Origin of the sequence: Methylobacterium sp. DB0501, assembly GCF_011043735.1 — a bacterium.
Classification (GTDB): Bacteria; Pseudomonadota; Alphaproteobacteria; order Rhizobiales; family Beijerinckiaceae; genus Methylobacterium; species Methylobacterium alsaeris.
Genome location: NZ_JAAKGV010000003.1, coordinates 224,372 through 282,042, shown reverse-complemented (window position 1 = coordinate 282,042; position 57,671 = coordinate 224,372). Strand labels below are relative to the sequence as shown.

Below are 57,671 nucleotides of genomic sequence, written 5' to 3'. Positions count from 1 at the left end.
AGGCCTGGGTCCCAGGGCTGATCGAGTTCATCACGAACGCCCTCCCTGGGCGAGCTTGAGGGTGAAGCCGGGCGCGAAGCTCGCCGAGCCGGCCTGCATCGGCGCCTCCGCCGGCATGGCGCGGGGTCGGTTGAGGGTGGGCAGGATCTCGTCGCGGGGGCCGAGCGCCTGGACGCGGCCATGGGCCATTACCATCACCTGGTCGAGGGCCGCGAGCGCGCTCGGCCGGTGGGCGACCACCACGACGATGCCGCCGCGCGCCCGCACCCCGGCGATCGCCTCGGTGAGCGCCGCCTCGCCTTCCTGGTCGAGGTTGGAGTTTGGCTCGTCGAGCACCACCAGGAAGGGGTCGCCGTAGAGGGCGCGGGCCAGCGCCAGGCGCTGGCGCTGGCCGGCCGAGAGCAGCGCGCCGCGCTCGCCGATCTGGGTCTGGTAGCCCTCGGGCAGGGACAGGATCATGTCGTGGACCCGCGCGGCCCTGGCCGCCGCGATGATGCCGTCGGCCTCCGCGCCCGGCCGGAAGCGGGCGATGTTGGCCGCCACCGTGCCGGGAAACAGCTCGACCTCCTGCGGCAGGTAGCCGATATGGCGGCCGAGATCCTGCGACCGCCACTGGTCGAGGCGGGCGCCGTCGAGGCGCACCGCCCCCCGCACCGGCTGCCAGATCCCGACGAGCAGCCGGGCGAGGGACGACTTGCCCGAGGCGCTGTGGCCGACGATGCCGAGCCCCTGCCCGGGCTCGAGCGTCAGGCCGACATCGAGGACGGTGAGGCGCTGGCTGCCGGGAGGGCCGACGCTGGCCTGCTCGACGGTGAGCCCGTCGCGCGGGGCCGGCAGGGTCAGGCCTTCCGGCTCGTCGCCGGCGGCGGAGAGCGCCGCGCCGAGATGGCGCCAGCACATGCGGGCCGACGCGAAGGTCTTCCAGTAGCCGATCGCCTGGTCGATCGGCGCCAGCGCGCGGGCGCTGAGGATCGAGCCGGCGATGATGACCCCGGCGGTCGCCTCCTGGCGGATCACCAGGAAGGCGCCGACGCCGAGCACCGCCGATTGCAGCACCACCCGCAGCACCTTCGAGGCGTTGTGGATCGCACCCGTGATCTCGGCGGTGCGCTCCTGGGTGGCGTGCGAGGCGGCGCTCGCCCGGGCCCAGATGCCGGCGAGGTCGGCCTCCATGCCCATCGCCCGCACGGTCTCGGCGTTGCGCCGGCTCGCCTCGGCGACGAAGCCGCGGGCGGCTCCCGCCTCGCGGGCGTCGCGGGCGTGGTGGCGGGTGAGGATCTCGGCCAGCACCGTCAGGCCGACCAGCGCCAGCGCGCCGACGAGGGCGGTGAGCCCGATCCAGATGTGGAAGGCGAAGAGCAGGCCGAGATAGACCGGGATCCAGGGCAGGTCGAACAGCGCGCCCGGTCCGCCGCCGGCGAGGGCGGCACGGATCTGGTCGAGGTCGCGCATCGGCCTGAGGCCGTCGGCCTCGCCCCTCCCGCGCAGCGGCAGGGTGACGACGGCGCGGAAAACCCGCCGGCTCAGCGCCTCGTCGAAGGCCCGCCCGGCCCGCAGGAGCAGGCGCGAGCGGATCAGGTCGAAGAAGCCCTGGCCCAGATAGAGCACCAGCACGATCAGGCTGAGGCCCACCAGCGTCGGCACGCTGCGGCTCGGGATCACCCGGTCGTAGACTTCGAGCATGTAGAACGAGCCGGCGAGCGCCAGCAGGTTCACGGCGCCGCTGAGCACCGCGACGCCCAGCACCACGTGGCGCAGCTGCGCCAGGGCGGCCACGATCGGCGGGGCCGAGGCGGCCCGGGACGGGGCGAGGCCGAAGGCCGTGAGCGTATCGTGACGCAAGCCCCCGCGGGAAGCCTCCTGTTGCCGGGAAGCCTCCTCCTCGCGGGATGCGTCCTCCCGGGCGGGGCCGGCATGCAGGCGGTCGAGGACCGGCCGCGCGGCGGAACGGGCGACGGCGCGGACGCGCCCGATGCGCGAGCGGGGGAGATCGAGGGATGTCACGGGTTCGGACTCCGTCTGGCGGCGCGCGGCGACCGCCGGACGGGAGAACCCGACCGGCGGCGGCGGCGCGTCGCGGAAATGCGAGGAGAGGCGGCGCGGGGTGCCCCGACCGCCGGTCCGGAAACCGGCGGGCGGGGCGGTCACGATCCTCAGACGAGGTAGTCGTGGAAGGTGAAGTGCTGAGCGCCGTTGCTTTGCAGGTTCAGATGGGCCCCCGCCACGTCCTGGCCGTGATAGGTGGCGCTGTCGACGTAGAGGTTGCGGTCGCCGCGGCCGGCACCGGCCCAGACGTCGTTGAGGAAGTTGACCGCCACGTCGTGGTCGCCCTGGCCCCAGTTGCCGCTCACCGAGATCAGGTCGGACTGGCCCGAGCCGTGGGCGGCGTGCGCGGTCTGGACGCCGCCGATCTGCTTGCCGTCGACCGAGATCGTGTACTGGGCATCGCCCCAAAGGGCGTCCTGGCTGACCTTCAGGAGCAGCTGGTCGGGGCCGCTGCCTAGGCTGACGCTCGGCTGCGCCGTGCTGCCGGTGGACGGCGCGGTCGCGACCGGGGGGACGACGGCCGTGGCCGTGGCCGCCGCCGCGGGGGCGGGCGTGCTCGGCAGCGCATGGTCGCCGCCGCCGGCCGGGGTCGCGGCGGTGTTGTTGGTCACCAGCTCGAGATGCGCGCGGATCGCGCCGATGTCCTTGAACAGGTTGTCGACCTGCTTCTGGCTCGCACCCTGCTCGAGATAGGCGAGCTGCATGGTGTTCGGGCCGGCGGTGTCGGTGACGTAACCGCCGTAGTTCTGGTAAGCCTTGGCCAGCGCCATGCCCTCGGACGTGGTGATGCCGATCTTGGTCAGGTCGACGTCCTTGGGGATCGCGATCAGCGAGCCCAGCGGGATCGAGCCCGAATAGCTGCCGCTGAAGTTGTCGGCGGAGGTCGCCGGCCAGACATACGGGGATGCGGCGGAGCCGGCCTGGGTCGTCGAGACCGCCATCGCAACCGCGTGGTCGATGTGGCCCGCGTCGAGCTCGGACTTCTGCACCAGGCCGCCCATCAGCGACATGCCGGCGGCGCGGATGCCCTCGTGCGCGCCAGGCACATTGGCGATGCCGTCACCCGTCACGGTGTTCTCGACGACGTAGGAGGCGTGATAGCTGTTGTTGCCGGTCTTACCGCCCAGCCAGGTCTCGATGTAGTGCTGGCCGTCCTCGGACACGATGATCGCCCAGCCGTCGCCGGTCTTGAACTGCACGTCGCTCGGCGTCCGCATCTGGAACGAGCCGTTCATCGACGAGGTGTTGCCGAAAGTCCAGTCGGAGTTGGTGGCCCGGCTCTCGTAGGTCCAGGTCGCCATCGGGTCGGTCGACTTCGCCTGGTAGATCGGAATGGCGTCCTGGCCGATCCAGGTGTTTACGCCGGCCTGATGCTGGATGGAGGCGGTCTGCGCCCCGGATGCAGCCTGGAACTGCGCATTCGACCCGATCGGGGTGTTCCAGATGCTGCCCGGCGCAAAGGGCTGCGCGACCGTTTCATAAGCCATGTATCACGTCCGGTTCTGTGGAAAGGCAGCCGGGCCGCAGGACGCGGCGGCTGAATGCGGCATCACAAGTAGATCACGGCCCGCCCTGGGCCTGATCCGATGCGCGAGGTGACAATAGGCAGCAATACTCAATCGTCAAGCCTGTGTTAAGAAACGTAGACTTATGGATATTTTATCAAATAATTCCCCGACGTGCGGCGACCGGACGCTGATTCGCCCGCTCTTCCGGTCAAGATTCGGCGAAGGAAATGGGGCGCAAGCGGCTGCCGGCGGTCGTGGCGCCAAGAGATCGACGGCGACAACTCTCGGGTCTTTGATGCAGCGCAGCAACTAGGCCGTATTGCGAGCGGGCGAATTGATCTGCGGAGCAGTCGCACGGCTCGAATCGACCCTCCTACATAAGATGAATGGTCGTCCCGTTATGGGACGCCTGCCGGGGGCGGGTGATGAGGGCGGGCGCTCCGCGCAGGGAAGCCGCCGATCGATTACGCTGCCCGACGGCGCGCCTCAGACGAGCGCGAGAAAGCCGGCAATCGTCGCGGCGGGAACGACTGAGTGTCCGACCATCACGCCGCATCCAAGACCTGGGACGACTTGCGACGACAGATCTCGACGTCCCGGCGCGGATCTGCGCGCCACACCGGTCTGTAGCCGACTGGAGCATCGCCGCGACCCATCATGAAACACTCACAAGATGCACAGGCAACGGTTTTTCACCTCGGCCGGGGGCCTGGGCGCGCAGCCGGTCAAGGGCTCCTTCCAGGATGCCGTGCCCGTTCCGGCAGTACCGGTCGCCGCCAGGCCTTCCCGTCGAAAGCAGACGTCATACAACTTCCGATTGATTACACGGAGATTGCTGCGCAATCGCATCCGCAATGCGGAAGTCGGCTTCGCTCAAGCGCCGCGCGAGCTGGTGATGCCGTTTCCGGACGTCATCTCCCGGAAACGGCATCATCCGCTCTTCGGATGGGACGCCCCTCGATCCGGCGCCCGAACCGGCCCGGACCGGCGGCAATGCCTTGTCCTCGTGGCCCGGCCTGGGGCGGTGCGCGCCGACCGCCGATCACGGCGCGCGGCGGCCTCGCGGCCGGGCCACAGGACGACGTCGACGGCGCGTGCAGCCGGGGCGCGAGCCTCACCGCCCGGCCCACACCGCCCGCGTCCGCGCCCGCAGGCCGATCATGACCGGGCGGATCGTCTCGCGGATGTGGCCGGCGATCGGATGGTCGAGGACCAGCATCGCGACGAGCCAGGCCGCGGCGCCGCCGAAGCCGGCGAGGACGCCCTCCGGGATGGTGAGGGCGAAGCCCCGGCCGGTGAGCGCGATGACGGCGATCGGGGGAAGGGCGGTGGCGAGCGCCACGAGGGCGCTGATCCGGAGCGCGCCGACGAAGTCGGCGAGGCCGAACGGCACCCGGCGGCGGATGAACCACAGGGCGATCCCGGCCTGGAGCGGGACGGTGAGGAACTGGCTCGCGGCCACCGCCAGCGGCCCGCCGGAGGCCGCCGCGAACAGGATGACGGCGCTCGGCGGCAGGCCGATCAGGCTCGCCGTCAGGGTGTCGCGCAGGCCCTCGCTCGCCAGCAGCACCGGATAGGTCAGCATCGCCGGGAACGTCAGCATCGAGGCGAGGGCCAGCACCTGGAAGATCGGCACGCTGGCGAGCCACTGCGACCCGAGCAGGACCATCACCACCGGATGGGCGATGAGCGCCAGCAGCACGGAGATCGGCCACAGCACCGCCGTGATGTTGCCGATCGACGCGAGGTAGGTCGGCGCCAGCGGCCGCCCGTCGCGCCGGTCGGCGGCGAACATCGGCAGGATCACCGTGCTGAGGCTGCCGAGGATCATCTTGTCGGGGAGCTGGCTCAGCACTTGCGCCCGGCCGTAGAGGCCGACGAGGTCGGGCCCGCCGAAGCGGCCGAGGAGGAAGATCGGCAGCAGGTCGTAGGCGCGGGTGAGGAGCGTGTTCACGCTGGAGAAGCCTCCGATCGCCAAGGCCGTGCGCCAGCCCTGGAGGCTGGGGCGGTAGACCCCCGGCTCCGGCCGGACCGCGAGGCTCAAGGCCACGGCGGCGGCCGCGCTTCCCACCATCGCCCAGGCGAAGCTCAGCGCCCCGAAGCCGAGATAGGCGAGCCCGACGAGCACCACAGCGTAGGTCAGGCCGATGCCGACATTGACCCACATCAGGGAGGCGAACTGGAAGTCGCGGCGCATCATCGCCATCAGCGGGCCGGAGAACGGTACCAGCAGGAAGCTCAAGGACAGCACCCGCAGGTAGGGGGCGAGCACCGGCTGGCCGTACATCCCCGCCCACAGGTCGGCGGAGGCGAAGAGCCCGGCCGCGAAGACCAGCGACAGAGCCAGCAGCACCGTGAAGGCGGTGCGGGCGCTCTGCTGCGAGGTCGTCGGCTCGTGGATGATGTAGTTGGTGGTGCCGAAATCCCGCAGGCCGTCGACGACCTGCACCAGCGCGACCCCGAGCATCGACAGGCCGACCTGCTCCGGCGTAAGCAGGCGCGAGACCAGGGCGGTCTGGACGAGGGTGATCGACAGGACGAGGTAGCGCTCACCCGAGACGAGAAGGACGGCGCGCTTGACGAGGTTCATCAAGTAACCCTTGGTCTGAAATCGTTTCGGACGATCGTTGCTTGGGCGGGCGGCGGCATGGATGGGGACATCTTCGGTGGAGATGGCGTCGGCGGGGTTTGTCTTGGCGGGGATCAGGGCGAGCCGGCGAGCGCCCCCGGCGCCGGCCAGGCCCGGCCGGCGCGCCAGGTGCGGGCGAGCGCCGCGAGGTAGCGCGCCGGATCGAGGCCGGGGACGCAGTCGCGGGCCAGGACCACGCGCGCCTCGGCCGGACGGCCGAGACCGGCGAGGCGCCGGGCGTGGTCGAGCGTCAGCCGGTTGCGGCAGCGACGGGCGGACGGCGCCAGCTCGGCCGGCACCGCACCCTCGTCGAGGAGCCTGCCCAACGTGGCGGCGAGCAGCGGCGGGGCCGGCACGCGGCGGGACGGGACGGCCGGTCCCAGCACCGCCGTCGGCCGCGCGACGTAGCGAAAGCATCCCTGCAGGGCGAGGCGGCCCCACAGGTCGAGTTCCGGCCCGCCGCCGCAGCGGAGGGGAAAAAGCCCGGCCTCGATCGCCGCCGCCCGCTCGACCAGGACGGCGCTCGCGCGCAACGGCGCGTCCCCGATCCGGAGCGCGAAATCGAACGGGTCGGAGACGCGGCCGGCGGGCACGCTCATCGGGAGGAGCGGCCGCCCGGGCTCCCCGAGGAGGGGGTTGCCGAACACCGCGACGGCGTCGCCGAACCGCGTCGCGGCGACGAGCTCGGCGAGGTGGTCCGGCCGCCAGGCATCGCCGGGATCGAGGAACGCCACCCATTCGGCCCGGGCCGCGCCGATTCCGCGATTGCGGGCGGCGCTGCGGCCGGCTCCCTCGACGCGCAGCGCCCGCACCCGCGGATCGGCGGCCCCGGCGGCGGCCTCGGCGGCCCCCTCCCCGACCGCCAGGACCTCGTAATCGCCGAAGGTCTGGGTCCGCAGGGACGCGAGGGCCGGCTCGACGGGCGGACCCGCCCGGAGCGGGAGCACGACCGAGACGCGCGGGGGGCGCATCGGGCTCACGCTCCGCTCCGCAGGATGCAGGCGGGATTGCCGACCACCGTCGCGCCCGCCGGCACGTCGCGCAGGACGACCGCGCCGAGACCGACGAGCGCCCGCTCGCCGACCGTCACGCGCTGACGCAAGCAGCTGCCGGCCCCGACGTAGCAGGACCGTCCGAGCCGCACGAAGCCGCCGACGACGCAGCCCGGCGCCAGCATCGCCCCGTCGCCGATCACCGTGTCGTGCCCGACGATCGCGCCCGGCCCGATCGTGACGTGCGCGCCCACCACGACGTTGCCACCGATGCCGGCGCCGTGATGAATGCAGGTCCCGGGGCCGACGATCACCCGGGACGAGACCGCAGCGCCGGGATGGATCAGCGTCGCGAAGTGCTGGCGGTCGAGCCCGGTCCCGGCGACGATCTGCAACCGCTCGCGGTGGCTGGTGTCGCTGCCGACGGCGTTGACGAAGGCCGCATCCCCGCTCTCGGCGAGGCGGCGCGCCTCCGCGAGGCGCCCGAGCACCGGCAGCCCGGCGACCCGCTCGCCCTCCGGCCGGGCATCGTCGAGGAAGCCCGCCACCCGCCACAGGCCGGGCCGGCTCTCGACGAGGTCCAGGATGTCGAGGGCGTTGCCGCCGGTGCCGAGGATGATCAGGGGGCGCTGCATGGCCGTGCCGGGTCTCGACCCACGTCTCGCCGCGGACGACGCGGCCTCGACGTCCAGGCTAGCCGGCCCCGCCCGCAAGGTAAGCGTCGCAATCGTCGGCGCCGGGCTCTCCGAAAGGCGTAAACCCGCCCGCCCTTCTGGGCGGGGAAGCCGCCGAATTCCGCCGCTCCCGCGCGTGAGGGCAGCCCCTAGGCTGCTGCCCATGATCGCGCGGCGCGGAACGCCCTCCGCCCGCGAGACGGTACGCGGGAGAGCGCCGACCCATGACGACGGCACCCATGACGACGGCACCCATGACGACGGCACCCATGACGACGGCACCCATGACGACGGCACCCATGACGACGGCACCCATGACGACGGCACCCATGACGACGGCACCCATGACGACGGCACCCATGACGATCACCCCCGTCGAGGCGCGGACGACAACGGCCGACGAGACGGCGCCCCGGATGACCGTCGCCTACCTCGTCAATACCGGCCCGGTGACGAGCTCGACCTTCATCCGGCGCGAGATGGCGGCCCTAGAGGCGCAGGGCGTGACGGTGCGGCGCTTCGCAATCCGCCGCTGGCACCTGCCCCTCGTCGACCCCCGCGACATCGCCGACCAGGCCCGCACCCAATACATCCTCAGCGGCAACCTGCCCGGGCTGCTGCTCGCGGTCCTGCGCCAGGCCGCGACCGACCCGGCGGCTCTCCTGCGCGGCGCCTGGCTCGCGGCGCGGCTCGCCCGCTCCGGCGGCGGTGCGATACGCCACGCGGCGTATTTCCTGGAGGCGGCGTACTTCCTGCGGGCCTTGCGGCGGGAGGGCATCGCCCACACCCACGTGCATTTCTCCTCGAACGCCGCCGCGGTGGCGCTGATTACCCGGACCATGGGGGGCCCCAGCTACAGCTTCACCGCCCACGGCCCCGACGAGTTCCTGACCGCCACCGAGGACGGCCTCGCCCTCAAGCTCTCCGGTGCCGCCTTCGCGGTGGCGATCTCGCATTTCTGCCGCGCGCAGCTCCTGCGCTTCGGGGGAACGCAATTTCGCGACCGGATCGCGGTGGCGCGCTGCGGCCTCGACCTCGACGAGTTCGTGCCCTCCGACCGGCCGGCGGGCTCAAGCCGGACGCTGGTCTGCGTCGGCCGGCTCTGCCCGCAGAAGGGGCAGGTCTACCTGCCCGCCGCGGTGGCGGCCCTGCGGGCGACCGAAGCGCCGTTCCGCCTGGTGCTGATCGGCGACGGCGAGAGCCGCCCGGCGATCGAGGCCGAGATCGCCCGCCACGGCGTCGGCGACCTGATCGCGTTGCGCGGCTGGCAGAACAGCGCCGAGGTCCGCGCGGCCATCGCCGAAGCCCGCGCCCTGGTGCTGCCGAGCTTCGCCGAGGGGCTGCCGATCGTGCTGCTGGAGGCCTTGGCCCTGGCGCGGCCGGTGGTGACCACCACGGTGGCGGGCATCCCGGAGCTGGTGGACGAGGCCTGCGGCCGCATCGTGCCCCCGGGCGACGGTGCGGCCCTGGTCGGAGCCCTGCGCGACATCCTGCGGGCCGACGACGCGACGCTCGCCGAGATGGGCCGCACCGGCCGCGCCCGCGTCGCCCGCCACCACGACCTCGGCACGCTGGCGACGACCCTGCGCGGCCTGTTCGCGGCGGCGATCGCCCGGGAGGGACAGGTGCGGGAGGGGCAAATGCGGAAGGGGCAAGTCGGGGTGCGGGCGGGGCGGGAGAGGATCGGGCGGGAGGCGGCGGAGGTGGAGACGTGAGGGGGGCGCGAGCCTCGAGTCGTCTTCGGATCTCCCGACGACCCTAAAAACCCTCCCGGTCATGCCGGGCTCCGCTGCGCGGTCCCGGCATGACCGGGAGGGTTTCGACGATCAGGAGGATGTCGGGAGCAGACATGGCGTCACCGCATCCCCGTCACCTCCTCCGACAGCACCGCCACCGGCCTTGCCGCGAAGGTCCAGACACGGTGGCCGAGGAAGTTCCAGAACACCACCACGCCGGTCGCCAGCCCCTGGGCGGCGAGGTAGGGCAGGCCGAAGCCGCGGATGAGCCCCGCCATGATGAGCCAGGTCAGCCCGAAGCCGATCGCCGCCACCACGCCGAAGCGCCAGGTCGCCTCGGCATGGGGCCGCGTGCTGGCATAGGTCAGGCGGCGGTTGAGCCCATAGGACACCACCGCCCCGGCGAGGTAGCCGGCGAGCGCCGCCGGCACCGGGTCGGCCCGGCCGGTCTCGACCAGGGTCGCGAGCAGGGCGTAGTGGACCGCGAGCGCCGCGAGGCTGACTCCGACGTAAGCGAGGAACTGCCGCGCGAGGGCTGCCAGCGCCTCGGCGTTCCGGGGACTCGGTTTCGGTTCGCTCGCCACGACGCAACCCGGTGAGGACGGGCGGGAGGTAACCCGCTTCGCCCCTGTCTAGCCTCGGGCACTGAACCGAAGATGACCCGAAAGCGGCGGAATCCGTTCATCCTTGCAGGCGGGCCGCCACCTTTCGGCTGAGCCAGCGCGGCATCAGGCGGGCGCCCAGCACCGCCGCCCGGTTGGCCGTGCCCGGGATCACCACCGCCCGCCCGGCGAGGTACCCGTCGACCGCGGCCCTCGCCACCGCATCCGGCTGCATCACGTTGCCGGTGAAGCGCTTGGTGCCGCCGACATCCGCCCGCTGCGAGAATTCCGTCGCGGTGGCGCCGGGGCAGAGCGCCGTGACGGTCACGCCGAAGGGCCGCGCCTCCTCGTAGAGGGCTTCCGAGAGCGAGAGCAGGTAGGCCTTGGTGGCGTAATAGGCCGCCATGTTGGGTCCGGCCAGGTAGCCCACCACCGAGGCGACGTTGAGGATGCCCCCGCTCCTGCGCGCGATCAGCCCCGGCAGGACCAGGCGGCTGAGGACCGTCGGCGCGGCGACGTTCACCGCCACCATCTCGGCCTGGTCCCGCACCGGCAGGCCGGCGAAGCGCCCACGCAGGCCGAAGCCCGCATTGTTGACGAGGGTGTGGAGAACGATCCCCCGCGCCTCGACCGCCGCCAGCAGTCCCTCGGGCCCGTCCGGCCGCGCCAGATCCGCCGGCACCACGAGCGTCGGCACGGGCAGCTCCGCCGCCAGGGCCTCCAGCCGCTCCGTCCGCCTTGCGCTCAGCACGAGCGGACGCCCCCGTGCCGCGAAGGCCCGGGCGATCTCGACGCCGATTCCGCTCGAGGCGCCGGTGACCAGCGTCCAGCGCGCATCTCCCCCTTGGTCCATGGACTCGGCCACACCCTTCCCCTGATCTGTTCGCCTATGCTAAGGGCGCCCAACGCAATCCCCGCCGCTTCCGCCCATTCCGCTTCCGCCGCGACACGCCCCGACCGGGCCCGAGGCCGGAACCGAGGAACGAGGCAGCGCGCCGCACGAGTCTGAAGCGTCCGATGCCCAAGCGCACCGATCTCTCCTCCATCCTCATCATCGGCGCGGGCCCGATCGTCATCGGCCAGGCATGCGAGTTCGACTATTCCGGCACGCAGGCCTGCAAGGCCCTGCGCGAGGAAGGCTACCGGATCATCCTGGTCAACTCGAATCCGGCGACGATCATGACCGATCCGGATCTCGCCGACGCCACCTACGTCGAGCCGATCACCCCGGAGATCGTCGCCCGCATCATCGAGAAGGAGCGGCCCGACGCCCTCCTGCCGACCATGGGCGGCCAGACCGCGCTGAACTGCGCCCTCTCGCTCAAGCGGATGGGCGTGCTGGAAAAATTCGGCGTGCAGATGATCGGCGCCACCGCCGAGGCGATCGACAAGGCGGAGGACCGCAGCCTCTTCCGCGATGCGATGACCAAGATCGGCCTGGAGACGCCGAAATCGGCGCTCGCCAACGCCTCGGCCGCCAAGAAGGCCGACCGCGAAAAATACCTCGCTGAGATCGCCCGCATCGAGGCTGCCGAGAGCGACCCGGATGCCCGGAAGAGCGCGCTCGCCGCGTTCGAGAAGAAGTGGGCGTCGGCCGAGAACGACCGGCGCAAGCGCTACGGCGAGCACGCGCTCGGCCAGGCGCTCGTCGCGCTCGCCGAGGTCGGCCTGCCGGCGATCATCCGCCCGTCCTTCACGATGGGCGGCACCGGCGGCGGCATCGCCTACAACCGGGAAGAATTCCTCGACATCGTCGAGCGCGGCATCGACGCCTCGCCGACCAACGAGGTCCTGATCGAGGAATCGGTCCTCGGCTGGAAGGAGTACGAGATGGAGGTCGTCCGCGATCGCGCGGATAACTGCATCATCGTCTGCTCGATCGAGAACGTCGACCCGATGGGGGTGCACACCGGCGACTCGATCACCGTGGCCCCGGCGCTGACGCTGACCGACAAGGAATACCAGCGCATGCGCGACGCCTCGCTGGCGGTCCTGCGCGAGATCGGCGTCGAGACCGGCGGCTCGAACGTGCAGTTCGCCGTCGACCCGGCCACCGGCCGGATGATCGTCATCGAGATGAACCCGCGCGTGTCGCGCTCCTCGGCGCTCGCCTCGAAGGCGACCGGCTTCCCGATCGCCAAGGTCGCGGCGAAGCTCGCGGTGGGCTACACCCTCGACGAGATCGCCAACGACATCACGGGTGGCGCCACCCCGGCCTCGTTCGAGCCGACGATCGACTACGTCGTCACCAAGATCCCGCGCTTCGCCTTCGAGAAGTTCCCGGGCGCCGAGCCGACCCTGACCACCGCCATGAAGTCGGTCGGCGAGGCGATGGCGATCGGCCGGACCTTCGCCGAGTCGCTCCAGAAGGCCCTGCGCTCCCTGGAGACGGGCCTGACCGGCCTCGACGACATCGAGATCGAGGGGATCGGCAAGGGCGACGACCGCAACGCCATCAAGGCGGCGATCGGCACCCCGACCCCGGACCGGCTGCTCAAGGTGGCGCAGGCCCTGCGGCTCGGCGTCAGCCACGAGGAGGTCCACGCCTCCTGCAAGATCGATCCGTGGTTCCTAGAGCAGCTCCAGGGCATCATCGACCTCGAGACCAAGGTGAAGCGCTTCGGCCTGCCGAAGACCGCCGGCGCCTTCCGCCAGCTCAAGGCGGCAGGCTTCTCCGATTCACGCATCGCCGTGCTCGCCGGCATGGAGGAAGGGGCGGTGCGCGCCGCCCGCCGGGCGCTCGACGTGCGGCCGGTCTTCAAGCGGATCGACACCTGCGCGGCCGAGTTCAAGTCGCCGACCGCCTACATGTACTCGACCTATGTCGCGCCCTTCGCAGGCGCGGTGGCCGACGAGGCCCAGCCCACGGACGCCAAGAAGGTCATCATCCTCGGCGGCGGCCCGAACCGGATCGGCCAGGGCATCGAGTTCGATTACTGCTGCTGCCATGCCTGCTTCGCGCTGACGGATGCGGGCTACGAGACCATCATGGTCAACTGCAACCCGGAGACGGTCTCGACCGACTACGACACCTCGGACCGGCTGTATTTCGAGCCGCTGACCGCCGAGGACGTGCTGGAGATCATCGAGACCGAGCGTCAGGCCGGCACGCTGCACGGCGTGATCGTGCAGTTCGGCGGCCAGACCCCGCTGAAGCTGGCGCGTGCCCTGGAAGAGGCCGGCGTGCCGATCCTCGGCACCTCGCCGGACGCCATCGATCTGGCCGAGGACCGCGACCGGTTCAAGCGCCTGCTCGACAAGCTGCACCTCAAGCAGCCGAAGAACGGCATCGCCTATTCGGTGGAGCAGAGCCGGCTGATCGCCGCCGATCTCGGCCTGCCCTTCGTGGTGCGGCCGTCCTACGTGCTCGGCGGGCGCGCGATGGCGATCATCCGCGACGAGACCCAGTTCGCCGATTACCTGCTCGACACCCTGCCGAGCCTGATCCCGTCGGACGTCAAGGCGCGCTACCCGAACGACAAGACCGGCCAGATCAACACGGTGCTGGGCAAGAACCCGCTCCTGTTCGACCGCTACCTGTCGGACGCGATCGAGGTCGACGTCGATGCGGTGTCGGACGGCAAGGACGTGTTCATCGCCGGCATCATGGAGCACATCGAGGAGGCGGGCATCCATTCGGGCGATTCCGCCTGCTCGCTGCCGCCGCGCTCGCTGTCGCCGGAGACCATCGCCGAGCTGGAGCGCCAGACCCGCGGCCTCGCGCTGGCGCTGGAAGTCGGCGGCCTGATGAACGTGCAGTACGCGATCAAGGACGGCGAGATCTACGTCCTCGAGGTGAACCCGCGGGCCTCGCGCACCGTGCCGTTCGTCGCCAAGGTGATCGGCGAGCCGATCGCCAAGATCGCCGCCCGGGTGATGGCCGGCGAGCCCCTCGCCTCCTTCGGCCTCAAGCCCAAGACCTTAGCCCACATCGCCGTCAAGGAGGCGGTGTTCCCCTTCGCCCGCTTCCCCGGGGTCGACGTGCTGCTCGGGCCGGAGATGCGCTCGACCGGTGAGGTGATCGGCCTCGACCGCGGCTTTGGCGTCGCCTTCGCCAAGAGCCAGCTCGGCTCCGGCACCCAGGTGCCGAAGGCCGGCACCGTCTTCGTCTCGGTGCGCGACGACGACAAGGCCCGCATCCTGCCGGCGATCAAGCTGCTCTCGGAACTCGGCTTCTCGGTGCTCGCCACCGCCGGCACGCAACGCTACCTTGCCGAGAACGGCGTGGCGTGCGCCCGCATCAACAAGGTGCTGGAGGGCCGGCCGCACGTGGTCGACGCGATCAAGAACGGCGACATCCACCTGGTGTTCAACACCACGGAGGGGGCGGGCGCGCTGTCCGACTCCCGGTCCCTGCGCCGGGCCGCCCTCTTGCATAAAGTGCCGTACTACACCACTCTCGCGGGAGCCATGGCGGCTGCCGAGGGAATCAAGGCCTATCTCGGGGGTGATCTCGAGGTCCGGGCCCTGCAGGAATATTTCGCGGCTTAAGTCGAAAGACCGCGGACGAGACCTATTTCATCCCCTCGCGCCCGCGCGAGACAATCGGAAACAGGCCCGGTCGGGAGGCTCACCCTCCCGCCGGGCCGATTATTTGTGACGCGAGACGACGACGATGGACAAGGTTCCGATCACGGTACGGGGATTCGCGGCTCTGGAGGCGGAGCTGAAGCGCCGCCAGCAGGAGGAGCGTCCGCGGATCATCCAGGCGATCGCGGAGGCCCGCGCGCTCGGCGACCTGTCGGAAAATGCCGAGTACCACGCCGCCAAGGAGGCCCAGTCCCACAACGAGGGCCGGGTGCTGGAGCTGGAGAGCCTGATCTCCCGCGCCGAGGTCATCGACGTCGCCAAGCTCTCGGGCACGAAGATCAAGTTCGGCGCCACCGTCAAGCTGATCGACGAGGACACCGAGGAAGAGAAGACCTACCAGATCGTCGGCGAGCCCGAGGCCGACGTGCATGCCGGTCGGGTCTCGATCACCTCGCCGATCGCCCGCGCGCTGATCGGCAAGGGCGTCGGCGACACCGTCGAGGTCGTCACTCCGGGCGGCGGCAAGTCCTACGAGATCGTTGGCATCCAGTACGGCGCCTGATGCGCCGAAGGACGTCTGGCGCCCGAGCGAAGCGTTGCCGGACCGTCCTCCCGGGGCTATCTCCGCGGTGACGAGGCGGCCCCGTCGGGCGCCATGGAGACGACGCCGATGCTGCGCTGGAGCCAGTCCCTGATCGCGGCCGCCCTGCTGGCGGTTGCCGCGCCGGCTTTGGCGCAGGACGCGACCCTGCCGCCGGGAACGCGCTTCTCCGCCATCCGGGTCGATGTCCGCCCGCTGCTGGCCACCGGCCTCGGCGTTTACGCCGAGGGCGTGCGGGCCGAGTTGCAGGCGGCTTTGGGCAAGACCTTCGCCGACCGGGTCGGCGGTCCCGGCCCGGTCCTGGTGGTGCGGGTGACCGGCCTGTCGCTCAACCCCTATGCCGGCAGCGAGACCCGCGGCGGCGGAGGCGGGCGGGGCAGCGGCGGCAATGCCACCAACACCGACTATCTCGAAGGCGAGGCCCTGGTGGTCGACCGCGCCGGCACCGTCCTGCTGCGCCACCCCCAATTGTCGGCCACCAATGCCAGCTCCGGCGGGGCCTGGTACGACCCGGCCTCGGAAGGGCGGCGGGTGACGTATATCGCCGGGCATTATGCGGCGTGGTTGAAGCGGGGGTTGGGGCTGGATTGAAGCCTCCCCCCCGAGCGGCCTTCGCAACATCTTCGGCGGCGCGCGATTCAGGCTCGATCTTGTTCAACCGCCCGACGGCCGCGTGTCCCGAGGCTGCCGGGAGCGAGGCCGGCCAATCGTCGGGCGGGTGGCCCGTGTCGAGCGTGCCCTCGAACACGCGATAGGCGTCCGTCTTCGAGCCGTAGGTTCGCAGTGTATCCTGGTCGTTCACCCAGGTGAAAACGACGACCTTTGCCTTGCTGTCGTAGCGAAAGAACAGCCGGAAGCGGCCGTTGCCGAACTTGGCCAGGAACCAGTGCTTGCGGCTACTGCCGAGCGTACCACCCTGACGCTATTCAGGCCGTGTCGGATCGGTTGGGATGGTCTCGAAGATCAGCGTTCGGAGCATCGCCAGGAGCTTCGCCTGCGCCGTCCTCCGATGGCCTTCCGGATCGGCCGCCGCGGCCTTCTCGACGGCCGCCGTCGCCCTCTCGAGTTGGTCGAGCAGAAGAGGATGGGCGAAGATCGTCCAGCCGTCGATCACCATGGCTCGGAGCGTCACGGCTTCGTCGATCTCCTCGTCGAGATCGACGGTCGTCCCAACAGTGAGGGCGGTCATGCGCGCCGCGAGGTCGGTGGGAAAAGCCGTGATGTGCTGCGGATTGCGGGCGTTGTCCTGCGCGAGGAACATCAGGAAGCCGTCGATGACGGGATCCGCCTCGGTCTCCGCCGCGAGCAGGCTCACCCGGCCGCCCTCATCGACGACGAAGTCGATCTCGCCGCCGTAGCTCACGCCGAGGGCTTGGCGTATCGCCTTGGGGACCGTTGTCTGCCCCTTCGCCGCGATCTTGCTGCGCTCCCGGACAAGGGCCGTCACGGCATCATTCTTCGCTCCAAAAGTAAGGAAATTATCTTACCTTCGAGCAGACATATTGGTAACGACACGCTGCGGACCGCAGAGATCCAGCCTCACAGGGTCATCCCGGGGCCGCGCAGCGGAGCCTGGGGTGCCGGAGGCACGCCCAGAACCGCTGATGTGCCGGATCAAGCGGTGCCCGTTTCGCCTTCGTTGAAGACATCTGCGTGTCTGAAATCCGGGCTCCGCTGCGCGGCCCCAGGATGTCCCGGAGAATGCGATGGCGCGAGTGGCTGCCTTGCCCGGCCGCTTCCCGTAGTGTGAAGCGGCGCGGGTGACGACGGCTGCCCTGCACACCCGGACGCCGACGATGGAACTCAAGTGGATCGAGGACTTCCTGAGCCTCGCCGAGACCCGCAGCTTCTCGCGCTCGGCGGAGGCCCGGGCGGTCACGCAATCGGCCTTCAGCCGGCGCATCCGCTCGCTCGAGGTCTGGCTCGGCACCGCGCTCCTCGACCGCAGCACCTACCCGATCACGCTCACCGCCGACGGACGCCAGTTCCTGGAGACCGCCGAGGAGGTGGTACGGCTCCTGACCTTGAGCCGGGCCGATTTCCGCGCCCGCAGCGACGGCGCCGGGCTGCCGGTGGTGACGATCACGGCCTTGCACTCGCTCTGCCTGTCGTTCCTGCCGCGCTGGCTCGGGCGCATCCGCGATGCCCTCGGGCCGGTGGCTAGCCGGGTGCTGCCGGACAACTTCAACATCTGCGTCCAGGCGCTGGTCGAGGGCGGGTACGATCTGCTCCTGACCTATCACCATCCGGGCATCCCGATCCCGCTCGACCCCGAGCGCTATCCCTGCCGGATCGTCGGGCGCGACAGCCTCGCCGCGGTGGCCTCCCCCCGTGGGCTGGTGCCGGACGCCAAGGGCCGCCTGCCGCTGCTGCAATATTCCCGCGGCTCGTTCCTCGGGCGGCTCGCCGGCATCGCGCAAGGCGGTGACGACGCGCCGGCGACCTACCCGGTCCACACCAACGAGAACTCGATGGCCGAGGCCCTGCGCTCGATGGCGCTCGGCGGCCACGGCATCGCCTGGCTGCCGCGCAGCCTGGTCGAGCCCGAGATCCGGGCGGGCGCCCTGACGGTGCTCGGCCGCGAGATGCCGATGGACATCCGGCTCTACCGCAGCGCCGAGCGCCACCGCTCCTTCCTCGACGAGGTCTGGGCGGTCGCGGCGGAGGATCCGCCAAACTATTCGGATCCGGAATAGTTCTTGGCAAACATAGCATTGGCGTCGTGGTGCGACCGGGATTATCCCGCCGCCATCCGGTGACGGCGCCGCTTCTCGACAGGAACCGGTCGCGCCTGATCCCGGCCCCGACCGTCCTTCGACGCGGCCTCGAGCCCCTGCCTGCCCTCCGGCGGGCCGGATCGCGCCCGCACGTCAGGAGAGAGCCTTGTCCGACGTTTCGACCCGCACCGAGCACGATCTTCTCGGCGACCGCGAGGTGCCGCGATCCGCCTATTACGGCATCCACACCCTGCGCGCCGTCGAGAACTTTGCGATCACCGGCACCACGCTCGCGACCTGCCCCGACCTGATCCGGGCGCTCGCCGCGATCAAGCAGGCGGCGGCCCTCGCCAACCGTGAACTCGGGCTGCTCGATCCGGCGCGCTGCGACGCGATCGTGGCGGCCTGCCTGGAGATCCGGGGCGGCGCCCTGCACGACCAGTTCGTCGTCGACCAGATCCAGGGCGGGGCCGGCACCTCGACCAACATGAACGCCAACGAGGTGATCGCCAACCGGGCGCTCGAACTGCTCGGGGCGGAGCGCGGCGACTACGCCCGCCTCCATCCCAACGAGCACGTCAATATGGGCCAGAGCACCAACGACGTCTATCCGACGGCGCTCAAGATCGCCGGGATCGGGGCGATCCGCCGCCTCGTCGCGGCGATGGCCGATCTGCGCACCAGCTTCGCGGCGAAGTCGGAAGAGTTCCGCGACATCCTCAAGATGGGCCGCACCCAGCTCCAGGACGCGGTACCGATGACCTTGGGCCAGGAATTCGGCACCTATGCCCGGATGCTCGCCGAGGACGAGGCGCGGCTGGGCGAGGCGGAACTGCTGATCCGCGAGATCAACATGGGCGCGACCGCGATCGGCACCGGCATCACCGCCCACCCGCTCTACGCGGAACTGGTGCGCGAGCGGCTCTCCGCCATCACCGAGATCCCGCTCGTCACCGCGGAGGACCTGGTGGAGGCGACGCAGGATTGCGGCGCCTTCGTGCAGGTCTCGGGCGTGCTCAAGCGCGTCGCCGTCAAGCTGTCGAAGACCTGCAACGACCTGCGCCTGCTCTCCAGCGGCCCGCGGGCCGGTTTCAACGAGATCAACCTGCCGGCGCGCCAGGCCGGCTCCTCGATCATGCCCGGCAAGGTCAACCCGGTGATCCCGGAAGTCGTCAACCAGGTCGCCTTCGAGGTGATCGGCAACGACGTCACGATCTCCTTCGCGGCGGAAGGAGGCCAGCTCCAGCTCAACGCCTTCGAGCCGGTGATCGCCTACAGCCTGTTCCGCAGCCTCGCCCATCTGGAGGCGGCCTGCCGCACCCTCGACATCCATTGCGTGCGCGGCATCACGGCCAACCGCGAGCGGCTGCGCGCCAGCGTCGAGAATTCCATCGGGATCGTCACGGCGCTCAACCCCTATATCGGCTATCGCAACGCCACGGCGGTCGCTATGGAGGCGCACGCCACGGGCCGGGGCGTCTACGACCTCGTGCTCGAGAAGCAATTGATGGCCCGCGACCAGCTCGACAGGGTGCTGCAACCCGACCGGCTGACGCGCCCGCAGGCCCTCACGGCGATCTGACGAGTCGCCACACCATCACGGACGGAAACGCCAGACATCCGCGGGAAACCTCGGGCGCGCGAGATCGCGCCCGGGTTCTTGCCGCACATCCGTTCACCTATCGGGAGGAACATAGAAATGGCACAGCCAGACTTGGCACAGCAAGACTTGGCACAGCAAGACCTGGCCCATGTTGAATCGGCCGGGCGCTCGGGCCGGCTGACGCTCTATACCGGAATCGGTCTCGCCCTCGGCGTCGCGGTCGGTGCGGTCCTGCACGGCATGGCGGGAAGCCCCGCGGAAGCGAAGGAAATCGCCGGCTACTTCACCATCGGCACCGACATCTTCCTGCGGCTGATCAAGATGATCATCGCGCCCCTGGTCTTCGCCACCATCGTGTCGGGCATCGCGAGCTTCGGCGACACCAAGGCGGTCGGCCGCGTCGCGGGTCTCGCCATGGGGTGGTTCCTCACCGCCTCGATCGTCTCGCTGTCGCTCGGCTTCCTCGTCGCCAACATCTTCCAGCCCGGCGCCAGCCTCGGCCTGCCGCTGCCGGATGCGGCGGCGCAGACGGGCCTGAAGGCCGCCTCGATCAACCTGCGCGAGTTCATCACCCACGTCTTCCCGACCAGCATCGTGTCGGCGATGGCGACGAACGAGGTGCTGCAGATCCTGGTCTTCTCGGTGTTCTTCGGCTTCGGCCTCAGCGCGATCGACCGCCGCTATGCCGATCCGATGGTCCACATGCTGAACGGGCTGGCCCAGGTGATGTTCAAGGTCACCGACGCGGTGATGAAGGTCGCGCCGCTGGCGGTCTTCGCCGCCATGGCCTCGGTCGTCACCATCCAGGGCCTCGGCGTGCTGGTCGATTACGGCAAGTTCATCGCCGTGTTCTATCTCGGGCTAGCCGTCCTGTGGACGCTCCTGATCGGTGCCGGCTGGCTGGTGCTCGGCAACAGCGTCGTGCGGCTGCTGCGCCTGCTGCGCACCCCGATGATCGTCGCCTTCTCGACGGCGAGCAGCGAAGCCGCCTTCCCGCGCACCGTCGAGGTGCTGGAGCGGTTCGGCGTGCGGCCCCGCGTCACCGGCTTCGTGCTGCCGCTCGGCTACTCGTTCAACCTCGACGGCTCGATGATGTATCAGGCCCTCGCCTCGCTGTTCATCGCCCAGGCCTTCGGCATCCATCTCGGCATCACCGAGCAGCTGACCATGCTGCTCGTCATGATGGTCACCAGCAAGGGCATCGCCGGCGTGCCGCGCGCCTCGCTGGTGGTGGTGGCCGCGACCGTGCCGATGTTCGGCCTGCCCGCCGCCGGCATCCTGCTGATCATGGGCGTCGACCAGATCCTCGACATGGGCCGCACCGTCACCAACGTGCTCGGCAACGGGCTCGCCACCGCGGCGGTTGCCCGCTGGCAGGGGGAGATGCAGGAGGACGAGGGCGAGGCCGTGGCGGAGACGCCCGCCACCGTGGCCCTGCCGACCGGCAAGGCGGCGTGAGGTGAGACGACCGGCGGTCGTCGATGACGGCCGCCGGCCACGGAGAACGACGAGATCTCGCCCGCTCCGCGACATCCCGGGGCCGCGCAAGCGGAGCCCGGAATGGCGCGGAGGATGTCAGGATCGCCGCGGCAGGCCGCGGGGCCCGGGCGCGCGCCCTACCCCGCCCCCGCCAGCACCTCGACGACCTTCTCGGGGTTCGGCACCTCGACGTCGTGCGGCACCGCCAGCTCGCGGTACTCCCAGCCGGCCTTGGCCTTCGCGCGCTGCCGGCTCGGCTCGATCGAGGCCAGCGCCGGGGCGGTATAGGCGACATAGGTGACCGGCAGGCCGGCGCCGGCGGGCCTGGTCAGCCGCACCGGGCTCTCGTAGGTGCCGATCGGGTGCGGGCGCAGGCGCTGCATGAACCAGTCCTTGGCCGGTCCCGCCGGGATCGGGAAGCCCTCGGGGCCGGGCACCGGCAGGGCGACGCCCGCGCCCTGCTCCAGGGCCACCTTGCGCCGGGCGTCGGCCATGCCGGCGGGCAGGATCGTGAAGGCGGTGTCGCCGTTCTCGGGGATCAGCGCGTCGAGATAGACGAGGCGGCGGATCCGGTCGGTCATCCGGTCGGCGACACCGGTCACCGCCATGCCGCCGTAGGAATGCCCGACCAGGATGACGTCGCGCAGGTCCTCGAAGGCGAGCACGCTCGCCACGTCGTCGATATGGGTGTCGACGGTGATCTGGCGCGACAGGAGGTGGCTGCGCTCGCCGAGCCCGGTCTGGGTCGGCGTGAAGACCCGGTGACCCTGGCCGCGCAAGGATGCGGCGACGTCGCGCCAGATCCAGCCGCCGCCATAGGCGCCGTGGACGAGGACGTACGTCTTCGGCGCGCCTTGCGCCTGCGCCGCGCCCGTGACCAGGGCGGCGGCCCCGAGGGCGGAGACGCCCGCCAGGGCGGTTCTGCGATTGACCGTCACGCTGTGTTTCCTCCGGCTGTTCGTTCTTGGATGCGTTGTAGCGGCGGATCGGCCGAGGTCCAGCGGCCAAGGTCCGGCAGCCAAGGTCCGGCAGCCAGGGTTCAGCGATCGGGCTTCGGTGCGACCCATGCGTGAGGGACGGCTCGCGCGCCGCGCCGCCGGTGCTATGGAGGGATCCGCCGATCCGACCTTGCCGGCACTTGAGGGCACGAGCCGCCGATGACCCATGCGGAGACCACCCCACCGGACCTCGCCGCCGGACTCTCGCCGCGGATGCAGGGCATCGGCACGAGCCAGATCGGCCTCGTCGCCGATCGCGGCCGGGACGATCCCGAGGTGGTCAAGCTGTGGATCGGCGAGGGCGACCTGCCGACCCCGCCCTTCATCGTCGAGGCGGCGCACCGGGCGATGCTGGCGGGCCATACCCGCTACGCCACCTCGCTGGGCATCCCGCGCCTGCGCGAGGCGTTGAGCGCCTACCACGCCCGCCACTGGGGCGTGACGATTCCGCCGGAGCGCTTCGCCGTCACCGCCGGCGGCATGAACGCCATCATGCAGGCGGCCCAGGCCCTGCTCGAACCCGGCGACGAGATCATCATCCCTTCCCCGGCCTGGCCGAACCTTGCGGAAGCCGTGCGGATCACCGGCGGCGTGCCGGTGACGGTGCCCTATCGGGTGCAGGGGGACGGGCGCTTCGCCCTGCCGCTTTCCGACATCGAGGCGGCGATCACCCCGCGCACCCGCGTGATCGTGGTGAACTCGCCCTCGAACCCGACCGGCTGGACCATGCCGCTCGACGAGATGAAGGGCCTGCGCGATCTCGCCCGGGCGCGGGACCTGTGGATCCTCTCCGACGAGGTCTACGCCCACTTCACCTACGGCAACGCCATCGCCCCGTCCTTCCTCCAGATCTGCACCGAGGACGACCGGCTGATCGTCACCAACACCTTCTCGAAGAACTGGGCGATGACCGGCTGGCGCGCCGGCTGGCTGGTCGCCCCGCGGGGTCTGGCCCCTGCCTTCGCCAAGCTCGGCCAGTACAACACCACGTCGATCCCGACCTTCATCCAGCACGCCGCCGTGACGGCGCTGGACGAGGGCGACGGCTTCATCCGCCAGATGGTCGCGCGCTGCGCCGAGAGCCGCGAGATCCTGGTCGAGGGCCTGTCGCGCCTGCCCGGCGTCACCGTGTCGGTGCCGGAGGGGGCCTTCTACCTGATGGCCCGGGTCGCCGGCCCCGGGACGCCCCGCCCGGACGAGACCAGCCTCGCGATCGCCTTCCGGCTCCTCGAGCAGGCGAAGGTCGGCGTGGCACCCGGCACCGCCTTCGGGCCGGAGGGCGAGGGCTTCATCCGGCTGTGCTTCGCCATCAGCCCGGGCCTCGCCCGCGAGGCGGTGGCGCGGCTCACCCCCGTCCTCGGCGGCTGAAGCGAGATCCCGATGTCCGAGCCGATCGCCTTCCTGGGCCAACTCGACGCCGACGAGGAGGCCGAGTTCCTGGCCGCCCTCGCCCAGGCGATGCCGGAGGAGACCATCCGGCCGTTCCGAACCTTGAGCGCGGCGGAACGCGCCGGCATCCGGATCGCCATCGTGGCCAATCCCGATCCCGGCGAGGTGGCGCGGCTGCCGAACCTCGCCTGGATCCAGAGCCTGTGGGCCGGGGTCGAGCGGCTGGTGCGCGATCTCGGGCCCGACGCAGCGCCGATCGTCCGCCTGATCGACCCCGAGCTCGCCCGCACCATGGCCGAGGCGGTGCTGGCCTGGACGTATTACCTCCAGCGCGACATGCCGGCCTATCGCCGCCAGCAGGAGGCGGCGACCTGGTGCCAGCTCCCCTATCGCCCGCCGGGCACGATGACGGTGGGTCTGCTCGGCCTCGGGGCGCTGGGAGGCGCGGCGGCCGACCGCCTGGTGCAGGCCGGCTTCCGGGTCGCGGCCTGGAGCCGTTCGGAGAAGGCCGCGGCGCCGGGCGTGACCGGCTTCTCCGGCCCCGGGGGCCTCTCCGGTCTGCTGGGCACGAGCGACATCGTCGTCTGCCTGCTGCCCCTGACCGGGGAGACGCGGGGCCTCCTCGATGCCGGGCGTCTCTCCGCGATGAAGCCCGGGGCCGGCCTGATCAATTTCGGCCGCGGGCCGATCGTCGTCACCGACGCGCTCCTCGCCGCCCTCGATGCGGGGCAGCTCTCGCACGCGGTGCTCGACGTGTTCGAGGTCGAGCCGCTGCCGGCGGAGTTGCCGCTCTGGCGCCATCCGGACGTGACCGTGCTGCCGCACATCTCCGGCCCGACCACCCCGGCGAGCAGCGCCGCGGTCGTCGCCGGCAACGTGCGGGCCTATCGCGCCTCGGGCCGGATCCCGGCGGCGGTGGACGTCGCGCGAGGCTATTGACGGGCGGGGACGGGCGTCGGCCCGGCCTGCCGGCAGGCGCCGGAGCCCGTCGCGGGCGCCGGAGCCCGTCGCGGGCGCCGCCTGGGCCTCGATCCGCCATTCGAGAGCCGGTCGCCGAGAATCCGCCGCAAACCCGTCCGGCGACATTGACGGCCCCCGGCCGGCCGGCCTACCCAGGGCCATGCGCGCCAGCCCGCCGATACGGTCGATCGGACGCGCGACCATCGCGGTGGTCGCGCTCTACGCGCTGTGCCTGCAGCTCCTGCTCGGCGCCCTCGCACCGGTGCCGGCCCAGGCCGCTCCCGGCCCGGTGATCTGCCACCCGGACCAGGCGGGCGACCCGGCGGGAACCGGGACGCATTGCGCCCTGCCCTGCTGCGTCGCGGCCCATCACCTGCCCTTCGTGGCGCCGGCGCTCCTCGCCTTCACCCGGCTCGCCTGGGACGGCCCGAGCCCGGCCGACCGTTTTCCGCCCGCCGCCGACGAGAGCCCGGCGCGGGCGCCGCCCGAGACGAATGTCGGCCCACGGGGTCCGCCGCAGGCCTGATCGATCCTCGTCGCCATCGATCAGCCGCCTTCTCGGATCCTCTCCCATGCCCGCCCCGTCTCACGCCTCCGCCCGGGGAGGCGCGCCCTTGCGCGACGCGCTCCATCGCGCGGTGTGGCGCTGGCACTTCTATGCCGGCCTGCTCTGCCTGCCGTTCCTGATCCTGCTCTCGGTCACCGGCTCGCTCTACCTGTTCAAGGACGAGATCGACCGGACGGTCTTCTCCTACCGCACCGTGGTGGCGGTGCCGGCGACGCCGCCGCTGTCGCCGGAGCGGCTGGTCTTCATCGCCGCCGACGCCGTGCCGGATGCCCGGCCGACCACCTATGCCAGCCCCGAGGCCCCCGACCGCTCAAGCGTCGTCACCATGGCGGGCCCGTCGGGAAAGACCCTGGTCTATCTCGACCCCTATGACGGCGCCGTCCTCGACCGCGTCGGGCGCGACGCGGAGGCGATGCGGGTGGTGCGCCGGCTGCACAGCCTGTCGATGTTCGGGCCGGTCGCGAACGGGATCGTCGAGGTCGTGGCCGGCTTCACCCTGATCCTGGTGCTCAGCGGGATCTACCTGTGGTGGCCGCGCCGGCAGGCGGGCGGCGTCGTCTCGGTGCGCGGCAATCCAGCCAAGCGGGTGTGGTGGCGCGACCTGCACGCGGTCACCGGCTTCGTCGCAGGGGCCGGCCTGTTCTTCCTCGCCGCCACCGGCCTGCCGTGGTCGATCGTCTGGGGCGACCAGCTCCGGGCGGTCTCGAACCGCGCCGGGCTCGGCCTGCCGACCGAAATGTGGGCCGGGGTCCCGGTCTCGGCCGTGCCGATGGGCGAGGTGCTCGACACCGCCGGGTGGGCCCTCGAGACGGCGCCGCTGCCGCGCTCGCCAGGCAAGGACGGGGTGCCGATCGGCATCGACCGGGCGGCCGAGATCGTGACCGGGCTCGGCATGCCGGCGGGCTACGAACTGGCGCTGCCGGAGGGGCCGACCGGCGTCTACGCGGCCGCCGCCTATCCGCGCGACGTGACGCGCCAGCGGATGATCACCCTCGACCAGTATAGCGGCCGGCCGCTGGTCAACGTGCGGTTCGACGAGATCGGCCCGGTCGGGCGCGGGATCCAGTACGCGATCGGGCTGCACAAGGGCGAGCTGGGCGGGCGCATCAACCAGTTCCTGATGCTCGCCTTCTGCCTCGCCACGATCCTGCTCGCGGTCACCGCCGCAGTGATGTGGTGGAAGCGCCGGCCGAAGGGACGTCTCGGCGTACCGGCCTGGCCGGAGGACCGCCGGGCGGTCGCCGGGGTCACCGGCCTCGTCGTCGCCATGGGCCTCGCCTTCCCGCTCACCGGGGTGGCGATCCTGGCGATGATCGCGCTCGACGCCGCGGTGATCGGCCTGCGGCGCGGCATCCGTCGGCCGGCGACGGCCTGATCCGCGGGCGGCCGCCGGCCGCCCTCCTCCGGCGCCGGTCTGCGCCGCATCCCCCTTTCCACGAGACGTCCCCCGATGCCGCGCCTCCCCGGTTCCGGCGTGCGCCCCCGCGCGCTCGCCCTCCTGCTCACCCTCGCCCCAAGCGCCCCCTTCGTCATAAGCGCCCCCTTCGTCTCAAATGCCGCCCTGGCGCAGGGGGGCCCCGAGACCATCGCCCTCGACGAGATCTCCGTCGCCGGCGCGAGCCCGCCCGGTCCGGCCTCGCTCAGGCCCGCCTTCGGCGTCGCCGCCCCGCCGGGATCGGCGCCGGGCGTGATCGAGCGCCCGGTCGGCGAGATCGTCACGGAGATCGGCCGCCGGGACACGATCGCGAACCGCCCGGCGACCACCATCGGCCAAGTGCTCCTCAACAGCCCCGGCGTCACGTTGCGCCAGGGCAACGGCCCCCGCGACGTGGTGGTGTCGATCCGCGGCAACAACGCCCGCTCGACCGGCGTGGTGAAGAACATGGTGGTGCTGGAGGACGGCTTTTCGCTGACGCAACCCGACGGCGCCTCGCGCTTCGACCTCACCGATCCGCGGGCCTATTCGCGCATCGACGTCTTCCGCGGGCCGCAATCGCCCCTGTTCGGCAACTACGCCACCGGCGGCGCGCTCGCCTTCCGCACCCGGACCGGCCGCGAGATCGACGGCTACGAAGTGGGCGTCGATGCCGGCAGCTTCGGATACCTGAACCATTACTACACCGTCGGCGGGGCGAGCGGCCCCTACGAGGTCAGCCTGTTCGCCAGCGACTTCCGGCTCAACGGCTTCCAGGACCATGCCAGCGCCAACACCCAGACGGTCAACCTGCTGGCGAGCTACACCCCAAGTCCGGACAACCGCTTCACCCTGAAGGTGATCAACAACACCCTCGACGTCGACCTCGCGGCCCGCTCGTCGCTCGCGCAGTACCGGATCAACCCCTACCAGCGCGGCTGCGCCACCGCGGCCAACGCCGCGGCCGGCTGCACCACCTTCAACCTGTTCCGCAACGGCGCATTCGGCGCCACCGTGCCGGTGACGGCCTCGGAGGGCGCCTTCGGCCGCAACGACCGGCGCACGATCATCGCCGGGCGCTGGGAGCACGACATCGACGCCGACACGACCTGGCGCATGCAGGTGGGCTTCGACGAGCGCAACTTCGACCAGCCGTTCTACACGAGCGCCTCGCGCGGCAGCTATCCGTCCTACAGCGTCCTCACCGACGTCACCCGCCGCGGCGAGGTGTTCGGCTTACCGGCAGTCGGCTACGCGGCGCTCGGGTACAATGCCCTCGACAGCCACATCGCGCTCTACAACCGGGCGCCCTATGGCGGTCCCCGCCTCGGCGCGCTCACGAGCAACCAGGAGGCCGTGCAGTCGAATCTCGGCGGCCGGGCCCGGGCCGAGGTCGCGCTGTCGGAGCGCTGGACCGGAGTGCTCGGCGTCTCGGCCGAGACGACGTGGCTGAAGGGGCGCACCTTCACCTACGCCTACTCGGCCAGCGGCACGACGGCGGCGCTCGCCGACATCGACCGCAGCTTCCTCAACGTCGCGCCGGAGCTGGCTCTGGTCTACCGGCCCGACGACACGCTCGCGCTCCGCGGCCGCGTCGCCACCGGCTACGCCACCCCGGCGGCGAGCGCGCTGTTCGTCACGCCCGCCGGCGCGCCGGGCAACAACACCGACCTGCGCACCCAAACCAATCTCGGCTTCGACTTGGGTGCCGAGTGGTCGCCCCTGCCGGACCTGCGCCTGAGCCTCACCGGCTTCTACGAATTCTTTCGCAACGAGTTCGTCACCCAATCGCCGGGGGCGGGCCTGCTCAGCTACACCTTCAACGCCCCGGCCTCGGAGCATCGCGGCATCGAGGCGGGCGCCGAATGGGCGTTCGCGCCGGGCTGGCGCGCCTTCGCGGCCTACGGCCTCAACGACCAGTTCTACACCCGCTACGTCGAGCAATTGAGCGCCGGCAGCCTGACGGCGCGGTTCGACCGGGCCGGGCGCCTGATCCCGGGCGTGCCGGCCCACCAGCTCCTCGCCCGCCTCGGCTACGACCAGCCCTCCGGCCCGTTCAAGGGCGTCGGCGCCTTCATCGAGGCGGTCTACCAGGACGGCTTCTTCCTCGACAACGCCAACCTGCTGAAGGCCCCGGGCTACACGATCCTCAACGCCAACATCCATTACGACACCGACCTGATCGGATCGTATGCCAAGCGCCTCAGCCTCTATGTCGAGGTGCGCAACCTGCTCGACACGACCTACATCGCCTCGGCCCAGCCGCTGGCGAACTCGATCAGCGCCGTGACCGGGCTGCAGAACGGCGCGGGCGTGCTCGCCACCACCACCGGCTCGATCTTCGCCGGCGCGCCGCGGAGCGTCGTCGGGGGGATGAAGCTGGCATTCTGAGAGGATTCCGGCTCGGGCGACCGGTCGAGCCGCCTCGTCGTCCGGCAGCCTCCCCGCCATCCTGCAGGGGCGGTAAACCATGTCCAAGTGTGGGGATCGATTGGCGCGACGGCCATCTCACCCTCCCGGTCGCTCCCCGGCGAGCGAAGGACCGACGGACGCCAGCCGGTACGCACGACGCATCGCCCCCTCGCAAACTGCGCGAAATGCGCATACCACGCACCATACGGATTGACTCCCCTCGCCATTGGCGCCCATCAGGCGCTAACAGCGGATCGGTCGCGCACTCACTGCGCGATTCGCGCAAGGGAGGAACGTGTGGGAGAGATTCGGATCAAGCGTGCGATCGAGCGCGTGCCGGGCGGGATGATGGTGGTGCCGCTGCTGGTCGGGGCGGTGATCGCCACCCTGTTCCCGGCGACCCCGAAGGTGTTCGGCTCGTTCACCGGAGCCCTGTTCACCGGGGCGCTGCCGATCCTGGCGGTGTTCTACGTCTGCATGGGGGCGAGCATCGACTTCCGCGCCACGCCCTACATCGTCAAGAAGGGCGGCACGCTGCTCGTCGTGAAGGTCGGCGTCGCGATGATCCTCGGGGTAGTCTTCGGGCGCCTGCTCGGCGAGGCGCCGATCGGGGCCGGGCTGTTCGCCGGCCTCTCGACGCTGGCGATCGTGGCCGCCATGAACGACACCAATGGCGGCCTCTACATGGCGCTGATGGGCCAGTACGGCCGTCCGCGGGATGTCGGCGCCTACACGATCATGTGCCTCGAATCCGGGCCCTTCCTCACCATGCTGACGCTCGGCGTCGCCGGCCTGTCGGCGTTTCCGTGGCAGACGATGGTCGGCAGCATCCTGCCGCTCCTCGTCGGCATGCTGCTCGGCAACCTCGACCGCGAGATGCGGGCCTTCCTCGGCCGCGCCGTGCCGGTGATGATCCCGTTCTTCGCCTTCGCGCTCGGCACCGGGCTCGACCTGACCAGGATCTGGCAGGCGGGCCTGCTCGGCCTCGGGCTCGGCGTCGCGGTGGTGGTCGTCACCGGCATCCCGCTGTTCTTCGCCGACCGGCTCACCGGCGGCACGGGGGTGGCCGGCGTCGCCGCCTGCTCGACCGCCGGCAACGCCGCCGCGGTGCCGGCGATCATCGCCGCCGCCAACCCGGCCTATGCCGAGGCCGCCGCGCCCGCGACGGTGCTGGTCGCCGCGACCGTGGTGGTCACCGCGATCCTGACGCCGCTCGCCACCGCCTGGACCGCCCGGCATTTCGGCGAGCCGGCGACCGGGGACGCCGCGGACGCGTCGGGCGAGGCCGTCGCCGTGCCGGAGCGGGCCTGAGCCATGGCGCCGCGCTGGCTCATCCTCGCCGACGACCTCACGGGGGCCGCCGACTGCGCCATCGCCTTCGCGCGCCGAGGCCGCGCGACGGTGGTGCAGTGGGGCGAGCCGGGCGCCGCGGCGGGGGGCGACGCCGTCCCGCACGACGTCGTTTCCCATGACGCCGACAGCCGCCGGCTCGGGGCGGAGGCCGCCGCCGCGCGCCACGCCGCCCTCGCCGGGCGCCTGCACCGCCCGGACGTGCGGGTGTTCAAGAAGATCGACTCGACCCTGCGCGGGCAGCCGGCGGCGGAACTCGCCGCCACGCTCGCGGTGATGCGGCAGCGCAAAGGCGCGGCGTTCGCGATCCTGGCGCCGGCCTTCCCGGCGACCGGGCGCACCACGCGAGCCGGGCGGATCCTGGTGGCGGGCCGGCCGCTGGAGGAGACCGAGCTCTGGCGGCGCGACCACACCTATCCGACCGGTGCGGTCCCCCAGATGCTGGACGGGACCGGCCTCGCCAGCACGGTAATCGACCTTGCCACCGTGCGGGCCGGAGGCGACGCGTTGCGCGCCGCCCTCGCCGCCGCCGCGCGGGAATCGGCGGTCGCGGTGCTCGATGCGGAGCAGGACGACGACCTCGCGCGCATCGCTGCCGCCGGCCTCGCGATGGCCAAAGCGGACGATCTGGTCTGGGTCGGCAGTGCCGGCCTCGCCCACGCCCTGGCCGCCGCCGAGGCGGTGCCCCCCGCCCCCGCCCCCAGCGTCGCGAGCGGCCCGGGCGGAACGCTCGTGGTGGTGGGCAGTCTCGCGGCGGTGTCGCGCGCAGCCTCCCGCAAGCTGGCGGCCGAGCCGCGGATGCGCCACCTCCCGGTCGCGCCCGACTGGCTGCTCGGCGCGGGCGAGGACGAGCGCCGGCGCTGGCGCGACGCGCTGACGGCCCGCCTCGCCGTCGGGGACGACGTGCTGGTCGAGGTCGCGACGGGCGAGGCGCCGGATCTCGCCCTCGGCTCGCGCCTCGCGACCGCGCTCGGCGCGCTGCTCGCCCCGGCGGCGCCCCATCTCGGTGCCCTGGTGGCGACCGGCGGCGAGACCGCGGCGGCGCTCCTGGCGCAATTCGGGGTCGACGGCCTGGCGCTGATCGACGAGATCGAGCCCGGGATCTCCCTCGGCCTGACGCGGGGCCGGATCGCCGTGCCGATCGTCACCAAGGCCGGCGCCTTCGGCAGCGAGGACTCGCTCGCCCGCGCCGTCCACCACCTCCGGGCCATCAGACACGAAGGGTCTCCGACATGAGCCGACCGACCGTCGCGATCACCATGGGCGATGCCTCCGGCATCGGCCCAGAGATCATCATGAAGGCACTGGCCCGGGCGGACATCGCGGCGCTCTGCCGGCCCGTGGTGATCGGCGACGCGGAGCGCCTGCGCGAGGCGGGCGCCCTCGTCGGGACGCCCCTCGCGGTCCGGGCGATCGCCTCGCCCGAGGAGGCGCTCGACGCCCCCGGCAGCGTCGACTGCGTCGATCTCGGGCTGATCCCGCCGGGCCATCCCTTCGGCAAGGTCTCGCCGGTCTCCGGCGAGGCGGCGTTCCGCTACATCGAGCGGGCGGTCCAGGTGGTCCAGGCCGGTCAGGCCGCCGCGATCTGCACGGCGCCCCTGAGCAAGGAGGCCCTGCACGCCGCCGGCCACAAGTATCCGGGCCATACCGAGCTGCTCGCCGAGCTGACCGGCACGCCGGAAGTCTCGATGATGCTGGTCTCGCCCAAGCTCCGGGTGATCCACGTCACGACCCATATCGGGCTGATCGACGCCATCGCGCGGATCGAGCCGGGCCTGGTCGGGCGGGTGATCGCGCGCGGCCACGACACCCTGGTCAAGGCCGGCATCGACAACCCGCGGATCGGCGTCTGCGCCATCAACCCGCATGCCGGCGAGAACGGCCTGTTCGGCCGCGGCGAGGAGGCCGAGAAGATCACGCCGGCGGTCGAGGCCTGCCGCGCCAGGGGCTGGCGGGTCGAGGGGCCGCTGCCCGCCGATACGCTGTTCTTCCTGGCGGGCCGGGGCGACTACGACATCGTGGTGGCGATGTACCACGACCAGGGCCACGGCCCGATCAAGGTGCTGGGGCTCGAAGCCGGCGTGAACATCACCGTCGGGCTGCCGGTGATCCGTACCTCGGTCGATCACGGCACCGCCTTCGACATCGCCGGCAAGGGCATCGCCGACGAGGGCTCCCTGGTCGAGGCCCTGCGCCAGGCGGTGGACCTCGCCCCGCGCCGGGCGGTCTGATCCCGTGACCCGCGGCCGGCACCGTCACCCGCTGCTGCTGGAGGCGCTCCGGACGGGCGAGGTCGTGGTCGAGGAGTTGGCGGAGCGCTTCGGCGTCTCCGCCTCGACGATCCGGCGCGACCTGCAGCAGCTGGCGAGCGAGAAGACGATCCGGCGCACCTATGGCGGCGCGGTGATCGCCCATCCCCTCCCTGAGACCAGCCTGCCGGAGCGCGAGGCCCAGGCCCGGCCCGAGAAGGCCGCCATCGCCCGGGCGGCCCTGGGCCTGCTGGCCGACGACGACATCCTGGTCCTCGACGGCGGCTCGACGGTGGCGGCCTTCGGGGCCGGGCTGGTCGGGCGGCGGCACGCGATCATCACCAACAACCTGCCGCTGGTGACCGCGCTCGCCGGCGCGCCCGGCCTGACGCTGACGGTGCTCGGCGGCGCGGTACGCCCCGGCAGCATGAGCACGCTGGGCCCGCTGGCGGAGGCCGCCTTGCGCCGCCTCACCGCCGACAAGGCGGTGGTCAGCGGCGACGGCTTCGTCGCCGGCCGGGGCCTGTGCGAGGCGGCGATCGAGCAGGTCTCGCTCAAGTCGCTGATGATGGAGCAGGCCGCCGAGGTGGTGGTCCTGATGGATTCCTCGAAGCTCGGCCGCGCGACGCAAGGAGCGTGGGCCCCGCTGCCCCGGCGCTGGACGCTGGTGACCGATGCCGGCGCGACGCAGGCGCAATGCGCGGAGGCCGAGGAGGCCGGCGCCAGCGTGGTGCGTGCGGCGGAGTGATGCCGGTACCGAGTGACTCCCTCCGGACGTCGATCCGGCCGCCGGCGCGCCATGCCCGGCCAAAAATACCTACGTAATGCAAGATCTAACACATCAAGTCATTGCCAAGCATATCATTCTCATGTTTCTAGTTTTTTCTGATTGTAACAGTATTCGAACCTTACTGGACAGTCTTCAGAACGTGAACCATTCTTTAACTACGGCAGCGCGGTGAGATCTGCCGGTTACAGAGAATGGCATCATGAAGAAGCTCGACGCGAAGTCCCTCGGTTCCGTCGCCGGCGGCTGCTGCCTCCCCGCCTGCCCCCCGCCGCCCTGCCCGCCCCCGGCCCCGGCCTGCCCGCCCCCGGCCCCGACCGGCTGCGGGGCCAAGTCGCGGGTTTGCTGAAAGCGCGGATGGGCTGACACGCATTCCGGAAGATCCCTTCCGGAATGCGTGTCACCAGCCCGCGCGGCGCCTGAGCGACGCCGACTTCCGCATGGCGAAGGCGATTGCGCAGCAATCGCCGAGCAATCGATCGGACGTCGTATGACATCGCGAGCCTGCCGAGCGCGGCGGGCTCGCACGCAGCTCGGACGAAGCGCAGGTCTCCCCTCTCTGCGGGGGCCCGCGCGTGATCCTGGACGGGATCGTCCCCGGTCCGGCTCGGCCGGAGCGGCGCCCGATCGCGCTGCAACACGGCACAGCAGGTTGCGGGGGACCGAGCAACGGCCACCACGCCAGGTCTTTGATTCTGCCGCGTTTTCCACGACGAACCGGTGACCGCCTCGTCGGAGCATGCTCCAGGAGAGAGCAGTCCTCGGCGCGCCGCGTCAGGCCGCCAGCTCGTCTTTCACGAAGCGCCCGCCGATCATGATCGCCCGCATATGCCGGCCCTGGCCGGTCAGCAGCGAGAGGTCGGCCAGGGGATCGCCGTCGACCACGATCAGGTCGGCGAAGGCCCCCGGCGCCACCACGCCGGCCTTGCCCTCCAGGCGCACGACCTTGGCGGCGTTGATCGTGGCCGAGCGGATCACCTCCATCGCCGGCAGGCAGCGGCCGCGGATCACGAACTCCTCCGACTGGTGGCGATGCATCTCGCCCAGAAGATCGGTGCCGTAGGCCATCATCACGCCCGCGTCGCGCAGGGTTTCCAGGGCGGTCAGGCCCGCCTCCCGCACGTCCTCGATCTTGGCGACCGAGGCCGGCGGGAGCCCCAGGCTCGCGCCCTCCTTGGCCAGCGCGTCGAAGGTGACGTTGGTCGGCACCACGTAGGCGCCCTTGTCGCGGATCAGCCGCGCGGTCTGCGGGGTCACGAGGTTGCCGTGCTCGACCGAGATCACCCCGTTCTCCACCGCCCGGCGGATCGCCGCGTCGGTGTAGAGATGGGCGGCGACGTAGGTCTGGGCGTTGTTCGCCTCCTCGACGATCGCCCGCAATTCGTCCACCGAGTAGCCCAGGAAGGCGATCGGGTCGGTCGGCGAGGAGACGCCGCCATTGGCCATGATCTTGATGAAGTCGGCCCCGGCCTTGATCTCCTCGCGGGCCACGCGGCGCACCGCGTCGACCCCGTCGCAGACCCGGCCCATCGCGCCGAGCTTGGTGCCGTAATGGCTCACGTCGCGAGAATGGTAGCGGCCGCGATAGTCGGTGTGGCCGCCGGTCTGCGACAGGGCCTTGCCGCAGATCACCAGACGCGGGCCGTCGATCAGCCCCTCGCCCACCGCCATCACCAGCCCGTGATCGGCGCCGCCGAGATCGCGCACGGTGGTGAAGCCGCGCATCAGCATCCCGCGCATGATCTTCGCGGTGCGCAGGGCTACCAGGGAATCCGGCAGGTCGGCATTGGCGCCGAGGTCGGGAATCGTCGCGATGACGTGGACGTGGCAGTCGATCAGGCCCGGCATCAGCGTGCGCCCGGCGAGGTCGATGACCCGCGCCGACGAGGCGGTCAGCGGCCGGTCCGAGACCTCGCGGATCGTGCCGCCCTCGACCAGCACGTCATACCCGTCGAGGGCGGTGTCGTGGGTGCCGTCGAGGATCGTGGCGTTGCGGAACAGGACGAGGTCGGCGCTCATGCGGGCGGTCCTTATCTGAGGGCATCTTCCGGCGAAGCGGAGACCGGTTCGTCGCGGAACATGCGGCACCATCACTTAGCCGGGGCGTCGCCGGATCGCCTTGCGATCGGGCAGTGCCCGCGTGCAGGGCGGCCCGGGGATGACGGCGCGCGGGCTCGTGCGGCACACTGGACAGCGTGAAAAAAACAGGCAAGCTTGTTTTTTTATCCGGCGCTCGTGCCCGGGAGGATCGGTGACGCGGACCGGACGGCCACCTCAGGCGCGCAGCCTCGCGACCCGCGAGCGGGTGGTGCGCGCGACGATCGACGAGATTCATGCCGTCGGCTACCACGCGGCCACCACGCAGGCGATCGCCGAGCGTGCGCAGGTCTCGCGCGGGGCGCTGCTGCACCATTTCCCGACCCGGGCCGACCTGATGCGGACGGCCCTGGAGACCCTGCTCGACGACGGCACCGCCGAGATCCGGTCGGTGTCGCAGGACGTGCGCTCAGGGATGCTGCCGCCGGCCGATTTCGTCGAGTTCCTGTGGCCGCTGTTCTCCGGCCGGTTCTTCCATCTCTCGATGGAGCTGATCAACGAGGCCCGCACCGATGCGGTGCTGCGCGGCTCCCTGATCCCGGTGGTGCAGCGCTTCCACGCCGCCCTCGACGCGATCTGGGCCGAGTTCTGCGAGTCCGACGCCCGGCCGCCGCGGGAGGCCCGGATCATCCTGAACCTCACCGTCAACCTGATGCGCGGCATGGGCGTGCAGACGGTGCTGCGGCCCGACCCCGATTACTACCGCGACCTGATCGAGGCCTGGAAGGCGGTGCTGCCGCAACTGATCGCCGGACCGGCCGGCGACGCCGCCTTCGCGGGTCCCCGCTTCCGCGAGGCGGTGGCGTGAGCGGCCCGGCGGTCGGGATCGTGCTCGGGATCGTCCTGGGAAACGATCTTGGGAACGGCCTTGGCACCTGTCTTGCCAGCGGCCCCGGTACCTGTCTTACAAACAGGTCAGCTGTCTTGTAGGTCAGGCGTCCCGCAGCCGTCAGACCTCGATCCGTGAGCCGCATGAGCGCCGCCTCCCTCTCCCCTCCCGGTCCCGGCCCGTCGGTCCGGCTCGGCCGCCTCGCGGTCCTGGCCGCCGTGATCCTCGCCTACGCGATCGTGTTCGCGCCGATCGTGATGGTGATCGTCACCTCGTTCTTCGACCAGGAGATCGTCACCTTCCCGCCCGACGGGCTGACCTGGCGCTGGTACCTCAACGCCTGGGCCCAGCGCGACTTCGCCCGCGGCTTCCTCACCTCGCTCCAGATCGCGCTCGCCGCCACCGCCATCGGGGTGCCGCTCGGCACCGCCGCGGCGCTCGCGCTGGTGCGGTCCGACATCCCGGGGCGCGGGCTCATCAACACCTTCCTGCTGGCCCCTCTCGCGGTGCCGGCGATCGTCGCGGGCTCGGCCCTCTACATGTTCTACCTGCGGGCCGAGGACTGGCTCGACATGGACATCAAGGCGACGCTGGGCGGCCTCGTCGCCGCCAACGTCCTCATCACGATCCCCTGGACGGTGCGCCTCGTCACCGCGAGCCTCGCCGGCCTCGACCGCTCGGCGGAAGAGGCGGCGGCCAATCTCGGCGCCACTCCCTTCACGGTGTTTCGCCGCATCACCCTGCCGATGCTGCGCCCCGGCATCGTGGCGGCGTCCCTGTTCTCCTTCGTGGCGAGCTTCGAGAACCTCGAACTGAACCTTCTCCTCGTCGGCCCGGGGCGCACCACCCTGCCCGTCGCCATGCTGAGCTACCTGGAATTCCGAATGGACCCGACCCTGGCCGCCGTCGCGACCGCGCAGATCCTGATGGTGACGACCCTGATGCTGGTCACCGACCGGTTCGTGAAACTGTCGCGGATCGTCTGATGGGCACCCTCCTCCTCGACGGCGTCACCAAGAGCTACGGCGAGGCGAAAGCCGTCGCCGGCGTCGATCTCGATATCCGCCAGGGCGAGCTCGTGGCTTTGCTGGGCCCGTCCGGCTGCGGCAAGACCACGACGCTCCGGATGGTCGCGGGCTTCATCGAGCCCACCGCCGGGCGCGTCGTGATCGGCGGGCGCGACGTGACGCGGCTGCCGCCGCATGCCCGCGACACCGGCATGGTGTTCCAGTCCTACGCGCTCTTCCCGCATATGAGCGTCGCCGACAATGTCGGCTTCGGGCTGGAGATGCGGAAGGTGGGGCGTGCGGAGCGCGACCGGCGCATCGCCGAGGCCCTGCGGCTGGTGCGGCTCGACGCGCTGGCCGACCGGCTGCCGCGCCAGCTCTCCGGCGGCCAGCAGCAGCGCGTCGCGCTCGCCCGGGCGCTCGTGGTCAGCCCGGCGGTGTTCCTGCTCGACGAGCCGCTGTCGAACCTCGACGCCAAGCTGCGCTCCGAGGTCGGGCTTGAGATCCGCGAGTTGCAGAAGCGCCTCGGCCTCACGACCCTGATGGTCACCCACGACCAGGACGAGGCCCTCGCCATGGCCGACCGGCTGGTGGTGATGGAGCACGGCCGCGTGCTCCAAGTCGGCAGCGCCGAGGACCTCTACGAGCGACCGGCCAACACCTTCGTTGCCGGCTTCGTCGGACGCTGCAACCTGCTCGACGGCACCCGCGAGGGGAGCGACGCGTTCCGCCTCGCGAGCGGCGCCGCGATCCCTTGCGCGCCCGGCGCGGTCGTGCCGGACGGCATGCTGGCGATCCGGCCCGAGCGGATCAAGGTCGCCCCCGACCCCGCCGGCACCGGGCGGCTGCGGGCCGTGACCTATCTCGGCGCCCGCACCGAGTATCACCTCGACCTCGCCGGCGAGGCGATCGTCGCGGTGACGTCGACCCCCTTGCCCGACGATCCCCGACGCCGCCTGGCCGCGGGCGATCCCGTCCGCATCACCTGGGCTGCGGACGCAGCCCGCGTCATCCCCCGCGCCGACGCGTCCCGCGTCATCCCCCACGCCGACGCGTCCCGCGTCATGCCAGCAGCAGAGAGCCCCGCCCGATGATCACCCGTCGCTCCATCATGGTCGGCAGCGCCGCGCTCGGCCTTGCCGGCACGCTCCCCGCCCGGGCCGAATCCGCCCCGATCGTCGTCGGCACCTGGGGCGGCGATTACGGTGCGCTCCTGCAGCAGAACATCGACGTCCCGCTGATGAAGCCGCAGGGCATCGAGGTGTCGCAGGACATCGCCAACCAGGACCCGCGCCGCACCAAGCTGATCGCCGAGCGCACCAGCCGCCGCGCCAGCATGGACGTCGCCTGCATCAACGACATCGACAGCTACATGCTGAGCCAGCTCGGCGTGCTGGAGACGGTGCCGGCCGCCGAGGTGCCGCGCCTGACGCAGGTGATCGACGTCTTCAAGAAGCCCCACTCGATCCCGCACATCTACTCGGCGCTGGTCGTGCTCTACAACCCGAGCAAGGTCACGACACCGCCGACCCGCTATGCCGACATCTTCGATCCCAAATACAAGGGCCGGGTCGGCTTCTCGGACATCCTCGCGCCGTTCAACATGGCGGGCGCCAATATCGGGGCGGGTGGCACTCCGACCGACTTCACCAAGGGCAAGGCGGCGCTGATGGGCCTGAAGGCGCTCCAGCCGAAGGTCTATCCCTCGAACGAGACCCTGGCCGCGGCTCTGAAGTCCGAGGAAGTGTGGGTCTCGCTGATGTGGCTCGCCCGCGGCTTCATGTGGAAGCAGGCCGGCATCCCGGTCGAGATGGCGGTGCCGGAGGAAGGCGCGCTGCCGATCCTGTTCGAGGCCGGCGTGCCGAAGAACTCGCGGGCCAAGGACAGCGCCTTCAAGTACCTGAACGCCATGCTCGATCCCCAGGCTCAGGTCGCCTTCGCGCGGAAGATGGGCTACGTGCCGACCGTCAAGGACGCCAAGCTTCCGGAGGATCTGGCCAAGCAGATCAGCCTGACGGAGGCCCAGCAGGCCAAGCTCCGCCCGCTCGACTACGCGACGATGCAGGAGCAGCAGGGGGCGTTCACGGATTTCTGGAACAAGGAGTTCAAGGGGTAGGCTGCCGGATCGGCCTGCTCGACGGAACTCACACCCTCCGCGTCATTCCGGGGCCCGCCGAAGGCGAGAGCCCGGAATCCGGCACCGCAGGTGTTTCAGAGGAGGGCGGCTCGCGTTCCGTCCGAGCCTGCACCCTCGGCGGTTCTGGATCCCGGGCTCCGCTGCGCGGCCCCGGGACGACCCCGTGGGGTGGAGAGGTGAGCGCCGAGCCTCACTCCGCCAGCAACAGAAGAATTCCCAAGGCAAAGGTCCGCCGTGTTCGCCCTCATCCTGCCGGCCGTCCTCGTCGTCGCCGCGCTCCTCGTCGGCCCGATGGTGCTGCTCGCGCGCATCTCGCTCAACCAGTACAGCCCGACGCAGCTGATGATCGAGGCGACGACGGCGCAGAACTACCTCAACGCCGTCGCCGACCCGTATTACCGCGGCGTGATGGGCACGACGCTCCTCATGGCCTTCACCTGCACGGCGCTGACCCTGGCCCTCGCCTTCCCGGCGGCCTACCGGCTCGCCCGGATGGAGAGCCGCTGGAAGAGCCTCGCCACCGTGCTGACCCTGATCCCGCTCCTCGTCGGCAACGTCGTGCGGGCGGCGGGGTGGCTCGGGCTCCTCGGCAATGACGGGCTCATCAACGCGAGCCTTCGCGGCCTCGGCGTGATCTCGGAGCCGCTGCAACTGATCTACACGCCCGGCGCGGTCGCCATCGGCACGATCGCGGTGGTGCTGCCCTACATGATCCTGACCCTGTCCTCGGTGATCGAGAGCATCCCCCGATCCGTCGAGGAGGCGGCGGCCAATCTCGGCGCGGGCGCCTTCACGGTCTTTCGCCGGGTGGTGTGGCCGCTGGCGCTCCCCGGCACGGTGGCGGGCTGCGTCCTCGTCTTCATCCTGTGCATGAACACCTACGCGACAGCGGTGCTGCTCGGCGGCTCGCAGTTCAAGATGATGGCGCCCGCCGTCTACGACCAGTTCTCGAGGGGCATGAACTGGCCGTTCGGCGCCGCCCTCGCCTTCATCCTGCTCGCCGCGACCCTGGTGCTGACGGCTCTGGGCACCGCCCTTCTCGGCCGCCGCTACGCCCGCTAGAGCATGGTCCGACGGAGCGGATACCGGTTCGTCGAGAGAAAAAGCGGCACAATCAAAGACCTCGATCACCCTTCGATGGCGCGGCGATCGGACCGTGATCTAGAGCTAACAAGACCACGGGAGAACACCATGAGCGACGCCAGCATCCCGGCGGGCAACGAACTCGCCGCCGAGCGGGCCAAGGCCGGCCAGCCGCCCCTGGTGCCCTCGACCTCCCGCGACCGCGGGATCGGGCCGCACAAGCGCCTGGTGCTGCGGGCCGCCACCGTCATCGACGGCACCGGCGCGCCGCCGATCGGCCCGACCGACATCGTGGTCGAGAACGGCCGCATCGTGCAGGTGAAGAAGGTCACGGGCAACCTCGCCAACAGCGCCAACCGGCCGGCGCCCGGCGACCACGAGATCGATTGCCGCGGAAAGTGGGTGACGCCCGGCTTCGTCGATTGCCACGCCCATGCCGGCGTCGCGTATCATGCCGCCAACGGCTGGGTGCCGCCGGTCGAGTACGTCTACAAGCTCTGGCTCGCCCACGGCGTCACGACGGTGCGCGAGATGGGCTCGTTCAACGGCCTCGACTGGATGCTCGACCAGAAGAAGCGGGCGGAGGCGAACGAGATCGCGGCGCCGCGGCTCCTGGCCTACAGCTACTTCCCGGCCGTCAACGACATGCTGAAGCTGATCCACACCCCCGAGGAGGGGCGGGCGTGGCTGCGCAAGCTCAAGGAGCGCGGCGCCGATGGGGTGAAGTTCTTCGGCGCGCCGCCCGCCATCATGGAGGCGGCCCTCGACGAGTGCGCGAAGCTCGGGCTGAAATCCGGCTGCCACCACGCCCAGATGGCGGTGACGCGGATGAACGCGCTCACCACCGCCGGCTGGGGCCTCACCAGCGCCGAGCATTATTACGGCCTGCCCGAGGCGCTGTTCGAGGACCGGGTGGTGCAGAACTTCCCGCTCGATTACGATTACAACGACGAGTATTTCCGCTTCTCGGTCTCCGGCCAGATGTTCCGCCAGGGCGCGGAGCCCGGATCGAAGAAGTGGAACGAGACCCTGGAGCGGTTCCTGGAACTCGGCTTCACCTTCGTGCCGACCTTCACGATCTACGACGCCAACCGCGACCTGATGCGGGCGCGTCAGGCCGACTGGCACAAGGACTATACCTGGAAGTCGATGTGGGACTACTTCACGCCGCAGCGCGGCGGCCACGGCTCGTACTGGTATCGCTGGTCGACCCAGAACGAGATCGAGTGGAAGGAGAACTACCGGCTCTGGATGGCGTTCATCAACGAGTACAAGAATCGCGGCGGCCGGGTCTGCGCCGGCTCGGATTCGGGCTTCATCTACCAGATCTTCGGCTTCGGCTACATCCGCGAACTCGAGCTGTTGCAGGAAGCCGGCTTCCATCCGCTGGAAGTGGTGCGCGCCGCGACCTCGCAAGGCGCGGCCCTGTGCGGGCTCGAGGACGAGATCGGCACCGTCGAGGTCGGCAAGCGCGCCGACCTGCTGGTCCACGACCACAACCCGCTCACCGACTTCAAGCTGCTCTACGGCACCGGGGCGCTGCGCCTCGACGAGGCGACGAACGGCGCCACCTGGCACCGGGGCCTCAAGTATACGATCAAGGACGGGGTGATCTACGACACCGCGGAATTGCTCGCCGACGTGCGCGACCTCGTGAAGGCGACCTGGAACGAGGCGGTGCCGGCCAAGTACGCCCGCACCGATCAGGCGGCGCCGTGACCGACAGCCTCGACTTCGTCGTCCTGACCGGCTTCCTCGGCTCGGGGAAAACGACGCTGCTGCGGGATTACCTTGCCCGCCCGGAGGCCGCCGACACCGCCGTCATCGTCAACGAGGCCGGCGAGATCGGCCTCGACGGGCTGATCCTGCGCGAGAGCGGGGGCGAGGTGCCGATGACCCTGCTGGCGAATGGCTGCGTCTGCTGCCAGATGACGAGCGACCTCGCCCGCACCGTCGAGGCCCTGCTCGCCGCCGAGCGGCCGGAAGCGTCGGGGCCGCTGCGCCGGATCGTGCTGGAGACGAGCGGCCTGTCGAAGCCCGGCCCGGTCCTGCGCCAGCTAGCCAGCCTCGCCGGCTTCCCGATGCGGGTCTCGGTTGTCGCCACCTACGACGCCCTGCGCGGACCCGGGACGACGGCCGTCGAGGAGGCCGCGGCGCAATGGGCCGCCGCCCACCGCATCGTCGTGACCAAGCTCGACACGGCGGCGCCGGAGCGCCCCGGGCTGGTCCGGGCGGAGGTGGCGGGCCTCAACCCCCTCGCCGAGACGGTCGCCGATCCCGACCGCGCCGCCGCGGTCGCGGCCGCCTTCGCGCCGCTTCCCGGGGCCGGCCTCGATCCGGCTCTGCTGATGCCCGAATCCGGCGGCGCCCATCCCCGCGTCGCGGTGTGGCTCGCCCGGCCGAACGCCTCCCTCCCTTACGACGACCTGGCCGCCTGGCTCGACAACCTCGCCGGCCATCTCGGCGAGCGGTTGCTGCGCCTCAAGGGGTTGGTGCGGGTCGCCGAAACCGACCGCCCGCTGCTGGTCGAGAGCGTCGGCACGCTGTTCTCGCGTCCGCGTCCCTTCGGCCGGCCCGGCGAGGAGGCGGCATCCTTCGTGGTGGTGATCGCCCGCGACCTGCAAGCGGGCGAACTGGAAGGCGTGGCGCCCGTCGGCCTGTTCCGGTTCGCGCCGCGGGTGGCCGAGAGCCCGTTCGCGCGTGTGGGAACCGGAGTGCCGCGCGCGGAGGCGGTGCGGGAGTGAGGTATGATCGGATGAACGATTGTCGTTCGCGGTGCGGTGTCTGATACCCGCCGGATCGTCCGCCCCGCGGCTCACCGCCTCCGACGCGTGGTTCCGCGGCCGCGGAACGGCCGTCACAGGGGCCGGTTATGGCAGGATGTGCCGACCTAAGCCGTAACGTCCGTCTCCCGCGAGCCCGATCGAGCATGACAGCACCGGCCGCCGCCTCTCCCGACAGCACGCCCCGAGGCGCGGAGCCGTTCTGGTCGGCCCTGTTCACCGACCGGCGGATCGCACCGGCCCTCGGGCTCGGCTTCACCTCCGGCATTCCGTTCCTGCTCGTCTACGGGACGCAGGCCGCGTGGCTGTCGGATAGCGGCATCTCGATCGCCACGATCGGGCTGCTCAGCGAGATGACGCTGGCCTACAAGTTCAAGTTCCTGTGGGCCCCGTTCCTCGACCGGACCGACCCGCCGCTGCTCGGGGCCCTGCTCGGCCGGCGGCGCGGCTGGATCGTCGCGGCGCAACTCGGCGTCATGCTGATGCTCGCCGGGATCGCCTTCGGGGATCCTGCGCACTGGCTCGCCTGGACGATCGCGTTCTCGGTGGCCTTGGGCTTTGCCGGCGCGACGCTCGACCTCGTCATCGACGGCTGGCGCATCACGAGCGTGCGGCCGCCCGAGAAGCAGGCCGTCCTGTCGTCCTGGACCGAGATCGGCTGGCGGATCGGCAACCTCGCGGCGGGGGCGGGCGCGCTGCTCCTCGCCGACCGGATCGGCTGGCGCGGCGCCTACCTCGCCATGGGGGCCCTGATGCTGGTCGGCATGGCGGCGGCCGTCCTCGCGCCCGAGCCGCCCTCCGACCAAGTGCCGCACGCGCCGCGCGCCGGCCTCCTCGACACGATCTGGGCGCCGATCGCCGACCTCCTGCGCCGCCTCGGCCCGATGGCACCGGCGATCCTGCTGCTCGTGGCGGGCTTTCGCATGCCGGGCTACATCGCGACCGCCATGGCGGTGCCGCTGTTCAAGCACCAGGGTTTCTCCAACACCGACATCGCCACCGTCACCAAGCTGTTCGGCTTCTGGATCGGGCTCGGCGGCACCTTCCTCGCCGGTTCCCTGATCCCGCGGATCGGCATGCTGACGAGCCTCCTCATCGGCACGGTCGCCGCCTCGGCCTCGCATCTGAGCCTCGCCTACCTGGCGGCGCATGGCGGCGACGGCGGCCGGGCCTTCTGGACCTTCGCGGTCACCGTCGGCATCGACGGCTTCGCCTATGCCTTCGCGTCGGTGGTGCTCATCACCTACATGTCGACGCTCGCTTCGACCAAGCACGCGGCGAGCCAGTTCGGGCTCCTGACCTCGCTCTGCGCCTTCCCGGGCAGCGTACTGGCGGGCTTCTCCGGCTTCATCGTCGAGCGGACGGGGTTCCCCTGGTTCTTCGTCCTGACCTCGCTCATCGGCGTGCCGGTGGCGCTGCTCGCCGTGTACGTCTGGGCCAAGGTCGGGATCTCCGACGAGGCTGCGCCCAGGACCTGACCCGTCGCACGCCTCGCGTTGGGCTTGTGCGCCCTGCTTGACACCCGCCCCCATACTCCCCACTCTCCCTGGCTCCCAGGGGAGCCTCGCGAGGAGGCTGAGATTCCGCCGGCCCGGACCCGTCCGGGCGCCGCGGTGACCCTATGAACCTGATCCGGGTCATGCCGGCGTAGGGATGCGGGACCGGCGCGGCCGCGGGGCCGATCGAGCCGTCTTTTCACGCATGATCTCCGCCAGCATGGCCGTCGCCCGGGATGGGCGCGAGGTGGCCGTGATGTCGCAAGCGGAGATCGTCGAGGCCCTCCTCGACTTCATCGGACGGCCGGGCGCGACTGAGGCGGAGTTCGGGGCGCTGGCCTTGCGGCTCTTCGCCTATCAGTTCGCGCAGAACGCGCCCTATCGCCGCTTCGCGCAACAGCGCGGACGCACGCCTCTCACCGTGAGGCGCTGGCGCGACATCCCGGCGGTGCCGATCAAGGCGTTCAAGGACCTGACCCTGAGCTGCTGCCCGCCGGACGAGGCCGAGAGGGTGTTCATGACGAGCGGCACGACCGGCAGCGGGCGCGGCCGCAGCTATCACCCGACGCTCGCGGTTTACGACGCCTCGATGCTCGCGGGCTTCTCCGCCCGCATCATGCGCGGGCGCGCGAAAATCCGGATGGGCATCCTGTTCCCGGACGAGGCGGCGCTGCCGAACTCCTCCCTCGCCCATTACTTGCGCTTGGCGAAGGACAGATTCGGCACGACGGACAGCGCGGTCTTCGTCGGCCCGGCCGGCCTCGATCTCGATGCGCTGCTCGCCGCCCTCGGGCAGGCCGAGGCCGCGGGCGAGCCTTACGCGCTGCTGGGTGCCACCTACGCCTTCGTGCCGGTGATGGACGCGCTCAAGGAACAGGGCCGCCGCTTCGCCCTGCCGCCGGGGAGCTTTCTGTTCGATACCGGCGGCTTCAAGGGCCAGTCCCGGGAGATCGAGCCGGACGCATTCTACGACGGGCTCTCGGAAGCCTTCGGGGTCCCGCGCGAATCCTGCCTCAACATGTACGGCATGACCGAGCTGAGCACCCAGTTCTACGACGACGGCAACGCAATCTGTCCGCCGGTGAAGTCCGGCCCGCACTGGATCCGCAGCCGCGTCGTCGATCCGCTGACCGGGGCGGATCTGCCGGAGGGCGAGACCGGCGTTCTGGTCCATCATGACCTCGCCCATTTCAACTCGGTCTCGGCGATCCTCACCGAGGATGCCGGGGTGATCGTGCCCGGCGGCTTCCGGCTGCTCGGCCGGGTCGAGGGCTCGGCCTCGCGCGGCTGCTCGGTGGCGGTGGCCGAGTTCCTGGCCGCCGCGCAGGGATGACGATCGTCGAGCAGGCCGGCCATCTGCCGGGAGGCTTCTCCGAGGCGGTCGGCCGGCGCACCGTCGAGCACCGCGCCTGGGGCGAGACCGTCGCGGTGGCGCTGCCGGAGCTGCGCGAGGATCAGGCGAAGGCCCTGTGCCTGCATGTCCGCACCCGCGCCCGCGAGAGCTTACGGCGGATGGAGACCGCCCGCATCGTCGCCGCCATCGACCGGGCGAGCGCCTGCCTGCTCGACCGCACGCATCCCCTGCGGAGCAAGGCCGAGGCCCTGCTGCCGGTCGTCACCGGCTACGACCGCGAGACGGTGCGGCTCGGCCTCACGAGCTATCTGAAGACCTTCCGGACGCCGCAGCTGCTGCGCTTCCTGGCGGAGGACTTCTCCAACCCGGGCGTGCTCGACGGTTTCCAGCCGGCGGTGAAGGGCGGGCTCGTGCGGGCGCGGGGGCCCGACCTGCTGCTCCATGTCTGGGCCGGCAACGTCCCGGCCCTGCCGCTGTGGAGCCTCGTCGCCGGCCTGCTCGTCAAGGCCGGCACGGTCGGCAAGCTCGCCTCGGCCGAACCCCTGACCGCCGGCTGGTTCGCGCAAGCGATCGCCGAGGCCGATCCCGAGCTCGGCGAGTGCCTGGCGGTCACCTGGTGGAAGGGCGGCGAGGGCGCGGTCGAGGCGGCATTCCTGGGCCGGGCCGATTGCGTCATGGCCTATGGCGGCAACGACACCCTGGCGGCGCTCCGCGCCAAGGTGCCGGTGACGACCCGCTTCCTGCCGCACGGCCACCGCATCGGCTTCGCGATGGCCGGCCGCGAGGCGCTCGACAGCCGCCGCGCCGGACACGTCGCACGGCTCGCGGCCCACGACGTGGTGCGCTACGAGCAGCAGGGCTGCTACGCGCCGCAGATGCTGTTCGTCGAGCGCGGCGGCACGGTCGGGCCGGACGAGTTCGCCCGCCACCTCGCCCATGAACTCGCCGCCTTCGCGAGCCGCCACCCGCGCCGGCGGCTCGATGCGGGCGAATCCGCCGCCATCGCCGCCTGGCGCAGCGCCCACGAGATGCGCGCCCTGGACGGCGGCGCGACGCTCCTGGGCGACCCGGCCGACCCGTGGAGCGTCGTCCTCATCGAGGCCGCCGTCCCGTTGAGCCTGTCCGGCCTCAACCGCAGCGTCGCGGTGGTGGCGGTCGACGACCTCGCCGAGGTGCCGGCCCTGGTCGCGCCCCACCGCGCCTATCTCCAGACCGCCGGGATCGCCGCCGCCCCGGCGCGGCTCCTCGCCCTCGCCGACGACCTCGCCGGCGTCGGCGTCACCCGGATCACCGCCATCGGCCGCATGACCGCGCCGGAGGCGGGCTGGCACCATGACGGCCGCTTCAGCCTGCTGGACCTCGTCACCGTGACGGAGATCGAGGGCAGCGCCGAGGCCGCGGCGGAAGGCTTCGCGCCCTATGCCGACTGACGCCTTCCTGACCCTCGCGGGCCTGCGCTACCGCTTTCCCGGCGATGCGGCCGAGACCGTGGCCGGCGTCGACTGGGCGATCCCCCGCGGGGCGATCCACTGCCTGCTCGGCCGCAGCGGCTGCGGCAAGACGACGTTGCTCAAGCTCGCCGCCGGCCTGCTGGCGCCGGACGACGGGGCCGTGCGCCTCGACGGCGCGGCGCTCGGCGGCCCGTCCCCGCGGGTCGGATTCGTGTTCCAGGCCCCGACCCTGCTCGGCTGGCTCTCCGCCCTCGACAACGTGCTGCTGCCGGTCTCGCTCAAGCGCCGCCCCCGCGCCGACGACCGGGACGCCGCCCGCGATCTCCTCGCGGCCATGGGCCTCGGCGCCCTCGCGCAGCGCCGGCCCGGCGCCCTGTCGGGCGGGCAGCAGAGCCGGGTCGCGCTGGCCCGCGCGCTCGTCGGGCGCCCGGACCTGCTCCTCCTCGACGAGCCCTTCGCCGCCCTCGACGCCCTGACCCGCGAGGAGTTGCAGGACGACCTCCTGCGGCTGTGCGCCTCGCGGGGGAGCACGGCCCTGTTCGTCACCCACGACATCGCGGAAGCCGTGTATCTCGGCGACCGGGTCGGGGTGATGGCGGAGGGCCGCCTGATCCACGAGGGCGCGGTTCCGCTGCCGCGACCACGCCCTGGGGGCATCCGCTACGAACCCGCCTTCGGGGCCGTCTGCCGGCATCTGCGCGGGATCATGGATTCCTCCGCGATCGGGCGGGCGGCGTGAGGACGCGCCTCGCCTCGGCCCTTCTGCTCGCCGGCCTCCTCGCCGCCTGGGAGGCGTGGTGCCGTTCGGGCGCCGTCTCGCCCCTCGTCCTGCCGGCTCCCTCCGCCGTCGCCGAGACGCTGTGGGGCGAGATCGCCTCGGGCCGGCTCTGGCCGCATCTGCGGGTCACGGTGACCGAGATGGCTCTGGGGCTGCTCGCCGGAACGGGCCTCGGCCTCGGTGCCGGCATCCTCCTCGCCGAGTGGCCGGCCCTCCACCGGATCCTGCGCCCCTACGTGCTGGCGAGCCAGCTGGTGCCGAAGCTGGCGCTCGGCCCCCTGCTGATCCTGTGGTTCGGCTTCGGCCTGACGCCGACGGTCGTCATCACCGCGCTGATCTGCTTCTTCCCGCTCTTCGAGAACACCCTGACCGGGCTGACCCAGGTCGATCCGGGCCAGCGCGAGCTGTTCCGGATGCTCGGGGCCGGCCGCGTCCGGACCCTGCTGCGCCTGAAGCTGCCCTCGTCCCTGCCGGTGATCCTGGCGGGGTTCCGGGTCGCCATCGTGCTCGCCCTCGTCGGCGCGGTGGTGGGCGAGTTCGTCGGCGGGCGCCAGGGCCTCGGCGCCTCGATCATCGCCGCCCAGAGCGTGATGGATTCGAGCCTGATCGTGGCTTTGTTCGTGGTGATCACCGCCCTCGGCATGGCCGTCTACGAGGCCGCGCGGGGGATCGAGGCCCTGATCCTGAGACGCTACGCGAGAGGTTGAACCGGAAATGCCCCCCTTACGCCTCCTCCTCGTCCTGGCGCTGGCCTGGCTCGGGTCCCCGGCCCTGGCGCAGCCCCTGGACCGGTTCACCGTCGCCGGCTGGAGCCAGCCGATCAGCGAGATCACCAACCTGCTCGCCGAGCCCGATCACGGCCTGTTCAAGGCCCGCGGCATCGCGCTGGACTACGTGCCGGGCAACGGCGGCGGCTCGGCGATCCAGGCGCTCCTCGCCGGCCAGGCCGACATCGCCTTCACCGATCCGGCCTCGCTCTACCTCGCCCTCGACAAGGGGGCGGATCTCGTCGCGATCTACAACATCTACCCGCAGAACGTGTTCAACGTCGTGGCGCCGAAGGCCCGCGGGATCCGCACGGCCGCCGACCTGAGGGGTAAGCGCGTCGGCGTCTACAGCCTGGCGAGCGGCACCCGCCAGCACCTGCTGCTGCTGCTGGCTGCGGCCGGGCTGAAGGAGAGCGACGTGACAGTCGAGGTCACCGGCCTCCTCAACTTCGCGCCGCTGATCCAGGGTCAGGTCGACGCGACGGCGGCCACCGATACCGGGCTCCTCGTCGGCCGCGCCAAGGGGCTCGGCGAGGTCGACGTGATCGAGGTGCGCGACCACCTCAACCTGCCGAGCGACATCTTCGTGGTGACGCGGGCCGCCTACGAGGCGAAGAAGCCGCTGCTGACGCGCTTCCTCGCCGCCTACCGCGACTCCGCCGCCTGGATGATCGCCAAGCCCGACGAGGCGGCGCGGCTCGCCGTCACCCGGGCGATCAACGGCCGCGACGAGGCGATCAACCGCGAGGTCATCGCCTTGCGCAACCGGTCGAGCGTGTCGCCGACGACCGAGCGCGAGGGCCTCGGCCACTTCGATCCCGCGATCCTGCAGCAGGGCGCCGATACGTTTCGCCAGCTCGGCCTGATCGGCCGCAGCCTCGACATGGGCCGGGTGGTGAAGAGCGACTTGATCCCCGCCAGGGAGGACGCGCGGTGAGGTTCCGCGACCGTGCGGTCCTGGTCACCGGGGCGAGCCGCGGCATCGGCGCGGCGATCGCCGCAGCCTTCGCGGCCGAGGGCGGCCTCGTCGTCGTCAATTACCGCGAGAGCCACGCCGCCGCCGAGGCGGTGGCCGAGAGATGCCGGGCGCTCGGCGGCCAGGCGCTGACGGTCGCGGCCGACGTGACCGACGCCGGTGCGGTGGCGGGGCTGGCGGACCGCATCGCCGAGGAGGTCGGCCGCCTCGACGCGGTGGTCAACAACGCCTTCGCGCCCTACCGCTTCGATCCCGACAACCGCCCGCGCTTCCGCGACGTGCCGTGGGAGGCCTATCAGCGCCAGTTCGACGGCGCGGTGCGGGCCGCCTACACCGTGGTTCAGGCGATGCTGCCGCTCCTGACCCGGCGCAGCGGCGGGAGCATCGTCAACCTCGCGAGCGACCTCGTCGCCCGGCCGAGCATCCCCTACCACGACTACACCACCGCCAAGGCGGCGCTGATCGGCTTCAGCCGCAACCTCGCGGCCGAGCTCGGCCCGGTCGGGGTTCGGGTGAACTGCGTCGCGCCGGGGCTGGTCACGCCCACGGAGGCGAGCCGGGACACGCCCGAGGAGGTGCGGGAGGCCCTGATCGCCCAGACGCCGCTGCGCCGCCTCGCGACGCCGCAGGACGTGGCCGGCCCGGTGCTGTTCCTCGCCGGCGAGGACAGCCGGTTCGTCACCGGGCAGGTCCTGCATGTGGATGGCGGGCTGGTGATGGGGTGAGCACAGCGCACGACCTTATCAGGTGCGGCACCAGCGGGCTCACGACCCGTCGCAAGCCGACCCCTTTCCCGGACGACTGAAACGAAGTGGAAGGAGATCCGGGACAGGGAGCGGCTTTGCGAGAACCCGTCAGCCTGCGAGGTCCGGCTAAGACCGCAGTGTTGTTCATTATGAGGGTCCAGTGGAATCGGCGCGTCGCAGCGCCGATCGCTCCGGCCCTCACGCCGCCTCCCGCCCGCCGATCCCCGCCCGCTTCAGCGTCCCGGCCAGCAGCTCCACCTGCGCGGCGATGCGCCCGAACACCGCCGAATCCGCGCCCTCGGGCTTCGGCGGCAGCCGGTCGCCCGCGGCGGTCGCAGTGAGCGCCACGTTCAGCCACTCGCGCCAGGCCCGCCATGTCGCCGCATCCGCCGGCTCGGGCTCGTGGCGCAGGATCGCGAGGCGTCCGGCCATGCGGCGCAGCGTGGCGTCGGCGACCATCGCGGCCTCGATGCGCGAGCGGCCGCGGCGGCGCGGCTCCTGGAGGGCGCGGGAGAGCGCGGCCTCCAGGTTGTTGCTGGCAAGGCCGGCCGCCCGGGCGGCGGCCTCGGCGGCGGAGGCCGGACCGTCGCCGAGGCGTTCCGCCACCACGGCTTCGGCGTAGCGGGCATGGGCCTGGAGCGCGGTGCGCAGCGCGTCGCGCACGCGGCCGGGCTCCCAGAGCGGCCAGAGCAGCAGGCCCGCGAGCACCGCCACCGCGCCGCCCAGCACCGTGAACAGCGCCCGCATCCCGACGATCTCCCAGGACGAATGCCCGGGTTCGACCAGTTCCACCAGCACGACGACGAGCGGCGTCAGGCAGGCGATGAAGGTGCCGTAGCTGACGCCGCGCGCGGCGAAGCCGACGACGCTGAGCGGCACCATCATGGCGGCGAGGATCGCCGGCGAGGTGGCGTAGAAGGCCAGCACCGCCCCGATCACCCCGCCGAGCACCGTGCCGCCGATGCGCTCCAGCGCCCGCTGCCAGGTGGCGGCGTAGAAGGGCTGCATCGTCAGCACCACCGTGATGGTGAGCCAGTGGGTGAAGGGGCCGGGCCACCAGAAGGTCACGGCGAGCGCCGGCAGCGCCACCACGGTCGCCCGCACGGCGTGGCGCAGGTTGGCCGAGGACCAGGTCAGGTTGGCGCGCAAGGGCTGCAGCACGGTCTCGCGCCAGGGCGGGGCCGGCGCGCCGGCAAGCCCCCCGCCGCCGGCGAGGTCCTCCGGCCCCGACAGCTTGGCGCCGATCCGCACCCGGTCGAGGATGCGCTCGGCCATCCGGCGCAAGGCCGGATCGGCGTCGGATGCGGGCTTCGCCCGGGCGAGCGCCCGCTCGACGCGCGTCAGGTCCACCGGGCGGTCGCGGCGGATTGCCCGCGACAGGATCTTGAGGACCGGCGGCAGCAGGCGCAGGAGCCGCGCGGCTTGCGCCTGCTGCACCGGGGTCGCCCGCTCCAGGTAGTCCGACAGGGCGATCATCACCCCGAACAGCTGCTCGGCCGCCTCGAGCCGAATCAGCGCCCGGGCGTTGCGCTCCGACAGCCGGGCGCGGCTGCGGGCCAGATCCAGCACCAGGGTGCGGGCGGCCTCGATGGCGTCGCGCACCGCCCGGCGGTGGCCCCGGGCATGGGCCTCCCAGACGGCAGGATCGGTGACTTGGTCCGTGCCTCGGCGCTCGGCCGAGAGCCGGTGCAGGTCGCGGGCGAGGCGCGACAGCCCGCGCCACACGCCCCCGATCGCCGCATGCGCCGGCCGGTAGGGGTGGAGGCGCCACACCACCAGGGTCAGGAAGGCGGCCCAGAGCCCCCCGGCCCAGAACATCGCGGCGACGACGGCGCCCTGCTCGACGCTCAGGGCCCGGTCGAGGGCGAGGCAGAGCACCACCACCAGCACGTTGCCGACGGTCTGGGCCGGCACGCCCCAGATCCGCGCGAAGGTGCAGCCGAAGATGACGACGAGTGCCACCGGCAGGACCAGGGCCGGGCCGTAGCCCTCCATGACGCCGAAGGCGCCCCAGAACACCCCGCCGAGGCCCGCGAAGGCGAGGAGCGCCCGCAGGCGCGGCCGGATCGGCCCGCCGATGTCGCAGAAGCAGGTGAGGTTGGCGGCGAGCGCCATGGTGAGGAGCGGCGGCCAGTGCAGCCACGATTCGAGCAGGATGATGCTGGCGAAGGCGACCGCCGCCCGCAGGCCCTCGGCGATGCTGATGCCGGTGAGGTCCGGCGCCACCGGCAGCCGGGCGAGGTCGGGGCCCGGCTCGCGCAGGGTGCCGCGGCGGATCGTGAGCTTCATCGGGCGGGAGGGGTCACGGGGGCGCTCGGGTCCTTGAGGCACCACGAGCTTGGCAAGCCCCGTGCCCCCGAGCCGTTATAGGACGCCGATCAGTCCCGTGTACCGCTCGAAGCCCGAGGCCGCGCCGGACAGACCGGCCGGCAATCGACCGGCGTCGCGGCGCGGCGGCAGAGACAGACCTCCTGCTCCGGATGCGCCTCGATCCGGAAGCCGGAGGCCCGCAGCATCGCCTCGGTGCCGGCGCGGTCGGGCGCCCACCAGTTGGTCGGGTCGCCGGCGTAGTTCCGCTCGATGACGTGCAGCTTCGGGTCGCGCGGATCGTCGAAATGCGCGGTCTCGAAGAAATCGCAATCGGCCGCGATCGGCGCCACGCGCGTCGCGCCCCGCTGCATCGACTGGAACACCATCAGGTCGCCGGCGACGTGGGCGTGGATCAGGTCGAGGGCGAGCAGCGGATGGCGCAGGTGGGAGAGCATGCTCTCGTTGCTGATGGCGGATCCTTCAGGAACGCTCGCTCGTTCAGGCTCTCGATCTTGGCGCCCCAGTCGCCGACGACCAGCACGCTCACCGAGGCCGGGCCGGCCTCGAAGCGCTGCAACGCCTCCGCGCCGAGCCCGAGGGTGTGGGCGTGGGCGCGCCTCGCCGCCGGGCGGCCGGGTGACGTGGCGGGCCCGGTTCCAGCCCGCCCAGACGGGATCGCCGTCCAGGGCGTCGCGAAGTCCTGCCCGGCCCAGGCGCCGAAATCGATCTCGTTCAGGGCCGGCAGGATCGGGACCGGCAGCCCCATCCTGGCCGCCACCGGCCCGGCGGTCTCCTGCGCCCACTCCTCGCGCCCGAGCGTCACTCCGGGCATCCGCCGGCACAGCACGCGGCCGAGCCGGTCATGGGCGGCGTGCCGCACCAGGAGGAAGGTCGTGGTCATGCGCCCCTCGTCATGCCCCCTCGCCCGCCGCGTCGGGAGCGGGATAGGTCCGCGGGCAGGGGCGGCGATGGGCGGGAGAGATACTGGGGGATGATTATTTCGTGGGGGATTGCGATGCGGCGTACCACGCAGGGCCCCGCCCTTCGCCCGTCCACCGCGCCCTTTCCCGGATGACGGCGGCGAAGCGGAGGGAGATCCGCGAAAGGGGTGGGAGGCACCCGGCCCTTCGTCTCCCCTGGCGCCTGCGGCAGGCCGCGCTAAGTTCCGGGCCGTGCCGAAAGCGCGCCTCTCAGACCGCGCGGCATCGTCCGGAGGATCCCCGTCATGCGTCCGACCCTGCTCCTCGCTGCCGCCCTCGCTCTCGCCGTCGGGCCGGCCGTCGCGCAGGGCATCCGCAACGCCCCGCCGCCGCGGGCGCTGGAGACGGCGGCCTACGTGTTCGCGGCGGCCAATGTCTGCGGCTACCGCATCGGCGCGGCGCCGTTCGAGGCGCTGCTGGCGCGCTATCAGGTGACGATCGACGACGTGCGCCCACCCCGCGGCCCGTTCGGCGCCAAGGTGCAGACGATCTTCACCCTGATGTCGAACCAGATGATGCAGAACCGGGACGCCGCCTGCCTGGCGGTGGCCGGCGAGTACGGCCCCGAGGGCAAGATCGTCCCGGGCATCCTCCTGCCGGCCGACGCGAGCCCGGCCCCGAAGCAATAGGACGACATCGATGAGCGACGAGGCCCGCCTGCCGCACGGGCGCTACGCCTACAGCCCCCTGCCGCGCCGTCCCGCCTACGACTGGCCCGGGGGCAAGCGGCTGGCGGTCTACCTCGCCCTCAACGTCGAGTGCTTCGATTTCGGCGGCGGGCTCGGGGCCGAGCTGGCGCCGGGCGGGCCGCAGCCCGACGTGCTGAACTACGCCTGGCGCGACTGGGGCAACCGCGTCGGGGTCTTCCGCCTCGCCGAATTGTTCGATGAACTGTCGCTGCCGGCCTCGATCCTGGTCAACAGCCGCATCTACGCCGAATGCCCCGGCCTGATGGACGTCTTTCGCGATCGCGGCGACGAGGTGGTGGGGCACGGCCGCAGCAATGCCGAGCGCCAGGGCACCCTGCCGGAGGACGAGGAACGGGCGCTGATCGCCGAGGCGACCGCCATCCTGACGCGGGAAGCGGGAAAGCCCCCGGCGGGCTGGCTCGGGCCCTGGATCTCCCAGAGCCGCACGACCCCGGACCTGCTGGCGGAAGCCGGCTACCGCTACCTCCTCGACTGGTGCCACGACGACCAGCCGACCTGGTTCTCAACCCGGGGCGGCGGGCGCCTCCTCTCGGTACCCTACCCGCAGGAGTTGAACGACATCCCGTCGATCGTCGGGCGCAAGGATTCGGGAGGGCAGTTCGCCGAGATGATCGTCGACACCTTCGAGGAGATGCGGACGGCGTCGTCCGCCGCGCCGCTGGTGATGGGCATCGCGCTCCACCCCTACCTCGTCGGCCAGCCGCACCGGTTGCGACCCTTGAGGCGGGCGCTGGCGCATATCGCGTCGCATCGTGACGAGGTGTGGATCACCCGGGCGGGGGACGTCGCGGATCACGCGATGGGGTTGCCGGAGGGGATGGTGCCGGGGTGATGCCCCGTTCGCTCGAGCCGACGCTTCCGGATGCGACGCGGGAAATCCCCCCTCCCCGCCCGCGGGGAGAGGGAATGCGCATTGCCGCCCGGTGAATGCGAGAATCAGCCACCGCCCCGCAGCAACCCCGCCAGTTCCTCCGCCAACCCTACGCTCTCCGTCGCCGGCAGGATCGCCCGGGCCCCGGCGAGACCCGCGGCCGCGATGACCGCGCGCGCGCCGGCCTCGACCGAGCAGATCACCGGCACGGAGACCTGCGGCTGCACCCGCTCGGCGAGGCCCGCCAGGGCCGCGCCGCCGAGCACCACCACGTCGGCGCCGTCGATCTCCGTGCAGTCGCGGCAGGCCTCGGCCAGGCGGCCGAGGGCGGCGTCGGGGTCGCGGGCGATCTCGCCGCCGGTGGGGGCGACGGTGCGGATGCCGGCGAGACGCTCGGAGAGGCCGAGCATCGCCACGAATTCGGTCAGCATCGGCTTCCACAGCACGCCGCCGGTGACGATGCCGATGCGGCGTCCCCGCGTGCAGGCGAGGTGCATCGCCCCTTCCGCCATGCCGACGACCGGCACCGGCGAGACTTCCTTGAGGGCGAGAAGCCCCGGATCGCCGAAGCAGGCGAGGTAGACCGCGTCGCAGCCGGCGACGTTGGCGGCGAGCGCGTCGAGGGCGGCATGGCCGGCGATCGCGGCGGCGGCGCGGCTCGCGATGTAGCGGGCGCCGAACCGGCCGGTCGCCGGCACGATCTCGGCCGGGATCAGGCGCCGCACATGCGTGGCCGCCTGCTCGGTGACGGAGGCGGTGGTGTTGGGATTGATCAGCAGGATGCGCAAAGACGGATGAACTCCTCGCGCATCCCGCGTACCACGCGGCTACTTCTCGACGAAGGCCTTCTCGATCACGTAGTGGCCGGCCTCGCCGTGGTTGCCCTCGACGTAGTCGGCGCCGGCGAGCAGGTCGCGGGTGTCGCGGATCATGTCGGGGCTGCCGCAGAGCATGAAGCGGTCGGCCTCCCGCGACATCATCGGCAGGCCGATATCCGAGAAGAGCTTGCCCGAGGTCATCAGGTCGGTGATGCGGCCGCGGTTGCGGAACGGCTCGCGGGTCACGGTCGGGTAATAGATCAGCTGGTCGCGGACCATCTCGCCGATCAGCTCGTGGTTCGGCAGCGTCTCGGTGATCGTCTCGCCGTAGGCGAGCTCCTGGACGTGGCGGCAGCCATGGACCAGGATCACCTTCTCGAAGCGCTCGTAGGTCTCCGGGTCCTTGATGATCGCCAGGAACGGCGCGAGGCCGGTGCCGGTGCCGAGCAGGTAGAGGTGGCGGCCGGGCATCAGGTTGTCGAGCACCAGGGTGCCGGTGGCCTTGCGGCTGACCACGATCGGGTCGCCGACCTTGAGGTGCTGCAGCTTCGAGGTGAGCGGGCCGTTGGCTACCTTGATGGAGAAGAACTCCAGCTCGTCCTCGTAATTGGCGCTGACCACGCTGTAGGCGCGCAGGAGCGGCTTGGCGCCCTCGCCCTTGAGGCCGATCATGGTGAACTCGCCGTTGCGGAAGCGGAACGACGGGTCGCGGGTGGTGCGGAAGCTGAAGAGCGAGTCGGTCCAGTGGTGGACGGACAGGACGCGCTCCTCGTTGAAGTTGCTCATCGTGCCAGGAATCCTGAAGGCGTTCGACGGGTCGACGGTTCTCGGTTTGGGAGCGGTCATCTCGCAGGTGCGGCATCGCCGTCAAGGCGTCGCCGCACAAGCGGGGTCTGCGTGGCCGTCAAGCCGCAGGGAAAACCGTCTGTTCTTCGGAATGCTTCCAGAGCATTTCCGGTCGACGTGGATACCGGTTCGTCGCGGCAAAGGCGGCAAAACCGAGGGATCGAGGACTCACGCCATGCCGGTCGCGTCCGCCACCAGATGCAGGGTGGCGCGAAGCCCCGTCATCAGCCCGGCCTCGTCGACGCGGAAGCGCGGCGAGTGGTTGGGCGCCGCCTTGGCGGGGTCGGTGCCCGGCGCCGTGATGCCGACGAAGTAGAAGAAGCCGGGGGCCTCGCGCGCAAAGTAGGGGAAGTCCTCGCTCGCCATGGCGGGATCGACGAGGCGCGCC

The 57,671-nt window shown here is 71.4% G+C and carries 47 protein-coding genes, 3 pseudogenes and 1 riboswitch (2 of these 51 running past the window's edge); of the genes and pseudogenes, 32 read left to right on the top strand and 18 right to left on the bottom strand.

The genetic code is table 11. From position 1 onward, the window contains the following. The 6 genes from G4G93_RS06950 to G4G93_RS06925 form a co-directional block, all read right to left on the bottom strand. Positions 1-31 carry the beginning of an HlyD family type I secretion periplasmic adaptor subunit gene (locus G4G93_RS06950; RefSeq protein WP_165082550.1) on the bottom strand. The gene continues 1,277 nt to the left of window position 1, outside the view, so the window shows 31 of its 1,308 coding nt (coding positions 1-31); the start codon lies at positions 29-31; its stop codon lies off the left edge, out of view. Further along, positions 31-2,004: a type I secretion system permease/ATPase gene (locus G4G93_RS06945; RefSeq protein ID WP_312891771.1), complete on the bottom strand. Its 1,974-nt coding sequence runs from the start codon at positions 2,002-2,004 to the stop codon at positions 31-33. Before G4G93_RS06945 ends, G4G93_RS06950 begins: the two co-directional genes overlap by 1 nt. Before the next feature lie 149 nt (positions 2,005-2,153). Beyond that, on the bottom strand, positions 2,154-3,533 hold the full coding sequence (locus G4G93_RS06940; RefSeq protein WP_246736587.1) for a carbohydrate-binding domain-containing protein: 1,380 nt from the start codon (positions 3,531-3,533) through the stop codon (positions 2,154-2,156). A 1,135-nt stretch (positions 3,534-4,668) separates the two neighbouring features. Next, positions 4,669-6,144 carry an oligosaccharide flippase family protein gene (locus tag G4G93_RS06935; protein ID WP_165082548.1) on the bottom strand — a complete coding sequence of 492 codons (1,476 nt, stop codon included), beginning with the start codon at positions 6,142-6,144 and terminating at the stop codon, positions 4,669-4,671. 113 nt (positions 6,145-6,257) lie between these two features. Further along, entirely contained in the window at positions 6,258-7,154 is an 897-nt protein-coding gene (locus tag G4G93_RS06930) for a glycosyltransferase family 2 protein (protein WP_165082546.1), read from the bottom strand. A gap of 5 nt (positions 7,155-7,159) precedes the next feature. Continuing rightward, positions 7,160-7,810, bottom strand: coding sequence for a NeuD/PglB/VioB family sugar acetyltransferase (locus G4G93_RS06925; protein WP_165082544.1), 651 nt, complete (start codon positions 7,808-7,810; stop codon positions 7,160-7,162). 398 nt (positions 7,811-8,208) lie between these two features. On the opposite strand from G4G93_RS06925, the gene G4G93_RS06920 reads away from it, so the two are divergent. Continuing rightward, a complete protein-coding gene (locus G4G93_RS06920) occupies positions 8,209-9,564 on the top strand; it encodes a glycosyltransferase family 4 protein (RefSeq protein WP_206289579.1) in 1,356 nt (451 codons plus the stop codon). Between the two features lie 140 nt (positions 9,565-9,704). On the opposite strand, the gene G4G93_RS06915 is transcribed toward G4G93_RS06920, so the two are convergent. After that, a complete protein-coding gene (locus G4G93_RS06915; RefSeq protein ID WP_165082542.1) occupies positions 9,705-10,169 on the bottom strand; it encodes a GtrA family protein in 465 nt (154 codons plus the stop codon). A 97-nt stretch (positions 10,170-10,266) separates the two neighbouring features. After that, positions 10,267-11,052 carry an SDR family oxidoreductase gene (locus G4G93_RS06910; protein ID WP_312891770.1) on the bottom strand — a complete coding sequence of 262 codons (786 nt, stop codon included), beginning with the start codon at positions 11,050-11,052 and terminating at the stop codon, positions 10,267-10,269. A gap of 152 nt (positions 11,053-11,204) precedes the next feature. On the opposite strand from G4G93_RS06910, the gene carB reads away from it, so the two are divergent. The 3 genes from carB to G4G93_RS06895 all read left to right on the top strand — a co-directional run bounded on the left by carB (position 11,205) and on the right by G4G93_RS06895 (position 15,909). Next, the gene (gene carB / locus G4G93_RS06905; RefSeq protein WP_165082540.1) at positions 11,205-14,678 is read left to right on the top strand and encodes a carbamoyl-phosphate synthase large subunit; all 3,474 of its coding nucleotides are present in this window, start codon (positions 11,205-11,207) and stop codon (positions 14,676-14,678) included. A 124-nt stretch (positions 14,679-14,802) separates the two neighbouring features. Next, positions 14,803-15,279, top strand: a complete 477-nt coding sequence (gene greA / locus G4G93_RS06900) for a transcription elongation factor GreA (RefSeq protein ID WP_165082531.1) — start codon at positions 14,803-14,805, stop codon at positions 15,277-15,279. A gap of 108 nt (positions 15,280-15,387) precedes the next feature. Next, positions 15,388-15,909, top strand: coding sequence for a hypothetical protein (locus G4G93_RS06895; protein WP_165082529.1), 522 nt, complete (start codon positions 15,388-15,390; stop codon positions 15,907-15,909). Between the two features lie 91 nt (positions 15,910-16,000). Here the strand turns inward: G4G93_RS06895 and G4G93_RS06890 are convergent. Continuing rightward, positions 16,001-16,435, bottom strand: a pseudogene (locus G4G93_RS06890) (type II toxin-antitoxin system YhaV family toxin); the annotation flags it as partial. Between the two features lie 30 nt (positions 16,436-16,465). Further along, positions 16,466-16,765 (bottom strand): annotated as a pseudogene (locus G4G93_RS35775) (type II toxin-antitoxin system PrlF family antitoxin); the annotation flags it as partial. A 349-nt stretch (positions 16,766-17,114) separates the two neighbouring features. Between G4G93_RS35775 and G4G93_RS06880 the strand changes: the two are divergent. The 3 genes from G4G93_RS06880 to G4G93_RS06870 all read left to right on the top strand — a co-directional run bounded on the left by G4G93_RS06880 (position 17,115) and on the right by G4G93_RS06870 (position 21,096). Beyond that, positions 17,115-18,014, top strand: coding sequence for a LysR family transcriptional regulator (locus G4G93_RS06880; protein WP_165082694.1), 900 nt, complete (start codon positions 17,115-17,117; stop codon positions 18,012-18,014). A 187-nt stretch (positions 18,015-18,201) separates the two neighbouring features. Continuing rightward, positions 18,202-19,617, top strand: a complete 1,416-nt coding sequence (gene aspA, locus G4G93_RS06875) for an aspartate ammonia-lyase (RefSeq protein WP_165082527.1) — start codon at positions 18,202-18,204, stop codon at positions 19,615-19,617. Between the two features lie 147 nt (positions 19,618-19,764). Next, entirely contained in the window at positions 19,765-21,096 is a 1,332-nt protein-coding gene (locus G4G93_RS06870; RefSeq protein WP_395411750.1) for a dicarboxylate/amino acid:cation symporter, read from the top strand. A gap of 158 nt (positions 21,097-21,254) precedes the next feature. On the opposite strand, the gene G4G93_RS06865 is transcribed toward G4G93_RS06870, so the two are convergent. Continuing rightward, the gene (locus tag G4G93_RS06865; protein ID WP_312891768.1) at positions 21,255-22,055 is read right to left on the bottom strand and encodes an alpha/beta hydrolase family protein; all 801 of its coding nucleotides are present in this window, start codon (positions 22,053-22,055) and stop codon (positions 21,255-21,257) included. A 219-nt stretch (positions 22,056-22,274) separates the two neighbouring features. Between G4G93_RS06865 and G4G93_RS06860 the strand changes: the two genes are divergently transcribed. The 9 genes from G4G93_RS06860 (at position 22,275) to G4G93_RS06820 (ending at position 33,205) form a co-directional block, all read left to right on the top strand. Next, positions 22,275-23,483: a pyridoxal phosphate-dependent aminotransferase gene (locus G4G93_RS06860; protein ID WP_165082523.1), complete on the top strand. Its 1,209-nt coding sequence runs from the start codon at positions 22,275-22,277 to the stop codon at positions 23,481-23,483. Positions 23,484-23,495: 12 nt separating this feature from the next. Continuing rightward, on the top strand, positions 23,496-24,443 hold the full coding sequence (locus G4G93_RS06855; protein WP_165082521.1) for a glyoxylate/hydroxypyruvate reductase A: 948 nt from the start codon (positions 23,496-23,498) through the stop codon (positions 24,441-24,443). Between the two features lie 181 nt (positions 24,444-24,624). Continuing rightward, positions 24,625-24,990, top strand: coding sequence for a hypothetical protein (locus tag G4G93_RS06850; RefSeq protein WP_165082519.1), 366 nt, complete (start codon positions 24,625-24,627; stop codon positions 24,988-24,990). Positions 24,991-25,036: 46 nt separating this feature from the next. Continuing rightward, a complete protein-coding gene (locus G4G93_RS06845) occupies positions 25,037-26,407 on the top strand; it encodes a PepSY domain-containing protein (protein WP_165082517.1) in 1,371 nt (456 codons plus the stop codon). A gap of 75 nt (positions 26,408-26,482) precedes the next feature. After that, positions 26,483-28,837, top strand: coding sequence for a TonB-dependent receptor domain-containing protein (locus tag G4G93_RS06840; RefSeq protein WP_165082515.1), 2,355 nt, complete (start codon positions 26,483-26,485; stop codon positions 28,835-28,837). Between the two features lie 318 nt (positions 28,838-29,155). Continuing rightward, on the top strand, positions 29,156-30,169 hold the full coding sequence (locus G4G93_RS06835; protein WP_165082513.1) for a 2-keto-3-deoxygluconate permease: 1,014 nt from the start codon (positions 29,156-29,158) through the stop codon (positions 30,167-30,169). A gap of 3 nt (positions 30,170-30,172) precedes the next feature. Further along, entirely contained in the window at positions 30,173-31,444 is a 1,272-nt protein-coding gene (locus G4G93_RS06830) for a four-carbon acid sugar kinase family protein (protein WP_165082511.1), read from the top strand. Then, positions 31,441-32,439, top strand: a complete 999-nt coding sequence (gene pdxA, locus G4G93_RS06825; protein ID WP_165082509.1) for a 4-hydroxythreonine-4-phosphate dehydrogenase PdxA — start codon at positions 31,441-31,443, stop codon at positions 32,437-32,439. The genes G4G93_RS06830 and pdxA overlap by 4 nt, the downstream gene beginning before the upstream one ends. A 4-nt stretch (positions 32,440-32,443) precedes the next feature. Beyond that, positions 32,444-33,205, top strand: coding sequence for a DeoR/GlpR family DNA-binding transcription regulator (locus G4G93_RS06820; protein WP_165082507.1), 762 nt, complete (start codon positions 32,444-32,446; stop codon positions 33,203-33,205). A gap of 813 nt (positions 33,206-34,018) precedes the next feature. On the opposite strand, the gene G4G93_RS06815 is transcribed toward G4G93_RS06820, so the two are convergent. Next, positions 34,019-35,263 (bottom strand): amidohydrolase family protein, encoded by a 1,245-nt coding sequence (locus G4G93_RS06815; protein ID WP_165082505.1) that lies wholly within the window; start codon positions 35,261-35,263, stop codon positions 34,019-34,021. A 232-nt stretch (positions 35,264-35,495) separates the two neighbouring features. On the opposite strand from G4G93_RS06815, the gene G4G93_RS06810 reads away from it, so the two are divergent. The 14 genes from G4G93_RS06810 to G4G93_RS06745 all read left to right on the top strand — a co-directional run bounded on the left by G4G93_RS06810 (position 35,496) and on the right by G4G93_RS06745 (position 50,727). Further along, positions 35,496-36,149 carry a TetR/AcrR family transcriptional regulator gene (locus G4G93_RS06810; RefSeq protein ID WP_165082503.1) on the top strand — a complete coding sequence of 218 codons (654 nt, stop codon included), beginning with the start codon at positions 35,496-35,498 and terminating at the stop codon, positions 36,147-36,149. Between the two features lie 164 nt (positions 36,150-36,313). Then, on the top strand, positions 36,314-37,156 hold the full coding sequence (locus tag G4G93_RS06805) for an ABC transporter permease (RefSeq protein WP_165082501.1): 843 nt from the start codon (positions 36,314-36,316) through the stop codon (positions 37,154-37,156). Continuing rightward, entirely contained in the window at positions 37,156-38,271 is a 1,116-nt protein-coding gene (locus tag G4G93_RS06800; RefSeq protein WP_165082499.1) for an ABC transporter ATP-binding protein, read from the top strand. The genes G4G93_RS06805 and G4G93_RS06800 overlap by 1 nt, the downstream gene beginning before the upstream one ends. After that, positions 38,268-39,293 (top strand): extracellular solute-binding protein, encoded by a 1,026-nt coding sequence (locus G4G93_RS06795; protein ID WP_165082497.1) that lies wholly within the window; start codon positions 38,268-38,270, stop codon positions 39,291-39,293. The genes G4G93_RS06800 and G4G93_RS06795 overlap by 4 nt, the downstream gene beginning before the upstream one ends. Positions 39,294-39,548: 255 nt before the next feature. Next, on the top strand, positions 39,549-40,376 hold the full coding sequence (locus tag G4G93_RS06790) for an ABC transporter permease (protein ID WP_165082495.1): 828 nt from the start codon (positions 39,549-39,551) through the stop codon (positions 40,374-40,376). Between the two features lie 129 nt (positions 40,377-40,505). Then, positions 40,506-42,116 carry an amidohydrolase family protein gene (locus G4G93_RS06785; protein WP_165082493.1) on the top strand — a complete coding sequence of 537 codons (1,611 nt, stop codon included), beginning with the start codon at positions 40,506-40,508 and terminating at the stop codon, positions 42,114-42,116. After that, positions 42,113-43,141, top strand: a complete 1,029-nt coding sequence (locus G4G93_RS06780) for a CobW family GTP-binding protein (RefSeq protein ID WP_165082491.1) — start codon at positions 42,113-42,115, stop codon at positions 43,139-43,141. Before G4G93_RS06785 ends, G4G93_RS06780 begins: the two co-directional genes overlap by 4 nt. Positions 43,142-43,326: 185 nt before the next feature. After that, positions 43,327-44,658: an AmpG family muropeptide MFS transporter gene (locus G4G93_RS06775; protein ID WP_165082489.1), complete on the top strand. Its 1,332-nt coding sequence runs from the start codon at positions 43,327-43,329 to the stop codon at positions 44,656-44,658. 75 nt (positions 44,659-44,733) lie between these two features. Beyond that, positions 44,734-44,836, top strand: a riboswitch (TPP riboswitch). Positions 44,837-44,881: 45 nt separating this feature from the next. Next, a complete protein-coding gene (locus tag G4G93_RS06770; RefSeq protein WP_206289577.1) occupies positions 44,882-46,009 on the top strand; it encodes a hypothetical protein in 1,128 nt (375 codons plus the stop codon). Then, positions 46,006-47,460 (top strand): acyl-CoA reductase, encoded by a 1,455-nt coding sequence (locus tag G4G93_RS06765; protein WP_165082487.1) that lies wholly within the window; start codon positions 46,006-46,008, stop codon positions 47,458-47,460. The genes G4G93_RS06770 and G4G93_RS06765 overlap by 4 nt, the downstream gene beginning before the upstream one ends. Beyond that, positions 47,450-48,220 (top strand): ABC transporter ATP-binding protein, encoded by a 771-nt coding sequence (locus G4G93_RS06760; protein ID WP_165082485.1) that lies wholly within the window; start codon positions 47,450-47,452, stop codon positions 48,218-48,220. Before G4G93_RS06765 ends, G4G93_RS06760 begins: the two co-directional genes overlap by 11 nt. Further along, positions 48,217-48,966, top strand: a complete 750-nt coding sequence (locus G4G93_RS06755; protein ID WP_165082483.1) for an ABC transporter permease — start codon at positions 48,217-48,219, stop codon at positions 48,964-48,966. Before G4G93_RS06760 ends, G4G93_RS06755 begins: the two co-directional genes overlap by 4 nt. Positions 48,967-48,973: 7 nt before the next feature. After that, a complete protein-coding gene (locus G4G93_RS06750) occupies positions 48,974-49,963 on the top strand; it encodes an ABC transporter substrate-binding protein (RefSeq protein ID WP_165082481.1) in 990 nt (329 codons plus the stop codon). Then, on the top strand, positions 49,960-50,727 hold the full coding sequence (locus tag G4G93_RS06745; RefSeq protein ID WP_165082478.1) for an SDR family oxidoreductase: 768 nt from the start codon (positions 49,960-49,962) through the stop codon (positions 50,725-50,727). The genes G4G93_RS06750 and G4G93_RS06745 overlap by 4 nt, the downstream gene beginning before the upstream one ends. Before the next feature lie 219 nt (positions 50,728-50,946). Here the strand turns inward: G4G93_RS06745 and G4G93_RS06740 are convergent, their stop codons facing one another. The 3 genes and pseudogenes from G4G93_RS06740 to G4G93_RS06730 form a co-directional block, all read right to left on the bottom strand. After that, complete coding sequence (locus G4G93_RS06740; RefSeq protein ID WP_165082476.1) at positions 50,947-53,037, bottom strand: FUSC family protein; 2,091 nt, start codon at positions 53,035-53,037, stop codon at positions 50,947-50,949. Positions 53,038-53,126: 89 nt separating this feature from the next. After that, positions 53,127-53,513 (bottom strand): annotated as a pseudogene (locus G4G93_RS06735) (TIGR04290 family methyltransferase); the annotation flags it as partial. Beyond that, entirely contained in the window at positions 53,471-53,890 is a 420-nt protein-coding gene (locus G4G93_RS06730; protein WP_395413720.1) for a histidine phosphatase family protein, read from the bottom strand. The pseudogene G4G93_RS06735 and the gene G4G93_RS06730, both read right to left, overlap by 43 nt. Before the next feature lie 393 nt (positions 53,891-54,283). Between G4G93_RS06730 and G4G93_RS06725 the strand changes: the two genes are divergently transcribed. Together G4G93_RS06725 and G4G93_RS06720 are read left to right on the top strand one after the other, a co-directional pair. Then, a complete protein-coding gene (locus tag G4G93_RS06725) occupies positions 54,284-54,667 on the top strand; it encodes a hypothetical protein (protein ID WP_206289576.1) in 384 nt (127 codons plus the stop codon). Positions 54,668-54,677: 10 nt separating this feature from the next. Beyond that, the gene (locus G4G93_RS06720) at positions 54,678-55,580 is read left to right on the top strand and encodes a polysaccharide deacetylase family protein (RefSeq protein ID WP_165082474.1); all 903 of its coding nucleotides are present in this window, start codon (positions 54,678-54,680) and stop codon (positions 55,578-55,580) included. 104 nt (positions 55,581-55,684) lie between these two features. Here the strand turns inward: G4G93_RS06720 and G4G93_RS06715 are convergent, their stop codons facing one another. From G4G93_RS06715 to G4G93_RS06705, 3 genes are all read right to left on the bottom strand, one after another. Beyond that, positions 55,685-56,407, bottom strand: coding sequence for an aspartate/glutamate racemase family protein (locus G4G93_RS06715; protein ID WP_165082472.1), 723 nt, complete (start codon positions 56,405-56,407; stop codon positions 55,685-55,687). A gap of 39 nt (positions 56,408-56,446) precedes the next feature. Continuing rightward, the gene (locus G4G93_RS06710) at positions 56,447-57,223 is read right to left on the bottom strand and encodes a ferredoxin--NADP reductase (protein WP_165082471.1); all 777 of its coding nucleotides are present in this window, start codon (positions 57,221-57,223) and stop codon (positions 56,447-56,449) included. A gap of 228 nt (positions 57,224-57,451) precedes the next feature. Further along, positions 57,452-57,671, bottom strand: the 3' portion of a protein-coding gene (locus G4G93_RS06705; protein ID WP_165082469.1) for an amidohydrolase. 1,190 nt of this gene lie beyond the right edge of the window; only the last 220 of its 1,410 coding nucleotides appear in the window; its start codon lies beyond the right edge, outside the window — the gene reads right to left on this strand; it ends in the stop codon at positions 57,452-57,454.

Bases quoted from the DNA above. Each gene is read 5' to 3' on its own strand.
- G4G93_RS06940 (WP_246736587.1), bottom strand. From the start codon at position 3,533: ATGGCTTATGAAACGGTCGCGCAGCCCTTTGCGCCGGGCAGCATCTGG.
- G4G93_RS06935 (WP_165082548.1), bottom strand. From the start codon at position 6,144: ATGAACCTCGTCAAGCGCGCCGTCCTTCTCGTCTCGGGTGAGCGCTAC.
- G4G93_RS06930 (WP_165082546.1), bottom strand. From the start codon at position 7,154: ATGCGCCCCCCGCGCGTCTCGGTCGTGCTCCCGCTCCGGGCGGGTCCG.
- G4G93_RS06925 (WP_165082544.1), bottom strand. From the start codon at position 7,810: ATGCAGCGCCCCCTGATCATCCTCGGCACCGGCGGCAACGCCCTCGAC.
- G4G93_RS06920 (WP_206289579.1), top strand. From the start codon at position 8,209: ATGACGATCACCCCCGTCGAGGCGCGGACGACAACGGCCGACGAGACG.
- carB (WP_165082540.1), top strand. From the start codon at position 11,205: ATGCCCAAGCGCACCGATCTCTCCTCCATCCTCATCATCGGCGCGGGC.
- greA (WP_165082531.1), top strand. From the start codon at position 14,803: ATGGACAAGGTTCCGATCACGGTACGGGGATTCGCGGCTCTGGAGGCG.
- G4G93_RS06895 (WP_165082529.1), top strand. From the start codon at position 15,388: ATGCTGCGCTGGAGCCAGTCCCTGATCGCGGCCGCCCTGCTGGCGGTT.
- G4G93_RS06880 (WP_165082694.1), top strand. From the start codon at position 17,115: ATGGAACTCAAGTGGATCGAGGACTTCCTGAGCCTCGCCGAGACCCGC.
- G4G93_RS06860 (WP_165082523.1), top strand. From the start codon at position 22,275: ATGACCCATGCGGAGACCACCCCACCGGACCTCGCCGCCGGACTCTCG.
- G4G93_RS06855 (WP_165082521.1), top strand. From the start codon at position 23,496: ATGTCCGAGCCGATCGCCTTCCTGGGCCAACTCGACGCCGACGAGGAG.
- G4G93_RS06850 (WP_165082519.1), top strand. From the start codon at position 24,625: ATGCGCGCCAGCCCGCCGATACGGTCGATCGGACGCGCGACCATCGCG.
- G4G93_RS06845 (WP_165082517.1), top strand. From the start codon at position 25,037: ATGCCCGCCCCGTCTCACGCCTCCGCCCGGGGAGGCGCGCCCTTGCGC.
- G4G93_RS06840 (WP_165082515.1), top strand. From the start codon at position 26,483: ATGCCGCGCCTCCCCGGTTCCGGCGTGCGCCCCCGCGCGCTCGCCCTC.
- G4G93_RS06830 (WP_165082511.1), top strand. From the start codon at position 30,173: ATGGCGCCGCGCTGGCTCATCCTCGCCGACGACCTCACGGGGGCCGCC.
- pdxA (WP_165082509.1), top strand. From the start codon at position 31,441: ATGAGCCGACCGACCGTCGCGATCACCATGGGCGATGCCTCCGGCATC.
- G4G93_RS06815 (WP_165082505.1), bottom strand. From the start codon at position 35,263: ATGAGCGCCGACCTCGTCCTGTTCCGCAACGCCACGATCCTCGACGGC.
- G4G93_RS06805 (WP_165082501.1), top strand. From the start codon at position 36,314: ATGAGCGCCGCCTCCCTCTCCCCTCCCGGTCCCGGCCCGTCGGTCCGG.
- G4G93_RS06800 (WP_165082499.1), top strand. From the start codon at position 37,156: ATGGGCACCCTCCTCCTCGACGGCGTCACCAAGAGCTACGGCGAGGCG.
- G4G93_RS06795 (WP_165082497.1), top strand. From the start codon at position 38,268: ATGATCACCCGTCGCTCCATCATGGTCGGCAGCGCCGCGCTCGGCCTT.
- G4G93_RS06785 (WP_165082493.1), top strand. From the start codon at position 40,506: ATGAGCGACGCCAGCATCCCGGCGGGCAACGAACTCGCCGCCGAGCGG.
- G4G93_RS06775 (WP_165082489.1), top strand. From the start codon at position 43,327: ATGACAGCACCGGCCGCCGCCTCTCCCGACAGCACGCCCCGAGGCGCG.
- G4G93_RS06770 (WP_206289577.1), top strand. From the start codon at position 44,882: ATGATCTCCGCCAGCATGGCCGTCGCCCGGGATGGGCGCGAGGTGGCC.
- G4G93_RS06765 (WP_165082487.1), top strand. From the start codon at position 46,006: ATGACGATCGTCGAGCAGGCCGGCCATCTGCCGGGAGGCTTCTCCGAG.
- G4G93_RS06760 (WP_165082485.1), top strand. From the start codon at position 47,450: ATGCCGACTGACGCCTTCCTGACCCTCGCGGGCCTGCGCTACCGCTTT.
- G4G93_RS06750 (WP_165082481.1), top strand. From the start codon at position 48,974: ATGCCCCCCTTACGCCTCCTCCTCGTCCTGGCGCTGGCCTGGCTCGGG.
- G4G93_RS06740 (WP_165082476.1), bottom strand. From the start codon at position 53,037: ATGAAGCTCACGATCCGCCGCGGCACCCTGCGCGAGCCGGGCCCCGAC.
- G4G93_RS06730 (WP_395413720.1), bottom strand. From the start codon at position 53,890: ATGCCCGGAGTGACGCTCGGGCGCGAGGAGTGGGCGCAGGAGACCGCC.
- G4G93_RS06725 (WP_206289576.1), top strand. From the start codon at position 54,284: ATGCGTCCGACCCTGCTCCTCGCTGCCGCCCTCGCTCTCGCCGTCGGG.
- G4G93_RS06720 (WP_165082474.1), top strand. From the start codon at position 54,678: ATGAGCGACGAGGCCCGCCTGCCGCACGGGCGCTACGCCTACAGCCCC.
- G4G93_RS06710 (WP_165082471.1), bottom strand. From the start codon at position 57,223: ATGAGCAACTTCAACGAGGAGCGCGTCCTGTCCGTCCACCACTGGACC.